The organism is Helicobacter sp., assembly GCF_014799995.1.
Taxonomy (GTDB): Bacteria; Campylobacterota; Campylobacteria; order Campylobacterales; family Helicobacteraceae; genus Helicobacter_D.
Window position 1 is genome coordinate 1 of record NZ_JAAVGY010000036.1, and the last position, 46,446, is coordinate 46,446.

Sequence of the window (46,446 nt, forward strand, 5' to 3'; positions counted from 1 at the left end):
AAATACTTGAGTTACAAGTTTGGGTTTTGTATGTTTTGTTTTAATAAAGTAGTGGGGGGGGCGGCAGAATAAGCAAAATGTAAGCTTAAAGCTATTTTATTTTCCTGCACTCCCTTTCCAACTCTTTAAAACAATCCAACTTCACAAGAAACAAAAACGCAAATATGCTGAAATCATAGAAATTTTTCCTTCCCTTAAATATCCTCCCTTAGAATCTTGCAAAGATTACAAGGAATCCTTATCCTACAAATACCATTTAGCCTATCTTTTAGGAGAAGCACTCTTGCAAACTCATAAAACTTGGTATAAGGGAAGTTATTTTGGCTTCAACCAAGAGATAAAAAAGACAAAGGAGAAATACAAAGAAATTGCATATATCAAAAAAGAATTAAAAGCTTTTAATGTAAAAGGGATAGATTATTGTTTTCTAGCAAATTTCAGCTCCAAAATCTATTCTCTTTTGCAAGAGAATAATAAACCACTTCTCCAAACATTATTTTTTAATTTTTCCTTTTTTATGCAATATCCTAATGAAATCTTAGAATGGCTAAATTCTCAAGAATTTAAAGAACAATATTCAAACAAAAACCACTCTTATCCTCCTTTGCTAAATCCCAATCAACTCACCAAAGATTCCAAAAATCCTTACCCTAATCTAAGCTATGAGAGCATATCACCTGAACTTGCTTGGGATTTGAATCTGCCATTGCCTCCGTATTATGGGTTTATCTATTGGGGAAGCCACGGGAGTGGAAACACGGGTTTAGCAACATTCTTAAGATATTGTGGAATCTTTGAGTGTTATTATGAGCCAAATATAGAAGTTAAGAAAATCTATAAAGAGTATTTTTATAGAATTACAAATTTCCACAAAAAGAAAAATCTTACTTATCTTGCAATTAGGAATCTTATTCCAAACCAAGAGAGAAATAAATTTTATTCCCTCATTTCTTGCGATTTTTCATTAAATCTTGTAAGAGACCCGATAAGCAGCCTTAAGCATTATATGACAATGAAAAGATTAGGAAAAGCCAAAAGAGAAATTACATTGCATTCTAATATGAATGAAGTATGTCAGAATCTTGTAAGATATGATGGCAAGCTTGGAGTTACTCCTGATATTGAGAGGATAAATTTTTGGATAAACTTTAGATATATGTGCTTCCACGATACACAGCTTAAAAATGCGCTCCTTAACGCTAAGGATTCTATCATCGTAGATATGTCTGAAATTGTGGGAGAGAAAACATTTCATACGATATTAAAGTTATCCAAAGAACTAGGATTCCCTGCACCAAATGAAAAATACAGAGAGAAGTTTAAAGAAAATATCGCAAAATATGGAGCATTGCTTCCATTAACACTTGTCGTGCGAGCACAAAGTATAAATTTCAAACTTTATCTCCTAGATAGTGTGCATAAGATAGAAAACAATATTTATTTGACAAATATAGCCGCTGCGATAACGCATAAAATAGAGCATTGCTTGGATATTACTCAAGATTTATTTCATCAACCCTATTTTTACAATGGCATTATTATATGTATTGCTTCAAAGGATTGGGAGATTTTAAAACAAGATTCCAAAACTTTACAGGAAGTTAGAAGTTATCTTTTGAAATTTATTCCAAAATTGCAACAACAAAAAGAAATAGAGGATAAAAAGAAAATCACAGAATCTCAAATACTAGACTATTTAAGAGAGCATAAAGATTTAAGAATGCAATTCAAACAGGTTTTAGATGAGCATTTAGTTTATATTAAATCTGTGCATCCCGATATTGTAGAATCTTGGAAATATTATCAAGAATTTGAGAAAATGTGTTCGGAAATAGATTAAATTGCTTCGCCACACTCGCAAGGACGAATCTAAACTACTTCACATTTCCACTTTTTAGCTTTTTCTCCCCCTTATAAATGCCAAAAACCTTATAACCGCCCCCTTGCGTCATCAACACCACAGGATATTCCTCATAATCATCGCCTTGTTCCATTCCCGGACTTCCTAGTGGCATTCCTGGTGTAGAGACGCCAATAATCTCCTTTGGCTGATTTTCTAGCAGCCATTCCACCGCATCAGCAGGCACATGTCCTTCAATCGCATATTGCACTCCATTTTTTTCTATTATGCCCGTATGGCAACTTTGATATTTAGGGACGATTTTAAAATCCTCTTTGACTTTCATAAACAACTCATCGTCTTTATGCGATTTGACTTGATAGCCCTTAGTTCTCATATATTTTGCCCATTCTTCACAACAACCGCAAGTAGGGCTAGAATACATCTGAATCTCTTTTGTGGAATCTCCTAGAAGCACCACGCTTGCAAATACCAATAAACCAATGATTTTTCGCATATTCTTTCCTTAAAGATAATAATTTCAGCGGATTATACAGAAGTTTAGCTTGCTTTACAAATCTTTATTTAAGATTTACCCAAAATGCTCCCCAAGCTCTCTTTCCATTTTGTTGGACGTTTTAAAATCTCCAAAGCACAGGTTTGATTAGCAGTGCGCAAAGCCAATGAAATTAAGGATTCCAAATGCTCTAATACTTGATGACAAACCAAATCGCAAGTGAGCAAATAAGCTTTAGGCACGCTCAAAATGCAATTCCCAAAACTGATGAGATTTGCGTTCTGATTTTCTGCTACTTCAAGGGCAATTGCTGGGATTCCACAAGCCAAAATCTCCCCCAAACTCTGCCCACATGCGCAAATACAAATATCCATTTGCCTAATCAAATCTGCCATTTCTTGCGCACTCAAGCCATAATGCCCATTCTGCCCTATTAAGTCAGAATCTTTTGTAATACAATGCACTTCCCAAAAGGGATAAGCTCTTTGAAGTGCCATCATAAGAGGCTTATTTAATCCCAAAATATCACTTCCCCCAAGTGCAATGAGCACTTTTTGCACTTCCTGCTTCAAGGGAATCGCTGGACTTTGTAATGCTCTAGCAAAAGGGGCTTGCAATAGGCGATAATCACTTCCTAAAAAGAGTGTATGCTTGGGATATTTTGCCCTATATTGCACGCAATCCACGCCACTTGCAGAATTAAGCAAAATACCTTGAGGATAAGGCAGGCGCAAAGTATCATCAAAAAATAAGCAAACCTTGGCACTCTCTGTCGCTTGCTCATAAGACTCCAAAGGCAGCACATACGAATCTATTGCAATCATATCCCACAAAGAATCGCCAAGATTGGCTTGCAAATCTTGCGTATCTAGCAGTTGTACTTGGCAGCCTAGCGATTCTAATTCCGTTTTTAAAGCCCTACAACGACTAATATGCCCTAATCCCACACCGAGTTTGCCATCGGCGAAAATTAACGCATTTCTAGCCACTAAAGCACCTTTAGAAATAAATTTTTTGTAGATTCTCTAACTTGCTTGTCGCATTCAATAACAGCATATCGGCGAGAATCAATGCAAGACTAGACTCACAAACCACACTCCCGCGCACCGCAATACAAGGGTCGTGTCTTCCCTTAATCTCACATTGGACGACATTTCCTTGCGTATCTTGCGTGCTTTGTGGTAAAAAAATACTAGGCGTAGGCTTGAAATGCACTTTCAAAACTATCTCTTCCCCATTACTAATTCCACCCAAGATTCCGCCGCAATGATTGCTCATAAACCCCTCTTGATTCATTGCGTCATTATTTTGTGAGCCTCTTACTTTTGCAGATTCTATGCCATCGCCAATTTCTACCGCTTTGACACCATTTAAGCCCAACATCAAAGCACCGATTGCAGAATCCAGCTTATAATACAGCGGCTCGCCAAGCCCACAAGGCACACCACTCGCCTTAATGAGTGCGACACCCCCTAGACTATCGTGCGCCTCCCTCGCCTTTAAAATTGCCTCTTTTTGTGCGGATTCCGCTTGTTTATCTAGTGCAAAGATTTCACTCTTTTCTGCATTTTGAAAGTCAATTGCTTTGCCGCAAATTGCGCCAATATTCAAGATTCCGCTTTGTAAAGTAATGCCAAAAGATTTTAAAAGTAATTTAGCAATCGCACCCGCTGCTACGCGCGCACTTGTTTCCCTCGCACTGCTGCGCCCTCCTCCGCGATAATCTCGGATTCCATATTTACAAAAGTAAGTCCAATCCGCGTGCCCGGGACGAAAAAGGCTTTTAATAGAATCATAATCACTGCTTTTGCTAGCAGAATTTTGAATAAAGAATCCCAAAGGCGTGCCGGTGGTTTTGCCCTCAAAAACACCACTTAGAATCTTTACCTCATCGGCTTCCTTGCGTTGTGTAGAATAAAGATTCTGTCCTCCTGCGCGCCTTAACATTTCCGAAGCGATAAAACCCTCATCAATCTCTAATCCTGCGGGCAGTCCATCTACCACTGCGCCAATCCCCACACCATGACTTTCGCCAAAAGTCGTAACCCTAAGAGCCTGTCCAAAGGTATTCATCAACTCTCCTTGTCCATTTTTTCATTTTGCTTGAGAATCTCTAATGCAATTTTCGCGCACATTTGCTGCGCTTCTTTTTTGCTTTTGCCATTTGCCCTTGCATATTCTTTGTTTCTAATTTGCACGCTCACCAAAAACTCCTTATTGTGGTCAGGTCCAAACGAATCTAAGACAATATATTCTGGAGTGATTCCAAAAAGTGCCTGCGTCCGCTCTTGTAAAGCAGTTTTATGGTCGTAAAACAAGCTTTTTAAATCAATCTTTGGGTAAATTTTGTCCAACAATGCAAGAATCAGTTTGCGCACGACTTCTAACCCACTCTCCAAATAAATTGCGCCCATAATCGCCTCAAAAGCATTCGAGAGAATAGAATCTTTCTCCCTTCCCTTGTTTTGCTCTTCAGAAACAGAGACATAGAGATATTCCCCGATATTCAAATGTCGCGCAATTTTGGCAAAGGACTTTTCATTCACCATTGAAGCACGCATTTTAGAGAGCTCTCCCTCTGGAGAATGTGGAAACTTTTTGTATAAAAACTCCCCTATAATTAAATCTAACACCGCATCACCCAAAAACTCCAAACGTTCATTGTGTGCTCCCTTTTTGGCACTTTTATGCGTGAGGGCTTCTTTGAGCAAATTTTGCGCCTTAAAGTGATAGCCTAAATTCTGTTCAAAAAGTTTTAAATCCACATAAATCCTTAAATATTTTTAAATTTCAATGCTTCTTCTTTGGCGATTCTATCACAGATTTCATTTTCAAGATGTCCGCTGTGCCCTTTAACCCACTCTGTTTTAATTTTATGCGGTTTAGAAACCTCCAAATAAAGCTGCCAAAGCTCCGGATTCTTTACATTTTTGAAATCCTTATGAATCCAATTTGGCAACCACTTGCTTAAGCCCTCTAGCACATATTTAGAATCGCAAACTACCAAGACTTCACAAGGCTCTTTCAAAGCCTCTAAGCCACGAATGAGTGCTGTGAGTTCCATTTGATTGTTTGTTGCCCTCTTCGCTCCACCCCTTAAGATTTTTTCGTGCTCTTTATAGCGCAAGATTCCACACCAACCGCCACTTCCGGGATTTCCCAAAGACGAACCATCACAGAAGAGAGTAACGCGTTTCATCTTGCTTTTCCTTTAAGAATATCAACGTTTTAAGCGTCAAAAGCCCCTCACAATAAGGACAATGCTCAAAAGGTAGTGGGGTGGTTGCCTTGCAAGATTTACACTGATAATGGAATCCCAAATCCCCTTGAAAAGTTTTATGTGTTCGCAAAAGACAAATGGTTTCTAGCTCAAAGGTTATCTTTTGCGAGAAACTAAGCGGCAAGATTCCTTTTGCTTCAAAAATATCCTTTAGGATTCTGCCTTGCGGAGTAGTTGGCATACTTTGCAATTCTTTGATGACATTTTGAGGAATCACTTCACCCTTAAGATTCCACAATACATCTTGCAATTCTAAAAGGCTATCTTGTGGAATGATATTGAGGCATTCCCAAAAAAGCGTAGGATAAAAATCCTTAAAAAATCCCAAAATCAAACGCGCCAAAAGTGCCTCTTCTCTTAAGATAGCCAATAACTTTTGAGCACTCTCCTCGCTTTTTCGCTGACTTGAAATCAAAATCTTTGTCTTGAGGTAACGCCGATATAATCCTGTGCCGCTCTCTATTTCTTCTAAACAATCCAAAGCACTTAAGGCATCTTGAAACAGGTTTAATTTCTCATAAGTTTTGATGAGAGTTTTTAACACCAAAATGTTTCTTGGATAATAATGCAGAATCTCTAAATAAATTTCTTTGGCACGCAATGGAAACCCAGCCTTTTCATACACCAACCCAAGAGATTCTAAAATCGGCACTTTATCCACAGGATTCTGAATGGAATCTAATAATGCGACATAAAGGCGAATCGCTTTTTCATAATTAGCACTTTTTTGATACATTTTTGCCATAAAAAGCAAAGAGGGCGTGGGATTAGGACTTAGGGCTAAAAACTCTTGGGCTTCTTTGTCAAAACCAATATAATCAAAGCTTTCTACAAATTTACTCAAAGAGTTTTGCTGCCTTTTGCTAATGAGATAATTCCAATAATAAGCAAAAAGGCTCACAAGCCCAATACAAAAGATAAATATCATAATCCCAAAAAGCGGGTCGCGATACTCAATGCTTTCCAAAAAATCCAAGTTTTCCCTTTTCGTGAAAAATCACGCAAATTATAACAAAACTTATAGATAAATTTTTGTAAAATACGCGCATTTTTAAGTTTTGGAGCAAAATTGATTACCCAAGAGAGCATTGAAGCACTCAAAAATCAACTAGACATTGTAGAAGTCATAAGCCATTATATTGAAGTCAAAAAAATGGGTGCGAGTTATAAGGCTTGCTGCCCTTTTCATCAAGAAAAAACGCCAAGTTTTGTGCTTAATGCTAACAAAGGATATTTCCATTGCTTTGGCTGCGGAGTAAGTGGTGATGCGATTAAATTTGTAATGGATTACGAAAAACTTAATTATGTTGAAGCATTAGAAAAACTAGCACAATTTTATAATGTGCATTTAGAATACACCAATAAAGTAAAGAAAAATGATGATTTTAAGATTCTAAACTTTATGAATGAATATTACCAATCTATGTTAAATAATGAAATAGAATCTTATATCAAAGAGCGCGGAATCACGCTAGAGACAAGGGCACTTTTTGAACTAGGCTATGCCCCAAATAATTTTGAAATTATGGCGCATTTACAACGCAATTTTATCAATCTACAAGACGCGCTCAATGTCGGGATACTCGGAGCAGACATAGAGAATGACACCAAACGATATTATGCAAGACTTACCCAACGTCTGATTTTCCCGATTCGTTCTGCACAAAACAAAATCATCGGCTTTGGCGGGCGCACACTTAGCAACCACCCGGCAAAATATATCAATTCTCCCCAAACCAAACTCTTTAACAAATCCCAAATCCTCTATGGCTATCCCCAAGCCAAAGAAAGCATTTATCGCCTCAATGAAATCATTATCACAGAGGGTTATTTAGATGTGATTCTACTGCATCAAGCCGGCTTTACTAATGCAGTCGCTACACTAGGCACAGCCTTGACACACGAGCATTTGCCTCTGCTTGCTAAAAATAATCCCAAAATCATTCTTGCCTTTGATGGCGATAATGCGGGAATGAATGCGGCTTTTAAGGCTGCAAATCTCTTGAGCTTAGCCAATAAAGACGGCGGGGTGGTTCTCTTTGATAATGGATTAGACCCAGCAGATATGGTTAAAAATGGGGAAATTGAAACCTTAAAGAATCTTTTTAACGCTCCGATTCCATTGATTGATTATGTGCTTCATACGATTTTAAGCCAATTTGACTTGAAAAATCCTGTGCAAAAAGATTCCTGCCTCAAAGAATCCCTAGCCTATCTACACCAACTCTCACCCGTAATTCAAGAGGAGTATAAAACTTGGCTTGCACAAAGGCTCAACCTGCCTGTACATTTAATCAAAACCCAAAAAAACTACACCAAAGAAAAACCAATCAATCAAAGCTTTCAAAGCAGCCAAAATAACTTTTATGGTTTGGCAGAAAAAATTATCATCAAAAGCATTTTAGAGGATAAAAGCCTCTTAGATTTCGTGCTAAATTACCTAGAGCCGCAAATGTTTCATTCCGAAAGCCTTGCCTATCAAAAACTTCTTCAAGGAGAGCTAGAATCCTCCCCCCTCATCGGAATCCTCCTAGATTCCAAAATCAAACCCCAAAACAAAGAGAATCTAAAGCAGCAAATCATTATGATTCTGTATAGACATTATGACGCACAACGCAAATTACTTTCGCAAAACAATTCCCTTTCTTTGAGGGAAAAATCGTTTTTGCTAAGAAAATATCAAAAATATTTGGAAGATTTAAAGAAAGGAGATTTGGCACTCTATGAGAGCATTAGCACTTTTTAGTGGAGGGCTAGACAGCTTGCTTGCTATCAAAGTGATTCAAGATTTAGGAATAGAAGTCCTCGCCCTGCACTTTGACATTGGATTTGGCGCAAAGAGGGATAAAAGCGAGATTTTACGCCAAAGATTGAATCAAGTGGGCGCGGAATTAAAAATCATAGACATTCGCCGACAATTTTTTGATGAGATTCTTTTCAAACCCAAGTTTGGCTATGGAAAATATTTCAATCCTTGCATTGATTGTCACGGAAATATGTTTGCCCACGCACTCAAACTCTTAGAATCGCAAAAGGCAAGCTTCGTCATCAGTGGGGAGGTGCTAGGACAACGTCCCAAAAGCCAACGCGCAGAAGCCTTAGGACAAGTGGAAAGGCTTTGCGGAGGCAATGGGCTTATCGTGCGTCCCTTATGTGCTAAACTGCTCCCTATTACTATTCCAGAAGAAAAAGGTTGGATTCCTAGAGAAAAACTCCTTGACATTAGTGGGCGGGGGAGGAATCGTCAGCTAGAATTAGTCAAACACTATGGCATAGAGTATTACGAGCGTCCTGGGGGTGGTTGCCTGCTTACCGAAACTTCTATCGCCAATAAACTCAAAGACATTCAAGCACATCGCCCAATCGTTTTTGAGGATATGGAATTAGTCAAATTCGGACGCTATATGATTCTACCCAACGGGGGACGTTGCGTGATTGCAAGGAATGAAGAAGAGAATCAAAAACTAAACTTCTACCACCCTAAAATGACGCCGATTGAATTACTAGATTGTATTGGACCTTTAGGGCTTGTGGAAAAGGAGGCGAACCTAGAGGATAAAAACCTCGCAATTGCCCTTACATTGCTTTATGGCAAAACACAATCCAATAAGCCTTATAAAGTGCGCTTTGAGGGAAAGGAAATCCAATCCTTTGCCTTTGAGAGCAAAGAGAAAGCACAAGAATTTCTCATCAAAGATTAAGGAGTGATAATGGAATCCACAAAACAATCTTTTCAGAAAATTATTTTAGAACGTTATTCTTGCCGTTCTTTCAAAGACAGCACGATTCCAAAAGAGTCTTTGGAATATATCTTAGAATGCGGCAGACTCTCTCCTAGCTCACTTGGATTAGAGCCGTGGCGTTTTTATGTTATCCAAGACAAAAACAAAAAACTAGAAATTTCCAAAATCGCCAACAATCAAGACCATGTGGCACAATGTGGGGCGATTATTGTCCTCACTGCGCGCCTTGATTTTGGAGAATATTTTATCCCCAAACTAAAATCACGCAATCTGCCTCAAGCGGAAATAGACAAAAGAATCCAACTTTATAAACCTTGGATTGATAGTATGAATAAAGAACAAAAACTACATTATGCAAGAGAGCAAGTTTTCTTAGCACTAGGTAACCTTGCCAATGCCGCAAGTGCTTTAGGGCTTGGTTCGTGTATCATTGGGGGATTTGATGCGGAAAAACTCAATGAATATTTGAAGCTAGACACCCATAAAGAACAAAGCACAATTATGCTCATCATTGGAGAAAAAACACAAAGTGAAATTCCTCAAAAGTTACGCAATTCAAGAGAAGAAATTATCAAATTTTTATAGTTTCTCCATTTTGATAATAAAATTTTTTAGATATAATTACAATTTAACTAAAGCACAATAAAGGGGACACAATGTTTAGCAATCACAAAAGAGAGCAAGAGCTCATTGCGGAGAACAAAGCATTGCATACAAAAATTGAACAACTTGAAAATGCGTTGCGTAAATGTAGCGAAAAACAAGAGGAACACGAGACATCTCTTGCACAATCTAATGCAGACGAAAAACGTATCAAAATGTTTAATGAGATTCTAAACTCCATCACGGTTTCATCTTCTAAACACTTAAAAATTCTACAAGAAAACTTTGCCTCTTCTGTTGAAATGCTCCAAGAAGCAAAAAAATCTTCTTCTGAAAATGTCCAACAAACCAAAACACTAGAAGAAGCTATCACAAACAGTATTTCAGGTATGACAGAACGTTTGAATAGTTTTCAAACAATGATTTCACAAGTCTATCAAGATTTGGATTCCATTGCCAATGTCATTAACCTCATCACAGATGTAAGCGACCAAACTAACTTACTTGCGCTCAATGCTGCAATTGAAGCTGCAAGAGCTGGAGAGCACGGGAGAGGATTCGCAGTCGTTGCCGATGAAGTCAGAAAACTAGCCGAAAGAGCGCAAAAAGCGACAAAAGAAATTGAAATGAATATTCAAGTTCTTCGTCAAAATTTCTCTGAAGTGCAAACCTCCACAGAGGAAATTGTAGATGAAATGGAATTAGTCAATGGAGAAGTTGCAAAAATTATTCAAGTGGGAGAATCCTCTAAAGATGTGCGTCAAAATTCCGCAAATGTCCTTGATACAACCTTTATTGGACTTGTGAAATTAGACCATTTGCTCTTCAAAATGAACAGCTATGGAGCAATTGTCAATGACAATAAAGACTTGCAACTTGCAAATCATCACGATTGCAGGCTTGGAAAATGGTATGAATCAGGAAATGGCAAAGAATCATTCAACAGACTACCAAGTTATGATAGCCTAGAATCTCCACACGCAGAAGTGCATGATTCCTTTAGAAACGCTTTAGATACATTTAAGGCAAAAGGCTTAGAAGCAAATGAGGAAATTTTGTCTTTGCTTAACACAGGGGAACTTGCTTCAGATAGAGTCGTTGAAGTCTTGGATAAACTCCTAGCAGAAAAAATCTCTGCTAGAAACAATAGCGCAAGCTAAAACCACTTGATTTAGGCATATCGCTTTTGCGATTCTGTCAAATCTAACCAAACAACCCCTTAAGTGTGCTTGGGTCAAAGTTTTCAAAGTCAAACTCTTGCGCACTTGGTGCTCCAATAGGTAGGCTTGCCTTTTCAATCAAACCACTAATTTGCCCCATTTTTTCCATAATTTCATTATGTTTATTCGCTAGATTTTCGTTAATAGAACCCTCCATTTGACTTGGCAAGGGAAGAGCAAGGGAAACATTTTCTCCTGCAAGGGATAATGTCAATTCTCTACCAAAAAGCGATTCGCCTTTGAATTGAGCCGCTTTAGCAGTGTTGTCTAATTGCGTCAAATCTCCGCCACTGCTTTTAATTTGATTTCCTAAACCACTCAATGTAATATCTGCAATTTGCATTGCTCCAATCATTTCATTTGCGCCCTTTACGCCATCACTAAACTTACGAATCTCTAAAGCCATTGGGGACAAATTTGGCAATTCTTGCACTTCCTGCGCACTTTGGGATTCCGCATTTCTTACTTCTTGCGGTTTGATTTCTTGAGCCGGCTTTACAGCATTAACTTGCGGATTTGGATAAACTTTTCCTATTCCATAGGGATTGACTGATGACAGCATTTAAACTCCTTTTAAATTTTAAAAGACTTAGAAGCATTTCCCATTCCACTTTTTATTTCTATTCAATGTTTTCTTGAGATTTAATAAATTGCTGCTCAAGTCTATAGAAGGAGATTTTATAATGGCAAGATTTTTAGATTTTAACAAAATTTACTTCTTGTCAAGTGCAAGCCCATACGATATTGTAAGATGGTTTTATGTAGTGGTTAATGCCTCAAGCTTTTGTATTCATAATCCTTATGACTTCTAGCCTATCAGCATTTATTTCTTCCTGCTCCATATTTGGCTTCCATTGCTTCTTTGAAAAATTCCCTTTGAGACTTTGGAATCTTATCGGGGTGATTTTGCTTCATATGCTCAACATATTTATCATAACTTGGCATACCCACAAGCAAATGAAAAAACCTATCAGACCTTTTATAAAGCATTTTAAGGTATAAAATGATTTCTTTCATTGACTATCCTTGTGATAAAGTATTTTAAATGATTTATGATTAAAAATTGATGATATGAGAGAAATTGTTAAAAGAGTGATTCAAACCTAAATGCAATCTTTGCGTTAAACCCAATGGGATTTAACTTATTTAAAGGCTTTATCCAAAGCTTTATTTAGAGCCTTATCTGTCATTTTACCCACCTCTTTTTTAGATTGCATCTTTAGTTTGATTTTTGGCTGATTTAGAAATTTGTTTAGAGTCTTTTCTAGAATACGCTTCATCTACTGCGTTTTTCTTGATACTAGATGCTTCTTACCTAATCGTGCTTTAATTCTGATGCAAAGATAAAACCTACAAAACTTACGATAAAACCCATCACTCCTAACAAATATTTCATTCCTAATTCCTCTATATGGAATTGATTTATCCTAACCTTTGTAATCCAAAAAGAGAAAAATCTCAAATTTGGATTCAAAACATTAACCGTGTGCAGCAACTTTTCCTTCATACTTGCTAGCCTCTTCATAAGGAGATTCCGCAAGCGGAATCTCAACTTCACCTTTTGTCGCTTTAAGACAAATGCGAATTGTTTGAATCAAGATTAAGCAAGTAACAAACATAAAGAATGCGCAAAGTCCTGCATTAATGAGATTATTCGTTGCAATTGTTGCAAATCTCTCTGCCAAAGCAGGGTCTGTCGCAGCTGCTGCTTTAGCACCATTGATTTGCCAAAGCGCAATATGACTTACTGCGTCATGCACTCTCTCACCATTTGCTGGAAGAAGTTTCAAGATTCCTGCATAAAGTGTCGTAATCAACACCCAAGCCGCAGGCAAAATAACCACCCACGCTTGTTTTGCTTTGCCCATTTTGAAAAGCACAGAAATCACGAGCAATAATGCCATACCTGCAAGCATTTGGTTGGAAACTCCAAAGAGTGTCCAAAGTGATTTGACACCCCCTTGTGGGTCGGTAATTCCTTGATAAAGAATATAACCCCAACCCGCAACACAAATCAATGTCGCAACAACACCCCAAAACATAGATTGGATATTGCCAATAGGCGCATAGACATTTCCCAAAACATCTTGTACCATAAAGCGTCCTGCTCTTGTTCCCGCATCCACAGCGGTTAAAATAAAGAGTGCTTCAAACAAAATGGCAAAGTGATACCAAAATGCTGTTGAGCCCTGATTAAAGAGAGGCACTTCAGAAATGATTGTTGCCAAACCAATTGCAAAAGTTGGAGCACCACCGGTTCTGCTTAAAATGCTATTTTCGCCGATATTATTTGCCATATTCAAAATTTCTTCTGGCGTAATCACAAAGCCGAAGCTACTAATCGTTTGTGCTGCCACAGCTGCTGCTTGTGCCACATCGGTGATTCCTGTTGTGCCAAGTCCTGCTGGAGCAACATTGATAGAAAAATACAATCCCGGTGTTAAAATACACGCAGCAATGAGAGCCATTACCGCAACGGCAGATTCCATAACCATTGAACCATAACCTACCATTCTTGCGTGGGATTCTTTTTCTAGCATTTTTGGAGTCGTTCCACTTGAGATTAACGCGTGGAATCCACTAATAGCCCCACAAGCAATCGTAATAAAAAGAAATGGGAATAACTGCCCGCTAAAGACAGGTCCCGTTCCATCTACAAACTTCGTAACACTTGGGAATTGGACATCAGGTGCTACAATCAAAATCCCTGCTGCCATTAAAACAATTACACCGATTTTTAAGAATGTGCTCAAATAATCACGTGGTGCTAAAAGAAACCAAACAGGCAGAATCGCAGCGACAAAACCATAACCAATCATAATATAAGTCAAGGTAATAGGACTTAGCGTAAAGAAACTTGACAAGGTTGGATTTGCTGCTACTTCTTGTCCATAAAACAATGCCAAAATCAACAAGACAAATCCGATAATGCTTGCCTCACCGATTTTTCCCGGACGCAAAAAGCGCATATGGATTCCCATATAAATTGCGATAGGAATCGTCATCGCAATCGTAAATAATCCCCAAGGAGATTCCGCAAGTGCATTCACAACAACAAGTGCTAAGATTGCGATAATCAGCATCATAATACCGAGGATACCAACCATCGCAATGCTTCCCACTCCCTTACCTAGCTCAAGCTTGATGATTTCTCCTAATGATTTACCATTTCTGCGCATAGAAACGAACAAAACCGTGAAATCATGCACAGCCCCTGCGAGCACAACGCCTACAACAACCCAAATCATACTTGGCAAATAACCCATTTGAGCTGCCAAAATAGGACCGACAAGAGGACCAGCTCCAGCAATCGCTGCAAAGTGGTGTCCAAAAAGAACGATTTTGTTTGTTGGACAAAAATCCCTTCCGTCATTCATCGTCAAAGCAGGGGTTGCACGATTATCATCTAATCCTAAAACTTTTTCTGCAATGTATTTAGAATAGAATCTGTAACCAATCATATAAATACATACGGCGGCTACAACAATCCATACCGCAGAAATTGTTTCGCCTTGATGTAAAGCCAATACACCAAAGCCCCAAGCACCAATCAGAGCTACAACAGCCCAAATTGCCATACCAACTACTCTATTCATAATTCTCCTTAATCTACTAGGGTAAGCTTAATTATATATTTTCATTCTTAATAAAATCAATCAAAAAGAAAAATTCTGTGTTACTTTTGAAAAATTTAGCCAAAAGTGTTTAAAATTTACTCAAAATTGTAGAAATCTAAGAATCAAACCATTGATTCTACCGATAATTATGAATAAATTCTACAAGCTTTATCGCATTTTCTCTAGGCAAATCCGGAAGCATACCATGCCCCAAATTAAAAATGTGTGGAGAATTTTTCATCAATTCCAAAATTTCACGCGCTCCCTCTAGCATAGAATCCTCATCATAGATTCTACACGGCTCAAGATTTCCTTGCAAAGTATATTTACGCCCTAATTTTTCTTTTGCGATTCCAAGCGGTGTGCTCCAATCCACACCAAAAACATCAAATGTCCCGTCAATCTTATCTAAATATCCCGAAATGCCTTTGGGAAATAAAATCACAGGAATCTGTGGATATTTGTTTTTGATGAAGCTTGCAATCTGTTTGCAATATTCCCAGCCAAATTCCAAATATGCACTCTCCTCTAATGCGCTTGCCCAAGAATCAAACACCATTACCGCATTCGCTCCCGCTTTAATTTGCGATTCCAAATAATGCTTTAAGTTATGGGTGATTTTATCAAGCATTGCGTGCAAAAATTTCGGATTAGAATACAAAAGTTTTTTAGACTTTGCATAAGTTTTGCTCCCCTCTCCCTCAATCATATAAGTTGCAAGCGTCCAAGGTGCGCCACAAAAGCCAATCAATGCCTTTTCCTTAGCGAGATTTTCACGCGTCAATGCAATCGTATCATAGACATAATTTAACTTAATATATGCCGAATCGCTTAATTTGTCCAAATCCCTTTGAGATTCTATTGGGTTGGCAAATTTGGGACCCTCTCCTGCAAAAAATCCTAAATCTATTCCCATTTCAAGAGGCACAACCAAAATATCACTAAACAAAATCGCCGCATCTACATTGAGAATCTCTACGGGCTGCAAGGTTACTTCACTTGCTAATTTGGGATTCTTACAAAGACTCAAAAAATCTCCTGCGACTTTGCGCACGGCTCTATATTCTTCTAAATATCTCCCCGCTTGACGCATAAACCACACAGGCGTATAAGGAGTTTGCTTTTTCAAACACGCATCAACAAAAATCATTCTTTTCCTTTTTGTATTAAAATATTTCGTTGTATTTTATCTAAGCAACATAGCATTTATGCTAAAATTCCGAATTTTTAAATGGTTTTGTTGTTATTTTACTTAACATTTGCCAAAATGAAAGGTTTAGATTATGATATTAGCCCTTGCAAAAAAAATTTTTCGTAGCAAAAACGACCGACTTATTGGACATTATCTCAAAGAGATTCGCAAAATCAACGCTTTAGAAGAAACTTACCAAAATTTAAGTGATACAGAATTACGAGCTGCCTTTAACGCATTAAAAGAACGCGTGAAAAACGCAAAAGATGCTGATGCAGAACTCAATCAAGTGCTTTATGATTCCTTTGCCATCACACGAGAGGCGAGCAAAAGAATCCTTAATATGCGCCACTTTGATGTCCAATTAATTGGCGGAATGGTGCTACACGAGGGTAAAATTGCAGAGATGAAAACAGGCGAAGGAAAGACCCTCGTCGCCACACTTCCTGTTTGCTTGAATGCTATGCTTGGCAAAAGTGTGCATATCGTAACGGTTAATGACTATCTCGCCCAAAGAGACGCGGAACTTATGCGCCCACTCTATGAGTTTTTAGGATATTCTGTCGGAATCATCATCAGCGGAAACTATGATGATAATGATAGGCTACAACAATATTCTAGCGATATTGTTTATGGCACAAACAACGAATTTGGATTTGATTACTTGCGTGATAATATGAAATACGACTTTCATCAAAAAGTGCAAAAATTCCACCATTTTGCCATTGTAGATGAAGTGGATTCTATCCTTATTGATGAAGCACGCACGCCTTTAATCATTTCAGGACCGGCAAACCGCACTTTAGATAATTACAAAGCCGCCAATGTAGTAGCCCTGAAACTAAAAGAAGAAAAGCATTACACTTTAGACGAAAAAAACCGCACGATTCTCTTAACTGAAGAAGGCGTGAATGAAGCAGAAAAACTCTTTGGTGTGGATAATTTATATAGCATTGAAAACGCAATTTTAGCACACCACTTAGACCAAGCCCTCAAAGCCAATAAGTTATTCAAAAAAGACAAAGACTATGTCGTGCGTGAGGGTGAAGTCGTGATTGTAGATGAATTTACAGGACGTTTGAGTGAGGGGAGACGTTTTAGCGAGGGCTTACACCAAGCATTAGAAGCCAAAGAGGGAGTGCAAATCAAAGAAGAATCCCAAACCCTTGCAGACATTACTTACCAAAATTACTTTAGGCTTTATGAAAAATTAGCCGGAATGACAGGAACAGCACAAACAGAAGCAAGTGAGTTTTTGCAAATTTATAACTTAGAAGTTGTTTCTATTCCGACAAATGTGCCAATTCTCCGTCAAGATTTGAATGATTTAATTTACAAAACCGAAACAGAAAAATTCAAAGCTCTCGTAGCAAAAATCATAGAATTACACCAAAAGGGGCAGCCGATTCTTGTAGGGACAGCCTCCATAGAAAAAAGTGAGAAAATCCATGAATTATTACAAAAAGAAAGGATTCCTCACTCTGTGCTTAATGCAAAACACCACGCAAAAGAAGCAGAAATCATTAAAGATGCTGGGAGAAAAGGAGCAGTAACGATTGCCACCAATATGGCTGGACGCGGTGTGGATATTAAAATTAACGATGAGGTGCGGGCACTAGGTGGGCTTTATATCATCGGGACAGAACGACACGAATCGCGCAGGATTGATAATCAGCTAAGGGGACGAAGTGGGCGACAAGGCGACCCGGGCACAAGTCAATTCTATCTAAGCCTTGAAGACCCTTTATTGCGAATTTTTGGAAGCGACAAGATTAAAAACATTATGGATAAATTAGGCTTAGAGGAGGGAGAACATATTGAATCTCATCTCGTAACGCGTTCGGTTGAAAATGCGCAGAAAAAAGTTGAAAGTATGCACTTTGAAGCAAGGAAACACTTGCTAGAATACGATGATGTCGCAAACGAACAAAGAAAGGCAATCTATCGTGTACGTGATGAAATGCTAGACCCTAATCACAATATTACCCATAAAATCATTGAAAACCGCCAAGAGGCTATCACAATGCTTTTACAAAAATGTGAAGTTTTCAATGAAGAAGATGATTTGGGATTACTTTGCGCACAAGCACAGGAGGATTTCAACACGCTTTTAAATCAAGATTCTTTGAAAGAATATTACAAGGCAAATAATAACTTTGAAGGGTATATTGAGGAAGTTTTACTCCACGACTATGAAGAAAAAATGCGAGTATTGGACGAAAAAACGCGTAATGAGATTGAAAAACTTGTGTATTTGCAAACATTAGACAATTTATGGCGCGAACATCTTTATGTAATGGATAATCTAAAAACCGGAATTGGGTTGCGCGGATATAACCAAAAAGACCCGCTTGTGGAATACAAAAAGGAAAGTTATAATTTGTTTTTAGAGCTTGCTTCACAAATCAAATACACCGCTATTAAAATGCTTCAAAAAGTGCAATTAAAACCTGCTATCAAAGAAAATGAAAAAGAAGCGGAATTAGCACGCCAAAAGCTATATGATTCCACGCAAGGCGCAACAATGAATAATGCAAAAACAAAGCCTGTGCGCAATGAACCTTGCCCTTGCGGAAGCGGCAAAAAATACAAAGATTGCTGCGGCAAAAGCGGACCCAAAAGTGGCATACTCGCTGCAAAACGTAAGGAATCTTAGATGCAGCAATCCCAACCTTTAAAATACAATCAAAACACCAAACTCATTTCTTTCTTGGTGCGCCGTTATTTGCGATTCAACAAATCGCAGCCTTTCATCTCTATCACTGCGATTCTAGCATTTTTAGGCGTCTGTATTGGTGTAATGGTATTGATTGTTGCAATGGCACTGATGAATGGATTTGACAAAGAGTTTGAGCGCAAATTATTCATTATGAACTATCCCATTACCGCAATCAGTGATGGGTTTGAAACCATAGATTCTGATTTGCTAGAAGATATGGAATCCCGCTTCAAACACCTAAAGTTTAGCCCTTTTGTGCAAATGCAGGCAATCTCTAAAAGAGGACCAAGAATGGAGGGTACGATGATATTTGGCGTGGATTTCAAACGCGAAAGCGAAATCAATCCTATCTTTAAAACAGCCCTTGAAAACACACAAAAATCCTATCAAGAAAACTTTGATTCCACCTATCAAGAAAATGTCTTTGACATTATCGTGGGCAAGACTTTACAGCAACAATATGGCTTGCGATTAAACTCTAATCTACTCTTAGTCTTTACACACCTAACACCAACAGCGATGAGTTTAATGCCCACAATGAAACACTTTAATGTCGTGGGCGTTTTTGATTCTGGACTCATTGCTTATGACAAAGGCTACATTTATACCACTTTAGAATCCCTACAAACAATTAAAGAACTACCAAATCACACTTACGATGGCATTCATATTTATTCTGATGACGCCCACAAAGATATTCTTGCCCTGCAAAAACTCTATCCGCAGATTCGTTTTGTTGGCTGGTGGGAACAAAATGGAAACTTCTTTGCCGCTCTTGCATTAGAAAAACGCGCTTTGTTTATCGTGCTAATGCTCATTATCCTAGTCGCTTCACTCAATATTATTAGCTCACTTTTAATGACTGTGATGAATCGGCGCAAAGAAATTGCCCTACTCCTAACTATGGGCGCAAGCGCAACAGAAATCAAAAAAACCTTTCTTTATCTAGGAAACTTCATTGGCATTAGCGGAATCATTGCAGGGGGAATCTTAGCAGCCATTATTCTTGCGCTGCTCTCTCACTTCCCTATCATCTCACTGCCTGCCGATGTTTATGGAAGCGATAAACTGCCCCTAGAATTGTCTTTGGTAGATTTGGCTTTTATTCTTGTTGGCTCACTTTTCATTGTCTTTTCCTCCTCTTATTATCCTGCCAAAAAAGCAACGCAGATTGACCCGCTGCAAGTGTTGCGCAATGAATAAAAGAATCTCAAGATTCTATAAACAATATGGGGTTTGAAAAAGTCTTTGTTGAAATCACAAATTTTTGTGGATTAAACTGCACCTTTTGCACCCCATTAAAAGAATCCAAAAGAGTAATGCCTCTAAGTCTTTTTAGCAAAATTGCCCAAGAGATTAGCCCCCATACCAAACTTTGTGCTTTGCATATTTTAGGAGACCCTTTAAGTGTAGAATCCTTAAAAGATTATTTGGATATTGCGGAGAATTTTCAACTGAAGATTGATTTGACAACTAGCGGATTTTATTGCAGTGAAGAAAATTCCAATCTTTTGCTACATCACCCTAGCATTCACCAAATCAATCTTTCCCTCGCAAGTGTGCTTTATCAAAATAAACCCATTCCGCTTGATTCTTATCTCACTCCTATTTTCAATCTTTGCTCCAAACACCAACAGCTAAAAAGTGAAAAATTCATTAATCTAAGGCTTTGGAATCTCAATCAAGACTTGAGCGCACCAAGCAAAAACGCCGCTCTTTACCAACGTTTAGAAAAATTTTTCAATCTTGATTCTATCATTCCCACTAAGACGCGTCTTGCCTATAAAATTCATCTAATAGGTGCTCCATTTTTCCAATGGATTCGCCCTGAAACACAAACCAAATCACAAAACAACTATGGATTCTGCTATGGTGGAAGCAAGCAATTAGGAATCCTATGCAATGGTGTTGTCGTGCCTTGTTGCTTTGATGTAGAGGGCAAAATTAACTTAGGCAATTTATCCACACAAAATTTACAAGAAATCCTCTCCTCTCCACGCGCTAAAGCACTCATTGAGGGGTTTAAAAAATGCCAATGCGTAGAAACGCTCTGTCAAATTTGCACCTATAAGACCTATCTTAAGCGACAAAACTCCATTAGAGATTCCAAATCTTTCGCAAATCCCAATATAGTTCATAATGAGTAAAATTTAAACAATTTTTAATTTCAAATATCTAAAAAGGGCACAAATCCCCATAAATTTCTATCTTTTTGATTAAGTTGCTTCAAGCGAAAGGATTGATAAATAAAAAATTGTAAAATACTTCCACAATAAAAGTTATTGATTCGCTCAATTAATTAAAGGAGTAAAAATGTTATTGAATTTCAAAGGCAAAAGCCCAAAAATAGCCCCTAATGTCTTTATTGCAGAGGGTGCTCAAATTATTGGAGAAGTAGAAATCGGAGAAGATTCTAGCGTGTGGTTTAATTGCGTGCTTAGAGGAGATGAAAACTCTATCAAAATAGGCAAACGCACAAATATCCAAGATTTAACGACTTTGCACATTTGGCATAGACTCTTTAATGACAAAGGAGAAATGATAGATTCGGGTTATCCTGTCATCATTGGAGATGATGTTACAATTGGACACAATTGCATTATCCACGCGTGCCAAATCCATTCGCGTTGTCTTATCGGTATGCACGCTTGCGTAATGGACGATGTAGAGATTGGCGAGGATAGCATTGTCGGGGCTGGGAGTGTCGTAACAAAAGGCAAAAAATTCCCTCCTCACTCTTTGATTCTAGGAAATCCGGCAAAATTTGTCAGAGAGCTAAAAGACGAAGAAGTTGCTTTTATCTTACAATCTGCACAAAATTATGTTCGCTTTAAGAATGACTTTTTGAAGTATCTTTCTTGAGGTTTAGGATTCCTTAAGGAATCCTAAGATTAATATAAAATAATATGCACTTTTTGTGAGCCATGCACACCAAAAACCGTGATAAGCTCAATATCTGCCGTGCGTGAGGGACCTGCAATAAACAAAATATTGCTAGGTAGGACATCATTTTCAGCTTTCACCAAATTTAATGCTTCTGCCAAACTTCCTACGATATTCTCTCTCTTTAAGAGCATAATACAAAGTGTAGGGGCTAGAGAGAGCATTCTAGGCTGCGCTTTAGAAGAATGCACCAATGCGACACCGTGCGAACTCACCCCAACCCTTGCATGCACAATAGAAAAATCACTATGAAAAACCTCTGCTCTTAGATTCTCTATTTCTTGATTGAAGCATACTTTCTGCGTTGCTTCAATTTTGTCCAAATCCAAACCCAAGCTTTCAGAATAAATCATTTTTTGGTAGCCATAACCTCTGACAATCTCATTGATTTTATTTTCCAACTCACCATTCTCACACTCTTCTACAATATACTTATTATCCGTCATTTTGCGTTTCATTTCCTCTAGCATTTCCCCGCTTCTTTGGATATGCACAACAGGGTCAATACTAGGCTTACGCTCAAACTCCGGTATTTTATAAGCCCTTTTTAATCGCTCCAAAATCTGTTTTTTGCTTCGTTGTGAAATGTTTTCAATCCTGCTACTCATATTGCACTCCTTGCAACTTCTGAACCTCTTGATATAAATTGCCCTTGATTTGTGGTAACTCTTTGAATGCGCTCCATTTTTTTATCACAGGTAAGGAATCCTTAAAGCGATGTAAAGCACTATTAAAGTAATGTGCGTTCCCGAGTGAGAATCTCCATACTGCACCATTGGTAGCGACTTTAGCAAAACCTTTCATACTCCACGCCTCACACTGATTAGGTTCTAACATACTCGCACCCAATGGAGGATTTTTTCCCTCCCCTATTTTGTTTGAACGCAATTTTCTAATCAAATCTGCAAGGGGAATCTTCACAGGGCAAACTTCACTGCATCTTCCACAAAGCGAACAAAAACTCAAAATATCCCCCGTTAAATCAATCCCAAAAAGATTGGGACTAATGACTTCTCCAATGGGTCCGGGATAAATTGTCTGATAAGTATGTCCTCCAATTTTGTCATAAACAGGGCAGAAATTCATACACGCTCCGCAGCGAATGCAACGCAATGCCTCATAATAATCAAAATGCGCTAACATATCGCTTCTATGGTGGTCAAACAAAACAATATGCACTTCTTTAGGTCCGTCTAAATCACCATTTTTTCGTGGGGAAGTGATGATATTATTATAAGTTGGGATAAATTGTCCCGTGGCAGAAGGTGTGAGCAAATGCACCATTGTCGCGGCATCTTCAAAAGTTTCCATTACCTTTTCAATCCCGCAAATTGCGACATGAATCTCTGGAGCTGTGGTGCACATTCTCCCATTTCCCTCATTTTCAATGAGCCAAAACGCGCCCTCTTTGGACATTGCGAAATTCACACCGCTTAAACCCATTTGCAAGCCCTCAAACTCATCTCTTAAATGCTTTCTTGCAATCGCATTGAGTTTTTCAGGTTCAGATTCCAAACTTGCACCTAATTTTTCCTCAAAAATCTTGCCTACCTCATAGCGGTTACGATGAATCGCAGGCACTACAATATGCACAGGAGTTTCACCATTGAGTTGCAAAATCAATTCGCCCAAATCTGTTTCAATGGCACTAATACCCTTTTTTTCTAGGAAATGGTTTAGCCCAATTTCCTCGCTCGCCATAGATTTACCCTTGAGAATCTTGCGGATATTTTTCTCTTTCATCAACTCATAAATAATCTCGCAAGCGTCCTCACCACTTGAAGCCCAATGCACTTGTATGCCATTTTTTGTAGCGTTTTTCTCAAACTCCAGCAATCGCTCTTCTAAGCTCATTAAAGCATTATTTTTAGCCTGCATTGCTTTGAGCCGCAATCCTTGCCAATCCTCAAATTTGTCATCAATAATCTTTAGGCGATTCCTCTGAAGCGTGTGCATTGCAACACTTAAATTCTCTCTCATTTGAGAATCGTTTAATTTTGTATGCACCATTTCTTCGTGTGGGATTCTATGTTCTACACTCATAAGCTAACCCCCTCTAATCGTTTCAATAAAAATTCATACAGATGAACACCTTTTGTATCCATTCCTAACTTGCTCATCGTGCCTTGTATATTCAAAAGACAGCCTCCATCACCACTCACAACATACTTTGCACCTGTGTTTTGAATGTCTTTGATTTTTTGCGTTACCATTGCATTAGAAATTTCGGGCTCTTTGACAGAAAATGTCCCACCAAACCCACAACATTCCTCTTCAAACTCTAAGGGCACTAATTCCACATTTTTTAGACGTCTTAATAGATTCTTGCTTGCTTCTATACTTTGCTGAATCCTTAAAGCGTGGCAATTTGAATGCCAAGTAACCTTGACATTTTCACCTTTATCTTCATAATCTACATTTAAAACTTCGTCCAAATATTGGCTCAACTCTATGACGCGCTCACTAAACCTTTTGACTAAATCAAAATTAGAATCCCCTTTGAATAACTCTAAATAATCGTGACTCATCATTCCCGCACAAGAACCACTGGGCACAACGACGGGATAATCCTCTCTAAATTGTTGAATATTATAGAGTGCCACCTCTTTACTTTCCTTAAAATATCCGGAATTAAAAGCAGGTTGCGCACAACAGGTTTGATTTTTTCTAAATATCACCTCAACCCCTTCACGCTGAAGGAGTTTAATTGCGCTTAGCACAACTTCTTGCATTGCAGCTGCGCCTAAGCAAGTAGCAAAAAAATATACTCTTCTCATTGTCTCACCTTATTTTAGCACTATTTCTGGAATGATACCATTTAAGAAAAATGCGATAATAAATGTCCAAATTCCAATTAATAAGATAAAGCCAATAGAATATTTCAAAGTAAATCTAAAAAGTTCGGATTCTTTTCCAACCAAACCAACTGCCGCACACGCAATCGCAATGGATTGTGGAGAAATCATTTTACCCACAACTCCCCCTACGGAATTGGCTGCTAAGAATAAAGCCTGCCCTACACCCAACTCTCCAGCAGTTACTTGTTGCAATGGACCAAACAGAAGATTCGCGCTTGTATCACTTCCAGTTAAGAAAACTCCAATCCAACCAATCACAGGGCTAAAGAATGCAAAGGCATCACCTGTTTGTGCAAATGCCAATCCAAGCGTTGCGCTCATTGCAGAGTTTTTAGCAATAAAGGCAAAAGCAACAACAAGCCCAATCGTGATACAAGGAATCGCCATTTCTTTTAAAGTGTCCCAAAAACACTCTCCGGCATCACTTGCCTTAATTTTAAGCGTCCAAATCGTCAAGAATGCCGCTAATAAAATCGCTGTTCCTGCCTGAAGTGCAACAAAGTTAATAGGCAAACTTAAAGAGATTGCTTTGCCATTTTCATCTAAGATTCCACCTTGAATATTGTTAAATGCAATGGTTACTTGTGTGTAATCAAAGATTGCACCTTTAGCAAATAGTGCTTTAAACCAAGGTTGTGTCCAAATCACAATACAGATAATCAAAAGAATAAATGGCATCCAAGCCCTAATAACCGCACCCATTTCTAATTGTGTAGATTGTGCAAAATTCGTCTCATTATCTAATCTAAAAATATTGCTAGGTTTCCAAACTTTTAAAAATAGAGTGGTGCAAGCCAAAGAAACAATGGCAGAAACAATATCGGGCAATTCCGCGCCCAAAAAGTTTGAGCTTAAAAATTGTGTGCCTGTGAATGAAACCGCTGCAACAAGAATTGCGGGAAATGTTTCTCTTACTCCCTTGAATCCGTCCATCAAGAAAACAATAAAAAACGGCACCGTCAAGCTAAGCGGAACTAGCATTCTCCCAACCATTGCAGAAACAGCGTGCTGCTCCACACCAACTAAATTACACATTGCGATAATTGGAATCCCTACCGCACCAAATGCAACAGGAGCTGTATTTGCAATCAAACAAAGCCCAGCAGCATAAAGAGGCTTAAGCCCTAAACCAACCAAAAGAGCGGCAGTAATCGCAACAGGTCCTCCAAACCCAATCGCACCCTCCAAGAAAGAACCAAAACAAAAACCAATCAAAATAACTTGGATTCTATGGTCTGGCGTGATAGACATTACACTTTGTTTAATCACTTCAAAAGAGCCTGATTTCACGGAAAGCTTATACAAGAAAATAGCAGCGATAATAATCCAAGCAATCGGCCACATACCTTGTGCAAACCCTTGTACAAAAGACGCACCAATCAGAGAGAAAGGCATTCCATAGACAAAAAAGGCTACGGCACTTGCAACAATCACGGTAATAAATCCTGCTTGATACCCTTTAAGCTTAAAAGCTAGCAAGCACAATAAAAAACATAAAATAGGCAAAAAAGCCACTGCAGCACTTAAAATAATATTCCCAAGTGGGTCAGTAATCTGTTGCCACATAATTCCTCCAAGAAAGTTAAAATTTTCGTCTTAAATGTAATAAAATCTTATTTAAAGACAATTAAAAATGATTTTCTTTAGAAAAATTTTAATAAACTTTGAGCAAAAAAGTAACATTTAATGAATAACTTTTAACATTTGTTAATAATTTAGAATGAAATTCTGTCTGCAAGGTTATAGTAATTCAAGATTATAAAAGATTTAACTATTATGAGGATTAAAGAATGAATAATACGATATTAAGAGATTAAAACTAACTTAACTCCTGTTTATTCCCGCAAAGAGCGGGACTTAATGAAGCTTATAGCACGGCATATTTAATAGAAATACAAGCGTCTAAACTCGCAAGCTCATTTAAGACTTCTTGAGAAACTGCATCATCTACGACAATCAATGCCAACGCTTCTTTACCATAACGTCCCAAGCGGAAATCGGCAATATTGATATTATGTTTTGCTAAAGTCGTGCCGACAAACCCAATCACACCGGGCGTGTCATCATTTCTAAAGAGAATCATTTTGCCTTTTGGCTCAATGTCTAATGCAAAATTATTAATATTGACAATTTTTGGTGTAGAATCATTAAATACTGCTCCACTCACACTAAATTCACCATTTTGAGTAAGCAAAGTTAGCTTAATTTGATTTTTATAAATACTTTGAGATTCTTTGCCCTCTAACTTCACTTCAATGCCTCTTTCTTTGGCTACATAAGGTGCATTAACATAATTAACTTTATCACCAATCGTTGCATTGAGGATTCCCACTAATGCAAAAGTAGAAAGCGAAGCAAGATATTCTCTAATCTCGCCCTCTGCTTCCAATGTAATAGAACGCACTTCATCTTTATTAATTTGAATCGCAAAAAACGCCATTTTTTGCACGAGCTCCAAATAAGCTTTTACAAAATTTGGTAATTCATTTTCTTTAATCGGCAAATTCAAGGCGTTGGGGAAGCTTGAACCACGCGCAGCCTCCAAAGCCGCTTGTGCTGCTTGAATAGCAATCTTTTCTTGAGATTCCAAAGTATTCGCGCCAATGTGTGGGGTTACATAAATGTTTTTTAAATCTAACAATTTATTTGTATTTCCCGGCTCTTTAGCAAATACATCAATGCCTGCAAAACGAATCTTACCCGAACTTAATGCCTCATAAAGTGCCTCTTCATTATATAAACCACCACGTGCGCAGTTAATCAAAATCACGCCATCTTTCATTTTGGCAATCTGTTCTTTGCCAATAATATTAATTGTTTCTTTATTTTTTGGTGTGTGAATCGTGATAATATCGCAACTTAAAATATCGTCAAAATTTCTTGTATATGCGATTCCAACATCTGTGGCTTTTGCAGGATTGATATAAGGGTCATAGGCAACAACTTCCATTTCAAAGGCTTTCATACGTTTTCCTACCCTACTTCCGATATTACCAAAGCCTATAATTCCAAGTTTTTTATCTTTTAATTCTGTTCCATACCAATCTTCTCGTTTCCACTTGCGCTCTACTTTGAGTTGAGCGTTTGCTTCAGGGAATCTACGAATCGCACTCAAAATATGGGCGCAAGTTAGCTCTACTGCGGCAATTGTATTGGCAGTGGGGACATTCATTACCACTACACCTTTTTTACTAGAACCCTCAATATCTACATTATCTACACCTACACCCGCCCGCACAACTGCGCGTAATTTTGTCGCGGATTCCAAAAATCTCGTATCTACATCTGTGGAACTCCTAGTAATTGCCACATCTGCCTTATGCAATTCTTTCTTAAGCTCATCTTTGGGTAAGCTTGCGAGATTCAACATTTCCACTTCTGTATCTTTTGATAACAAATCCAAACCACTTTGATGAATATGATCACACACGATAATTGTATATTTTGACATTAAAACTCTCCATTTTTAAGATTTAGACAAAGTATAATTAATTTCATAATGTCTTAACTTCTCTAAAACACTACGAAGATAATTCTCATCTTCTGTTGCAACCACAAGAGAAATATTCTCACCAATTTTGTAATAAGAATATTCTATATTGTATGCACCTAAAACTTGGTTGATACAAAAAAATTGATAATCGTTAATTACTCCCACTGAAACCCTAAAGATTTCTTTAGAGGTTTGTTTGATTTCATCTGCAAAAAGCAACTTGACTTGCAATTCTGAAGCGGGATAAATAAACTCTCGTTCATCTTGTCCCGACAATCTATCAAGCCAATCAGGCATTTCAAGAGGTTTCGTTCTATTGCCATCAAATTGTGCAAGCTCATAGGGATCAACTTTTGGTAAAGAATAAAGATTCATTGCTTCAATATAATTGCGAATCAAAACAAACAATAATATGCAAGTTAAAAAAGAGAAGATTCCAATTAATACTCTTATTTGCATATTATTTCACTTTAGACTATTGGATTTGGTCTTTGATAATGTCCCCTAATGTCATTTTATCATTTGTGCTACTATTGAAATTTTTAAGATTTGCTTTTTCTTTTTGTCTTTCTAATCTACGCACAGAAACACGAATCCTATTATTCTCCGCATCAATAAGAGAAATCACTCCATTGATTTTATCGCCTACTTTGATTTCTTCTTTTTTAAGCGGAGGCAAATCTTCATTGCGAATTAGAGCGTCCATTTCATCATCAATTTTAATAAACACACCAAAATCTTTTATGTCTCTCACTGAACCAACTACCGCATCGTCCATAGAATATTTTTTAGCAAACTCTTCCACAGGCGAAGTAATCAAGCCTTTACGCGTTAGAGAAATGCGTTCCTTTTCGCGGTCAATTTTTGCAATTTTTACCTCAATCGTTTCACCAACTTTCATCAAATCTTTGCACTTCTCATTTTTATTCCAATAAGCATCTTCATTGTGCAACAAACCATCAATGTTATCTAGTTTGACAAATGCGCCAAAATCCGTCAAAGTTGCCACAACGCCTTTTAGAATCTCTCCCTCTTTGTGTTTTTTGGCAAATTGTTCAAAGGGTTTATCTAGTAGCTTTTTCAAAGAAACCCTTAGGCGACGATCTTTTGTATCAATCTCAATCACTTCCACATCAATTTCTTGTCCAGCTTTTAAAAATTCTTCAGGATTTTGGATATTTTTATTCCAAGAAATTTCAGAAATATGCAAGAATCCCTCAATGTCATTACCTAAATCTACAAATACTCCATAAGGTTCAATGTTGCTCACCGTTACTTTGATTGCATCACCTACTTCTAATTCATTTTCAATTTCTCTCCAAGGGTCGTCAGTGGTTGCTTTGATAGATAATGCCAAACGTCGCTTTTCTTTATCATAATTAAGAACTTTGACAGGAACAATATCTTCTTCTTTATAGATTTTAGAAGGATTCACAGGTCCTTTATAACTAATCTCTGTGTAATGCACCAATCCCTCTACACCCTCTACATCAACAAACATTCCAAAGCTTGTGATTTTTTTAACCTTGCCTTGTAAGATTCCCTCTTGCTTTAAGAGGTTTTCAATCGCATCTTTTTTGACTGTGTTTTCAAGCTCAAACAAACGTTTGCGTGAAATCACAATGCTATCTTCTTCAGGTTTTACATTGATAATGCAAGCCTTAATCTTCTTGCCCTCAACCTTACTTCCCTCTTTAAAGGCGGCTGCGAATTTTGGCATAAAAAACTCAATGCCATTATTTTCTACAACATACCCTCCTTTGTTTCGTTTTGTTACAACACCCTCTACAACCTTATCTTTATAATTTTCACCCAAATCTTTGATATATTGGCGCATTTTTTCTCTACGAATTGCCTTTTTATGAGAAACGATAGGCTGCTCATTGCGCTTACCTGTAATCACAATGGGTAACGAATCCCCCTCTTTAAACAACAGCTTACCCTGCGTATCTTTGATTTCATCAATAGAAATAATCCCCTCTTTTTTCTCACCAGAAACAGCAATAATGACTTGGTCATTTTTAATTGCTACAATCTCACCTTGTGAAACACTCTCACTTTCTCTTTTCTCAAATTGTTCAAACATTGAAGCGAAGTCTTCATTTTCGTCAATCACTATCTTTTCTAACTCGTGTGTGTTAATTCCAACAGCCATCTGTGCCCTTTTTAAAAATAAAATCTTTCAATTTTATTAAAATTTGCCTTTTAAAAGTATAAAATCAATATTTTTCAATGGTTTTTACGACTTTATCAATAATCCAATTCGGCGTTGAAGCTCCCGCACTCACTCCGCAAAGGGTTTTATTCTCAAACCATTGTGCATTAAGCTCCAAAAAATCCTCAATCAAATAACAATCTTTGCAATGTTCTTTAGAAATATTATAAAGTTGTTTAGTGTTGGAGGAATTTTTCCCGCCCACAATCACCATTACATCTACTTCTTTTGCGAGATTCCGTGCAGAATCTTGATTATCAAAGGTTGCATTGCAAATGGTATTAAACACTCTACATTCCGAACAATTACGCACTAAATAACTTGCAATTTCTAAAAATAATTCAATATTTTTGGTTGTTTGTGAAACCAATGCTACTTTTTCTGCGAGCTTGACTGCTTTTAATGCCTCTAAATTTTCTACTACCAGAGGATTGTTGTCGCAATAACTCATTACGCCTTTCACTTCGGGGTGTTTTATATCGCCAAAAATAACAATCTGATAACCCTGCGCGCTCATTTTTTCACAAATTGCTTGAGGTTTGGTTACAAAAGGACAAGTTGCATCGGTAATTTTGGAAGTTTTTTCTTTGAGCCTCTGCAAGTCTTGCTTAGGGATTCCGTGTGTGCGGATAATCACTTCGGCATTTTGCGGAATCTCTTCTATATTTTCATTCACAACGACATTAAAATCCTCTTTTAAACGATTGATTTCTTTTGCATTATGAATCAATGGACCAAGCGTAATGCCATTTGGCTTGCTTTCTGCTAGTTTGATTGCACGCCGCACGCCAAAACAAAATCCATAATTTTTAGCCAATTTTACGCGCATTTAACTTCTTTGGATTTTTGTGATAGATTCTAAAATTTCTAAGAAATTAGGGAAAGAGATATTAATATATTCCGCATTTTCAATCTCCATTCCACAGACAAGCCCCGCAATCGCGAAGCTCATTGCGATTCTATGGTCTCCATAGCTTGGCACACACGCCCTTTGCAATTCTCCCCCGATAATCTCAAACCCATCTTCTAGCTCGCGCGCCTCAATGCCACAAAGTTTCAGATTTTCCACAACTGCGCTAATGCGGTCTGTCTCTTTTACTCTTAATTCCTTTGCCTCTGTTACACGACTGATTCCCTTAGCGCACGCCATTGCAATCGCAATGGCTGGAATCTCATCAATCAACCAAGCAATATTTTGATTCACATTGACAGCTTTTAGAGTATTTGGAGCGGTGATTTCAATGTCGCCAATGCTCTCATAAGTTTCAGAAGTAAGAGTATATTGAATGCTGACTCCCATTTGTTCTAAAACCTTAAAGGCTTCAATCCTTGTTTTATTCAACAGCACATTACGCAAGATTCCGTGCGCATTGGGAATAATCGCAATAGCAAGTGCGAAGAAAAACGCGCTAGAGGGGTCTGCTGGAATCTCTATGTCAAGCGGATTTAATTTATTTTGCAAAGATTGAATCTTAACTTCAATCACACCATTTTCTAAAATCTTAGATTCTATTGGAGCACCCATACCTTTTAGGATTCTCTCGCTATGGTCGCGACTTAGTTCTGGCTCATAATAAACAGAATCGCCTTGCGCAAAAAGTGCGCTCAAAATCATCGCGGATTTGACTTGCGCACTCGGAATCTTACTTGTATAATCAAAATTTTTTAACTCCTCATTGCCTATGACAACCAAAGGAGCAAAGTTTCCATTGTCTCTACCGATAATCTGCGCTCCTATGCTACGCAAAGGCTCTGTTACGCGCTTCATTGGACGCTTATTCAAATACGCATCACCGCTTAAGACAAAGATTCCCCTTTGCGCACTCAAAAGCCCCAAATAAAGACGAATCGCAGTTCCCGCATTCCCACAATACAAAATCGTCTCCGGCTCGCAAATCTTTGATGGTGGAATGAGGCGCAATCCCTCTTGCTCCTTTTGCACTTTTAAGCCCAACATTTGGGCAATCTTCAATGTGTCTAAAGTATCTTCGCCCTCTAAATAATTGCGCACAAAGCTCGGCTTATCACTTAGAAGTGAGAAAATGGCGCAACGATGAGAAATAGATTTATCTCCTGCAATTTGATTAGTGTCTAATGCGAATGAGTTAGTTTTAAAGACTTCTAGTTTCATCGTAACTCCACATTAAACTCCGTCTTAAGCAGACTCAAGACTTGGTTCATTGCTTCGCTAATGTCTTTTTCCTCTAGTGTTTTTGCGTCTGATTGCAATTCAAAACGAAGCGTCAAACTTAACTTATCGCCCAATTTCTCATCTTGATACACATCAAGGGGATAAAATTTAGCAATATAAGGAATCTCAAGACGATGAATCGCCGCTTTGACTTTGTAATAAGGAATCTCATTCTTTAACACTACGCTTAAATCCCTCTGGGTTTTTTGAAACTTGGAAACCATTTTTACTTGCGGTAAAGCACTCTTTAGGGATTCTAGGGAAATCTCACACAAATAAGTGCAATCTAGCCCTAATTCTAACGCCACTTGTGGGTGCAAAGCCGCCAAAACCCCAATTTCCTTACCATTTTGCAAAACCTTTGCGCATTGTCCGGGGTGAAACAAGCTAATTTCGCTCTTCAATGTCTCTAGGTTAAATTCACCAATCACGCGTGCGATTCTATCGCAAAACTCAAAGTAATTGCCCTTTACACCTTTGGCATTAGGATAACGTTCCTCACTCAAGAATCCACTTTGCAAAAATGCCATTTTCTCACTTTGGTTACGCCACCTATCATACACTGCGCCTATCTCGCTAAAACTCATTGCGCAAAATCCATTGTTGCGATTCTGTTCTGCCGCACGCAAAAGTCCTAACAACAAAGTGCTACGCAAGGTATTCAAATCCTGTGTAATGGGATTGACTAACTCTAATTGACTCTCTAACACAGGGAAGCCATAGGCTTGTAACTTTTCTTTATTTTCAAACAAGAAATGCACCACTTCATTAAACCCCACTCCTACGGCTTTTTGCGCGAGATTGCGTCTGAAGCGATAAAGTCTCAAAGCCTCATTTGTTTGGTCTTTTTGGATAAAACTTAATGGCACACTTGGAACATTATCAATTCCATAGAAGCGGATAACTTCTTCTGCAATATCTTGGAATCCTACGACATCGTGGCGGAAAGCTGGTGGAGTAGCGACAATGAGATTCTCATCACCTGAAATTTCTACTTTAAACTCTAACGCTCTTAAAATATTAATCACACGCAATTTATCTAACTCTACACCTATCACGCGTGAAAGCAAAGGAATCTCTATCGTAATGGGTTCTTTTGCCTGCATTTCTAAGAGTTCTTGTGCGTCATTATAAAGCACAGCATCGCCATTTAAAAGCAAATTTGAAAGCACGGCTAAACCAATATTTAAATTCGTATTGCTTCCGCGTGAGGAATAAGCATAAATCCTTTCGTCTATAACTTTTGGCTTGGATTCCATTACCTTTTGAGCAATAATTTCAGGCGGAATATAACTCGCTTCTAAAATCATTAACTCTCTTGTCTCATTCTCTTGATTTGCCTCCGCATTAGGATTCTCTGTATATCCACTAATACCGATTGTAGAGAGTTTTTTATCTCCTTGATAGATACATTCAAAGCCTTGCGAATCTTTTTTGAGATTCAACAAAACTTTACCATTTTTATCTTCTAATTGGCAAAAGTTTTGCGGATACACATTTAAAAGCACTCCGCTCAATAGCATACTAAAACGTAGCGCATTATTTAGCCAATCTTTCGTCAAGGAATCATTGTAAGCTAAAAATAAAACTGCATTCAAGGGCAGCAAAAAGGGCTTGGCTTCAATTACTTTAAAGAGCAAAGAAGATTTGTGTTTTTCACTTGCCACGACTTGCAATACTCGTCCGATTCCGGGAGCATTTTCAGAGATTTTGGGCGTAGAGCATAGTGCCTTGCGTTCTAACTTCAATGCCACGCTTAAGTCCCTAGCGATTCCAAATAAATTCATACAATCGCCACGATTTGGCGTGATAGAAACCTCATACACTTCTTCATTAAAGCAGGAATATTCTCTTAATTCCTTGCCGATAACTAACTCGCCAATACTTGTATCAAGTTCTACGATTCCATTATTGATTTGCGGAAACCCAAGCTCGCTTGTAGAGCATAGCATACCGCAACTTTCAACGCCTCTAAGGGTTGCTTTTTTGATAGTTATTTGAGGTAACTCTGCCCCCTCTAGCGCAACTGCTACATAAATCCCCGCTCTTGCATTGGGCGCACCACAAACAATTTGCCGCATTTGAGGCGCACTCTCTTCTCCATCAATTGCAACTTGGCAAACATTAAGCTTGGTCGCATTGGGGTGCTTGTGGCATTCAAGAATCTTACCCACTACAACCTTTTTGGGTGCAATGTTGGCTTGAAATGATTCCACTTCTAGCCCTATTTTGTTTAAGACTTTGCAAATCTCCTCGCCTGAAATATTCTCTATTGGTAAAATCTGGTTTAAAATACTACGTGTAAAAATCATTTAAATTGCTCCAAAATCCTTAAATCACTTTCAAAAAATGCGCGCAAATCTGGCACACTAAACATCAGCATTGCGAATCTCTCCACCCCCATACCAAACGCATATCCACTGACATTTTCATAACCTACTGCCTTAAAGACATTATCATCTACTACTCCACACCCTAAAACTTCTAACCAACCTGTATGCGAGCATATACGACACCCAGAGCCTTTGCAAAAAATACAACTCATATCTACTTCTGCGCTTGGTTCTGTGAAAGGAAAAAAGCTTGAGCGGAATCTCACCCGCACATCGCCAAACATATATCTTAAAAAGTCTTCCAAAATAAATTTGAGATTCGCAAAACTCACGGAATCCTTGCCCTCTTCTACAACTAATCCCTCCACTTGATGAAACATCGGTGTATGCGTCAAATCATAATCACAACGAAACACGCTTCCGGGACAAATCATACGAATAGGCGGCTTTTGGGATTCCATTGTCCGCACTTGCACGGGAGAAGTATGCGTGCGTAGCAACTTGCCATCTTTGAAATAAAAAGTATCCTGCATATTGCGTGCGGGGTGATATTTAGGCAAATTCAATGCTTCAAAATTATGAAAGTCATCTTCTACTAAAGGTCCGGTATTGAGTGAGAAATTCATTCCGACAAAGTATTCCACGATTCTATCTAGCATTAGCATTACAGGGTGATTCGCTCCCTTTTGAGAGCTTGGAGAAAATAACGAAACATCAATTTTTTCTGCATTGAGCTTAGCTTCAAGTTCTTTTAAGGAAAGCTGTTCTTTCTTATCTGCTAGAGCCTTTTCAAACTCTGCTTTAAGGGTATTTAACTCTTTGGCTAATGTTTTCTTTTCGGATTCTTTACAAGATTTAAGCTCGGCAAATCGTGCCGTTAAGATTCCCTTTTTGCCCATAATTAAGACGCGGATTTCCTCTAGCTCTGCGGTGGTTTGTGCGTGATTAATCTTAGAAAATATTTCTGTCATCTGATTCCTAACTTTTGTAAAATATTTTTGAGATTGTATTATAAATTTTTATTTACTTTTCTTAAAACATTAATGCAAATCCATTGATAAAATAAGGTAAAATTCCAAAAATTTATTTTAAAAGGTTGAAAAATGAGCATATTTGAAAAAATCATAAAAGGCGAAGTGCCTTGCAACAAAGTGTTAGAGAATGATGATTTTTTGGCTTTTTACGATATTGCGCCTAAAGCCCCTGTGCATGTGCTTGCGATTCCTAAGAAATTCGCTAAAGATTTTCAAGAACTCAATCCAGAGGAAATGGTTGGCTTCACAAAATTTATCCAAGAAGTTGCACGCACTTTGAATTTAGATAAAAGTGGCTATCGCATTATCAGTAACATTGGTATCAATGGAGGGCAAGAAGTGCCTTATTTGCATTTTCATATTTTAGGCGGAGCAAAATTGCGTTGGGATAATCTAGCGCAAAACATCTCTGACGCACAGCGACTAGAGGAAGCCAAAAAGAATATGTAGATTTGCGTCATTGCGAGTTGCGGGAATTTATAACCTTGAACCAATAACCTTTACAATGGAATCTTTAAGGTGGGATTCTATGCTTATAAATGACAACTCTAATATCTGCAAGGACAAGAAAAACAAGCCACAAAATATGCTAAAATATCCTTGCAAAACTTACACAAACTTAAGGAAAGAAAATGAAAAATTTATTTGCGATTCTCATCACTTACACCAAGCCAATGAACGAAATTGAAAAAATCCTCCCCTCGCATCGTGCGTTTTTAAAAAACGGCTATGACAGCGGAAATCTCTTAGCAAGCGGACCGCAAAATCCAAAAGTTGGTGGAATCGCAATCGGTGCTTTTGACTCCAAAGAAGCCGCATTGGAATTTTTCAAAAACGACCCTTATGCACTTAATTCCGTGGCAACGCACCAAGTTTTAGAATTTACCCCTGTGTTACACCAAGAATTTTTAAAGGATTTTTTAAGTGAATAATTTGCCAAGTAGCTCAAATAATGGGGGGGGGGGGGGCAACTCTCTCTTTTAAGCATTGTTGTTCCTTGTTATAATGAATCCCTAAATCTCTCAAGCTTCTATCTCAATGTTTGTCATCAAATTCACACAATCCAAGCACAAATCAATCTAGCAATCCAATATGAATTTATTTTTATCAACGACGGCAGCACTGATAATACTTGGGAGATTCTAACCCAACTTAACAACCAAGATAACAAAATTCATTGTATCAATTTTTCTCGTAATTTTGGTAAAGAAGCTGCGATTCTAGCTGGATTAAAGCAAGCCAAAGGTGATGCTATTGTGCTCATAGATGCGGATTTGCAAGACCCTGTGGAGCTGATTTTCCAAATGGTTAAGCTTTACCATACGCAATCTATAGATATTATTTACGCTAAAAGAATTAATCGCAAAGGCGAAAGCGCAATTCGAGCAACTTTTAGTGAAGCTTTTTACAAAATCAGTCAAGTCATTAGTGAAGTCAAAATCCAAAGCGGTGTTAGAGACTTTCGCTTAATGAGCAAGGAAGTTGCAGACGCGATTCTGGAGTTAAACGAATATCATCGCTTCTCTAAAGCAATTTTTGAATGGGTTGGCTTTAACAAAATGTGTTTGGAGTATGAATATATCCCAAGAGAAGCAGGAATAAGCGGTTGGAGTTTCTATAAACTCTTTAAATACGCTATTGAGGGATTGATAAGCTTTTCTACTTTACCCCTGCGATTAACTTTTATTTTTGGAATGTTCTTTAGCATTATTTCTTTTGTGTATGGGGGATGGATTATTTTTGATACCCTATTGTTTGGCAATAGCGTCAAAGGCTATCCCTCATTAATGTGTGTCATTATTTTTCTTGGTGGAATCCAACTTATTGCTTTGGGAATCATCGGAGAATATATTGCAAGAATTTACGAGCAGGTAAAAAATCGCCCCCATTTTATTACTAGGAGAGAAAATGACCCTAAGAAATAATTGTATTATTTTCGCGCTAATTTATAGCATTTTATTTTCATTCAATTTCGCCTTTCCCCCGCAAGCAGATGATTTAAGTATGTATTTTACTGCTAAGGAAGGAAATTTTGGCGCAACTTATTTTAGCTGGAATGCAAGGATAGGGGAAATCCTTTACACAGGATATTTTGCAAAATTCATAGAAAGTGTCATTTTTGATTTGCTAAATGCCCTAATGGGAACAATTTTTATTTTGAGTAGCTTTGTGCTTTATCGTGGAAAACTACCTAACAAAAAGCAGGATTATTATATGCTCGCATTATTGTGTGCATTGATATTGCTTTTGTGTTGTTTTGGCTCTACTTTCCTTTGGGGTGCAGGAAGTTTTAATTACCTCTGGGGTGTTGGATTTATCGTTTTATTTTTACTGCCTTTTAGAATTTTTTGGGAAAACCCTCAAGGAGTATTAAAAGCCTCTTATAAGTTAAATCCCCTAATCATAGGATTGCTCTTTGGCATCTTCGCAGTTGTAGCAGGAATGGCGAGTGAAATGAATATTGCGTTATGTATTGTGCTTTTACTTAGTCTTTGTTTTGCCTTTTATCAAAAAATCAAACTTCCCTTTTGGTATTTTTTCGGTTGTATTGGGTTTTGGATTGGTTGGCTTCTACTTTATTTATCCCCCGCCACTAAGATAAGGAGTGCAATGAAAATAGAAAAGGATTCAATGCTTAGTCTATCAGAACTTTTGGACTTGTCTTTTTGGGATAAGCTTTTGACTCTTGATGCGACTTTTTCAAATTACATTACCACTCCTTTTAGAGTTTTCTTGATTGTTTTTTTCTTTTTCTATCTTTTCAAAACAACAAAAACATTAAAAATTCACCACTGGATCATTGGTGCTCTCTTAATCATTCCTTACTTCGTTCTCTTAAAGCACGCGAATGTTTTTTTGAGTTTAGGCACAATCACAATTATTCTAGTATTAAGTATAAAACTAGCCATTCAAGACAAAAAGTATTATTGGCTTGCTTTGCCCTTTGGAATTTGGTGTTTGATTGGGACAACTTTAATTCAGCTCACAGGCTCACTTCCTGCAAGGGCTAGACTTTTGGATACCTTGATTTTGATAATAATAATTCTAAAAATGTTTGATGAGTTTTATTGTGCTAACCCCCAAAGAATTACTAAAGTCATTGGTATTTTATTAATATTTGGAATCGCATTTGTTGGATTCAACTCTTATCAGACGGCTTACAAATGGAATCATCTCAAGCAATTTATCGCACAAGAAAAATCATTGGGCAAGCAAGAAATCATTATTGCTCAAAAAGATAAAAAACAATTTTTCGCTCCACAAAAATATTTTAAGGATTTTGGAAGCCCAGCAGATGATATAGAACATTGGCACAACCGCGCTTATACAATGTATTTTGATTTAAAGAGTTTCAAGATAGAATGAAACAACTTCTACTTTATGGAATCATCGGCATTTTGAATACCTTTGTGGGTATGGGGGTTATTTTGCTTGCAACTTATCTAGGATTAATGCCCGAATGGGCAAATTTTCTAGGATATTTCCTTGGTATTTTTTGCTCTTATTATCTTAATAGTCGCTATACTTTTAAGTCCCACTCTACCTCTTGGGGCTTAGTGAAGTTTTATATAGCAATGGGAAGTGCCTATATTGTAAATCTCATTGTATTAATATTGTGCTTTAGAATCTTATTATGGAATGTATATGTTTCACAATTTCTAGCGTGTGGAAGTTATACCTTATGCGGATTTCTCTTGAGTAAAGGTTTTGTCTTTAAAAACTAGAAATTGGATAAGATTTAGTTTGTAGAATTGCAATATTTTATAGTTTTACACTAAGTTAGAAATCTAAAAGACCTTTACGAACAGAGAATTTAAACAATCCTTTTAAGTGCAAAACCGATTAAAAGTCTTTTTATGCCACTTTTGCTACAATCCCTACAAGGTGTAGTAAGTGGCTGCTCCAAATATGGAGAGGAAAGTCCGAGCTGCATTGGGATAGGATTCCATTTAAAGAATGGCTAGAGCAATCTAAGGGAAAGCGCAACAGAAAACAAACCGCCTACAAAGGCAAGGGTGAAAAGGCGAGGTAAGAGCTCACCGAGAGCAACGCAAGTTGTTTTGCACTGCAAGCCCAATCCGCAGCAAGAAAGGTATGGTTAATATCCCAAGATTTGAACCTTTCGCTAGAGTTTTGCTGCAAGGCAAAATCCAGATAAATAGCCGCATAAACAGAACTCGGCTTACCGCTACACCCCAATCATCATCAAAGGAATTTTATGCGACATTTACAAAATTCAGATTCCATTTTATTAAGCCATGGCAGTGGTGGAGTAGAATCACAAAACCTTATTACAGAGCTTTTTTATCCCTATTTAGAAGGTTGTGTAATCGGTGGAGGAGAGGACGCAGGGATTGGAAGTTTAAGCCAAAATACAGAAAAATTCGCCATTAGCACGGACGGCTATGTCGTATCTCCTTTGTTTTTTGCGGGAGGAGACATTGGCAAACTCTGTGTATGCGGAAGCTGTAATGATGTCGCAATGATGGGTGCAAAGGCACGATATTTGAGCGCAAGCTTTATGATTGAAGAGGGATTCTTGATTGCAGATTTAAAACGCATTGTAGAATCTTTTGCCAATACGCTTAAACAAAGCGAAGCGAAGCTCATCTCCGCAGATACTAAGGTGCTTCCCAAAGGTGCTTTGGACAAAATTTTCATCACCACTACCGCAATAGGTGAATTTCTATATCCCCATTTAAATTTAAGCGCATTTGGGATTCCACAAGATTGCGCAATCCTTGTAAGTGGCAATATCGGCACTCACGGCGCGGTGATTTATTCTAGTCGTGAGGGAATCGGGCTGCAGAGTGATTTGCAGAGTGATTGTGCCCTACTCTATCCTATTTTAGAGCCATTATTCCAAGCTAAACTCAAGCTCTATGCCTTACGCGATGCCACAAGAGGCGGAATCGCAAGCGTGCTTAATGAATGGGCAAATGCCTCAAAAATTGGCATAGAGATTGAAGAAGCAAGTTTGCCTATTTTGCCCCAAGTGCGCGGGGTATGTGAGCTGCTAGGATTTGAAGCTTACAATCTCGCAAATGAGGGAATGTGTGTGCTATGTGTCGCCAAAGAGGACGAGAAGCAGGCTTTAGAGATTCTACGTCAAAAGGGCGCACCCAACGCCGCATTGATTGGCTACACTACTTCAGAAAATGCGACAAAGGTCGTGCTGAAAACCTCCTTTGGAGCAAGGAGATTTTTAGACTATCCTAGCGGGGAGTTATTGCCTAGAATTTGTTAAAGCTTCACAAAAGAGATTCGCATTATTATAAGGTATTCTAGCTAAAATAGGCATTTTACGCATACCATTTGTTTTCGCTAAGCGCAATCTTTATAAATTTATCTCGTATAAGTTGGGCTATTTTCACTTGTTTGTAATATTAAAGTAAGCATTGATTTCATCTTCTGGCATTACAATATCTTGAATCACATAGGGCTTCTTGCCTTTTTCATACATATAATATACCATAATACTATCTTTCTCCCTATCTTTAATCTCTATGACAGCATTTGGGAAAATTACCCTCGTATAATCCTCCTCTAGGCGAGAAATATGTTTATATTCTATACCATTTGCCTTGATATACTCCCGCAATTTGTAAGAATAATAATTTGCATCATCTGCAACGATATAAAAATTATCTTCCCCCATTCGTTTCTTAATGAGTTCAATCTCTACCTCCGTCCAACCAATCCCAATAATGCATTGATTACAATTCACTACAAAATCTTTTGCTTCCAAATTAAAACATAATATCATAGTTATAAAAATATTTTTCACATTACACATATTATTTTCCTCTTAATCTCGTTGTTGTATCACAATGTGATAGCAATTGTTTTCATCTAAGACATTTGTTTTGCCGAGTAATTTAATAGCCTCGTCTTTAAATTTCTCTTTATTTCTGCCAAGGATTTTCCCTACTACCTCAATCTCACTTAATCTTCGTTTTTTGTTGATTATCTCTATACATTTCTTCAATCTTAAAGAAAGGCTGATTTATCTCTACAAGTTCTTTATGTTCAAAATTATCTGCATAGAGAAATAAACATATTGTGAGTGTCATATATAGGATTTTCATAGTTTTTTCCTATACACCGCCATCTTGCTCTGCTCGTATGGGACATCTTTTATCCTCACAAGGATATATTGCTCTAGGTTTCATATCATCTTGCAACCAAGCAAGACCCAAAGAATCAATGGTGAATTTAACTTTCCCACCATTAAGCCTCATAGAACCTTCAATGTAACAATTCTCCACCATATATGTACCTCGATAGAATGCTGGGGCTTTCGTCGCAAGAGTAAAAAAATCTTTTATTTGTTGTGGGCTTAATGAAATGTCTTTACATTGTTGCGTAATGATAATATCTTTAATTTCTGTGTTTTTAAAATAATGTGGTATTGGATTGAAATACACATCATCTGCATAAATGCCCGCACACAATAACCAAAAGATATATAATAATTTTTGCATAATCAACTCCTAAGGATATAAATTTGCGCCTTCGCCCTCTGTTTTCCTTGATATTTTATCGTGTTCATAAATATCATTATTTGTAAGACTATATTCTTGTTTTAAAATTTCTATCAAAGTATTGATAGAATCCTTTTGTGCTTGTGTAACCACCTCCCATTGATTATTTTTGTGTTTTCCCACTACTTCAATACCTATGCTATCAGAGTTTATAGGGTATCTATTTGGGTATTGTTTTGTTTTTTCATAATTATGTAATGCCTGAACATCATTACCTAAACTTTTTATGTATTGTCGCTCTTTCTCGTTCCACGTGCTTGTTTCTTTAGCCTTAGAGCGAATCTTGCCCACGTGTTGCGTCCATTTATGCAAACTTGCACATTGATAGATTGTGCCATCTGTATCAATGAGAAAGTGAGTGCCTACTCCCCTTAAAAATCCATTAATAGCTTGAAGTGGAGTATTAGTATCCGTTCTGTGCAAAACAATAGCTTGCGTTTGTTGTTTTGTTAGACTACCCTTTTCAAGTGCTGTTGCTAGTTGTTTTGTTTGGTCGACGTGTTTTACTTTTTGCTATATTTCCTTTACTCTTTTTATCTTATCCTCCTCATCTACTTCCCAATGCAAATATCCCTCCTTGTCTATATAGTATTTTTTCTCTTTGTTTTCCTTATTCTCTTCCCTCAACTCCTCCACCCCCGCATTCTTATCTTGACTTGCAAGATGAGTATAAGAGGAATCATAAGGATAAAAGGAGTTAGAATCTTGAATGTCTTGTTTGGTTTTGTTAGTAGAATCTTGTTCTATTTCTAGGATTCCTTTAGCCTTAGGTTCTCCTTGTAAGAGGATAGGAGAACCTTTATCAGTTAAGACTTGAGAGATACATTCTGCTAAGACTGCTTTTTCATTCTCTACTATCAGGAGATTTGTAGTAATAAAATCTGGAATGCTTACAAGTTTAGAGCAAGGTCCTCCTTTAATGATAGGATTGGTGCAACCTATAATGCTTGCTTTACTTAAATCATTTATAGTTAAGATTCCTGCTTCTTTTACAAGTAAAAAGTTTTGATGACTAGAGGAAAAGATTACTTTTCCTTTATGACTACATTCACAAATATCTGATTCTAATAAAGGGTGAGGCATAGAAAGAATCCTTGAATGTTCTTTAAGAATTATATTAAGATACTTTATACAAACAAAAATTAAATAAAAATTAAATAAAAATTAAATATTTAGGATTCTACACAATTACTTTCATTAGCTTAAAATACTTTTAAAATGCTTTTATTAAATGTTAGTTAGAAAAAATGAAATCTATACAATTTTACACAATTGCTTTGATTTTATACAATCACTTAAAAAGATTAAAAAATATTTATCTAAATTTACATTAGTTTAATAGAAAATTTGTATCATTAGGTGAAATATTATCAAAAGGGGATAAAATGAGTTTTTTTGAAGAATACGATAAACTAGTCAATGAACGCGCAAAACAAAATGTTCCACCGCTTCCATTAAGCAAAGAACAAACTTTAGAAATCATTGAACTACTCAAAAAAGGCGAACGCACAAAGGAGTTAATTGATTTGCTCTCTAATCGCGTCAGCCCGGGAGTAGATGAAGCTGCAAAAGTCAAAGCAGAGTTTTTAGATTCTATTGCAGAGGGAAAAGTCAGTGTAGAGGGAATCTCTAAAACACACGCAATCCAATTGCTTGGCACAATGCTTGGTGGATACAATATCCAACCTCTCATTAAAGCCTTAAAGTCTAGCGACAAAGATTCTGCAAAAGCAGCAGCAGAGGCATTAAAACATACTCTACTCGTCTATGATTCCTTTAACGAAATTGTAGAAATCTCTCAAAACAATTCTTTCGCTAAAGAGGTTTTAGAATCTTGGGCAAATGCAGAATGGTTTTTGAATAAATCCGCATTAGAGGAGAAAATCACTGCAACAGTATTTAAGATTGATGGTGAAACAAACACTGATGATTTAAGCCCAGCAGGAGATGCTTTCACAAGAAGTGATATTCCACTCCACGCACAAGCAATGTTGAAAAGCCGCACACAAAATGCCTTTGGTAGAATCGCAGAGCTTAAGAAAAAAGGACACCCAATAGTCTATGTAGGCGATGTCGTAGGCACAGGCAGCTCACGAAAGTCCGCTTGCAATTCGCTTGTATGGCATATGGGGCGCGAGATTCCTTATATTCCCAACAAAAAAGCGGGTGGATTAGTTATCGGTGGCGTGATTGCTCCGATATTCTTTAACACTTGCGAAGATAGTGGCTGTTTGCCAATTATCGCTCCTGTAACAGAATTAAACGAGGGTGATGTAATTGAAATTTATCCATTCAAAGGGGAAATTTGCAAAAATGGTGCAGTGGTATCCAAATTTGATTTAAAGCCTACTACATTAGCCGATGAAATGCGTGCAGGAGGCAGAATCAATCTCATTATTGGGCGCGGATTGACTGCCAAAGCAAGAGAAGTCTTAGGAATGCCAAAAGAAGAAATCTTCGCCAAACCCCAATCTCCAAAATCTAGCGCAAAAGGCTTTACGCTCGCACAAAAAATGGTGGGACGCGCGTGCGGCGTAGAGGGAATCTTGCCCGGAACTTATTGCGAACCACTCGTTACCACTGTGGGAAGCCAAGATACCACAGGTGCAATGACACGTGATGAAGTCAAAGAACTTGCTTCCTTAGGATTTAGTGCGGATTTTGTATTGCAGAGCTTTTGCCACACTGCCGCATATCCCAAACCCGCAGATGTGAAACTCCACGCAAGTTTGCCACAATTTATGAGCAGTCGTGGAGGTGTTGCACTGCGCCCGGGCGATGGCGTGATTCACTCTTGGCTTAATCGTATGGTTTTACCAGATACGGTAGGAACAGGGGGAGATTCTCACACGAGATTCCCTATTGGCATTAGTTTCCCTGCGGGAAGTGGATTAGTCGCCTTTGCTGCCGTTACAGGTTCTATGCCGCTAGATATGCCCGAATCTGTACTTGTGCGCTTCAGCGGCAAACTACAACCTGGCATTACTTTGCGGGATTTAGTCAATGCGATTCCTTATTATGCAATCAAAAAAGGCTTGCTCACGGTTGAGAAAAAAGGCAAAAAGAATATCTTTAGTGGAAAAATCCTAGAAATTGAAGGTTTGCCAGATTTAAAAGTAGAACAAGCATTTGAACTAAGTGATGCGAGTGCGGAACGTAGTGCAGCAGCCTGTGCTATTGCCCTTAATAAAGAACCTATTATAGAATACCTTAAATCCAATATTGCATTAATTCAAGCAATGATTCAAGCGGGTTATCAAGATGCAAAGACACTGCAACGAAGAGCAAAAAGAATGCAAGATTGGATTGATAACCCAACCTTATTAAAAGCAGATTCTAATGCGGAATACGCCGCAGTGATTGAAATCAACCTCAACGAAATCACCGAGCCTATCTTGGCTTGCCCCAACGACCCTGACGATGTCGCCACATTAAGTGAAATTCTAGCAAATTCTAATCGTCCTCACAAAATAGATGAAGTGTTTGTCGGAAGCTGTATGACAAATATTGGACACTATCGTGCGCTTGGTGAAGTCCTAAAAGACGAGGGAATGGTGCCTACAACACTTTGGGTTACTCCACCTACCAAAATGGACGCAAAACAACTAGTAGATGAGGGATATTATTCGCTCTTTGGCGCAGCAGGAGCAAGAATTGAGATTCCGGGGTGTAGCTTATGTATGGGAAATCAAGCACGTGTCCGAGATGGAGCGGTCGTGTTTTCAACTTCCACTAGAAACTTTGACAATCGTATGGGAAAAGGGGCTCAAGTCTATCTTGGAAGTGCAGAATTAGCAGCAATCTGTGCATTACTTGGCAAGATTCCAACCAAGCAAGAATACTTGGACTTAATCCCCCAAAAACTAGAGGGCAAAGAATCGCAAATCTATCGCTACTTGAATTTTAATTTGATTGAGAATTACACATTAAACTAATCTCATTAGGAATTTAGGAATCCCCTAAATTCCTTTTGCACTCTTTTATTTAAACCTACCAATAACCCTAATATCCGCCTCTCACTATGCTTTTCATCAAACTACCATCACAGAATTTATAACAAAAAATAATAGCTTCTTTATGAATCTAATTATTATTATAATTTG

At 37.8% G+C, this 46,446-nt stretch carries 42 protein-coding genes, 1 other RNA gene and 1 pseudogene; 18 read left to right on the forward strand and 26 right to left on the reverse strand.

The window, feature by feature from the left end; all coding sequences use genetic code 11:
• Window positions 1-283 precede the first annotated feature (283 nt).
• Complete coding sequence (locus tag HDT10_RS05015; protein WP_290880707.1) at window positions 284-1,840, forward strand: DUF2972 domain-containing protein; 1,557 nt, start codon at window positions 284-286, stop codon at window positions 1,838-1,840.
• A 34-nt stretch (window positions 1,841-1,874) separates the two neighbouring features.
• Here the strand turns inward: HDT10_RS05015 and HDT10_RS05020 are convergent, their stop codons facing one another.
• From HDT10_RS05020 to HDT10_RS05045, 6 genes are all read right to left on the reverse strand, one after another.
• Window positions 1,875-2,357 (reverse strand): DUF411 domain-containing protein, encoded by a 483-nt coding sequence (locus HDT10_RS05020; protein WP_290880709.1) that lies wholly within the window; start codon window positions 2,355-2,357, stop codon window positions 1,875-1,877.
• A gap of 68 nt (window positions 2,358-2,425) precedes the next feature.
• Window positions 2,426-3,346, reverse strand: a complete 921-nt coding sequence (locus HDT10_RS05025; protein ID WP_290880711.1) for a hypothetical protein — start codon at window positions 3,344-3,346, stop codon at window positions 2,426-2,428.
• 10 nt (window positions 3,347-3,356) lie between these two features.
• Window positions 3,357-4,430 carry a chorismate synthase gene (gene aroC, locus HDT10_RS05030; protein WP_290880714.1) on the reverse strand — a complete coding sequence of 358 codons (1,074 nt, stop codon included), beginning with the start codon at window positions 4,428-4,430 and terminating at the stop codon, window positions 3,357-3,359.
• Complete coding sequence (rnc, locus tag HDT10_RS05035) at window positions 4,430-5,122, reverse strand: ribonuclease III (RefSeq protein WP_290880716.1); 693 nt, start codon at window positions 5,120-5,122, stop codon at window positions 4,430-4,432. Before rnc ends, aroC begins: the two co-directional genes overlap by 1 nt.
• An 8-nt stretch (window positions 5,123-5,130) precedes the next feature.
• Entirely contained in the window at window positions 5,131-5,556 is a 426-nt protein-coding gene (gene rnhA, locus HDT10_RS05040) for a ribonuclease HI (protein WP_290880718.1), read from the reverse strand.
• A complete protein-coding gene (locus tag HDT10_RS05045) occupies window positions 5,531-6,604 on the reverse strand; it encodes a tetratricopeptide repeat protein (RefSeq protein ID WP_290880719.1) in 1,074 nt (357 codons plus the stop codon). Before HDT10_RS05045 ends, rnhA begins: the two co-directional genes overlap by 26 nt.
• A gap of 102 nt (window positions 6,605-6,706) precedes the next feature.
• Between HDT10_RS05045 and dnaG the strand changes: the two genes are divergently transcribed.
• The 4 genes from dnaG (at window position 6,707) to HDT10_RS05065 (ending at window position 11,143) form a co-directional block, all read left to right on the forward strand.
• Complete coding sequence (gene dnaG, locus HDT10_RS05050; RefSeq protein ID WP_290880722.1) at window positions 6,707-8,383, forward strand: DNA primase; 1,677 nt, start codon at window positions 6,707-6,709, stop codon at window positions 8,381-8,383.
• Window positions 8,361-9,338, forward strand: a complete 978-nt coding sequence (locus HDT10_RS05055) for an argininosuccinate synthase domain-containing protein (RefSeq protein WP_290880723.1) — start codon at window positions 8,361-8,363, stop codon at window positions 9,336-9,338. Before dnaG ends, HDT10_RS05055 begins: the two co-directional genes overlap by 23 nt.
• 9 nt (window positions 9,339-9,347) lie before the next feature.
• Window positions 9,348-9,965: a nitroreductase family protein gene (locus HDT10_RS05060; RefSeq protein WP_290880727.1), complete on the forward strand. Its 618-nt coding sequence runs from the start codon at window positions 9,348-9,350 to the stop codon at window positions 9,963-9,965.
• 71 nt (window positions 9,966-10,036) lie between these two features.
• Window positions 10,037-11,143 (forward strand): methyl-accepting chemotaxis protein, encoded by a 1,107-nt coding sequence (locus HDT10_RS05065; protein WP_290880729.1) that lies wholly within the window; start codon window positions 10,037-10,039, stop codon window positions 11,141-11,143.
• 43 nt (window positions 11,144-11,186) lie between these two features.
• On the opposite strand, the gene HDT10_RS05070 is transcribed toward HDT10_RS05065, so the two are convergent.
• Entirely contained in the window at window positions 11,187-11,765 is a 579-nt protein-coding gene (locus tag HDT10_RS05070) for a flagellar FLiS export co-chaperone (RefSeq protein WP_290880732.1), read from the reverse strand.
• A gap of 121 nt (window positions 11,766-11,886) precedes the next feature.
• Between HDT10_RS05070 and HDT10_RS05075 the strand changes: the two genes are divergently transcribed.
• Window positions 11,887-12,015 carry a hypothetical protein gene (locus HDT10_RS05075; protein ID WP_290880734.1) on the forward strand — a complete coding sequence of 43 codons (129 nt, stop codon included), beginning with the start codon at window positions 11,887-11,889 and terminating at the stop codon, window positions 12,013-12,015.
• Between the two features lie 4 nt (window positions 12,016-12,019).
• Here the strand turns inward: HDT10_RS05075 and kcuS are convergent, their stop codons facing one another.
• From kcuS to hemE, 3 genes are all read right to left on the reverse strand, one after another.
• On the reverse strand, window positions 12,020-12,220 hold the full coding sequence (gene kcuS, locus HDT10_RS05080) for a KCU-star family selenoprotein (protein ID WP_290880737.1): 201 nt from the start codon (window positions 12,218-12,220) through the stop codon (window positions 12,020-12,022).
• A 461-nt stretch (window positions 12,221-12,681) separates the two neighbouring features.
• Window positions 12,682-14,799 carry a carbon starvation CstA family protein gene (locus tag HDT10_RS05085; protein ID WP_290880740.1) on the reverse strand — a complete coding sequence of 706 codons (2,118 nt, stop codon included), beginning with the start codon at window positions 14,797-14,799 and terminating at the stop codon, window positions 12,682-12,684.
• 157 nt (window positions 14,800-14,956) lie between these two features.
• The gene (hemE, locus tag HDT10_RS05090) at window positions 14,957-15,970 is read right to left on the reverse strand and encodes a uroporphyrinogen decarboxylase (RefSeq protein WP_290880743.1); all 1,014 of its coding nucleotides are present in this window, start codon (window positions 15,968-15,970) and stop codon (window positions 14,957-14,959) included.
• A 133-nt stretch (window positions 15,971-16,103) separates the two neighbouring features.
• On the opposite strand from hemE, the gene secA reads away from it, so the two are divergent.
• From secA to HDT10_RS05110, 4 genes are all read left to right on the forward strand, one after another.
• The gene (secA, locus tag HDT10_RS05095) at window positions 16,104-18,668 is read left to right on the forward strand and encodes a preprotein translocase subunit SecA (RefSeq protein WP_290880745.1); all 2,565 of its coding nucleotides are present in this window, start codon (window positions 16,104-16,106) and stop codon (window positions 18,666-18,668) included.
• Window positions 18,669-19,934 carry an ABC transporter permease gene (locus tag HDT10_RS05100; RefSeq protein ID WP_290880747.1) on the forward strand — a complete coding sequence of 422 codons (1,266 nt, stop codon included), beginning with the start codon at window positions 18,669-18,671 and terminating at the stop codon, window positions 19,932-19,934.
• Between the two features lie 26 nt (window positions 19,935-19,960).
• The gene (locus HDT10_RS05105) at window positions 19,961-20,878 is read left to right on the forward strand and encodes a radical SAM/SPASM domain-containing protein (protein ID WP_290880750.1); all 918 of its coding nucleotides are present in this window, start codon (window positions 19,961-19,963) and stop codon (window positions 20,876-20,878) included.
• 166 nt (window positions 20,879-21,044) lie between these two features.
• Complete coding sequence (locus tag HDT10_RS05110; protein WP_290880752.1) at window positions 21,045-21,593, forward strand: gamma carbonic anhydrase family protein; 549 nt, start codon at window positions 21,045-21,047, stop codon at window positions 21,591-21,593.
• 29 nt (window positions 21,594-21,622) lie between these two features.
• On the opposite strand, the gene HDT10_RS05115 is transcribed toward HDT10_RS05110, so the two are convergent.
• The 11 genes from HDT10_RS05115 to pheS all read right to left on the reverse strand — a co-directional run bounded on the left by HDT10_RS05115 (window position 21,623) and on the right by pheS (window position 35,735).
• The gene (locus tag HDT10_RS05115; RefSeq protein ID WP_290880754.1) at window positions 21,623-22,282 is read right to left on the reverse strand and encodes a lactate utilization protein C; all 660 of its coding nucleotides are present in this window, start codon (window positions 22,280-22,282) and stop codon (window positions 21,623-21,625) included.
• A complete protein-coding gene (locus HDT10_RS05120) occupies window positions 22,275-23,717 on the reverse strand; it encodes a LutB/LldF family L-lactate oxidation iron-sulfur protein (protein ID WP_290880755.1) in 1,443 nt (480 codons plus the stop codon). Before HDT10_RS05120 ends, HDT10_RS05115 begins: the two co-directional genes overlap by 8 nt.
• The gene (locus tag HDT10_RS05125) at window positions 23,714-24,451 is read right to left on the reverse strand and encodes a (Fe-S)-binding protein (protein ID WP_290880758.1); all 738 of its coding nucleotides are present in this window, start codon (window positions 24,449-24,451) and stop codon (window positions 23,714-23,716) included. The genes HDT10_RS05120 and HDT10_RS05125 overlap by 4 nt, the downstream gene beginning before the upstream one ends.
• A 9-nt stretch (window positions 24,452-24,460) precedes the next feature.
• On the reverse strand, window positions 24,461-26,098 hold the full coding sequence (locus HDT10_RS05130; protein ID WP_290880760.1) for an L-lactate permease: 1,638 nt from the start codon (window positions 26,096-26,098) through the stop codon (window positions 24,461-24,463).
• A 301-nt stretch (window positions 26,099-26,399) separates the two neighbouring features.
• On the reverse strand, window positions 26,400-27,983 hold the full coding sequence (gene serA, locus HDT10_RS05135) for a phosphoglycerate dehydrogenase (RefSeq protein ID WP_290880762.1): 1,584 nt from the start codon (window positions 27,981-27,983) through the stop codon (window positions 26,400-26,402).
• 15 nt (window positions 27,984-27,998) lie between these two features.
• Window positions 27,999-28,484 (reverse strand): hypothetical protein, encoded by a 486-nt coding sequence (locus tag HDT10_RS05140; protein WP_290880764.1) that lies wholly within the window; start codon window positions 28,482-28,484, stop codon window positions 27,999-28,001.
• A gap of 16 nt (window positions 28,485-28,500) precedes the next feature.
• Entirely contained in the window at window positions 28,501-30,180 is a 1,680-nt protein-coding gene (locus tag HDT10_RS05145; RefSeq protein ID WP_290880767.1) for a 30S ribosomal protein S1, read from the reverse strand.
• A 64-nt stretch (window positions 30,181-30,244) separates the two neighbouring features.
• Window positions 30,245-31,069: a 4-hydroxy-3-methylbut-2-enyl diphosphate reductase gene (locus HDT10_RS05150; protein ID WP_290880768.1), complete on the reverse strand. Its 825-nt coding sequence runs from the start codon at window positions 31,067-31,069 to the stop codon at window positions 30,245-30,247.
• Window positions 31,070-32,371, reverse strand: a complete 1,302-nt coding sequence (aroA, locus tag HDT10_RS05155; protein ID WP_290880770.1) for a 3-phosphoshikimate 1-carboxyvinyltransferase — start codon at window positions 32,369-32,371, stop codon at window positions 31,070-31,072.
• Window positions 32,368-34,743 (reverse strand): phenylalanine--tRNA ligase subunit beta, encoded by a 2,376-nt coding sequence (gene pheT / locus HDT10_RS05160; RefSeq protein WP_290880772.1) that lies wholly within the window; start codon window positions 34,741-34,743, stop codon window positions 32,368-32,370. The genes aroA and pheT overlap by 4 nt, the downstream gene beginning before the upstream one ends.
• Window positions 34,740-35,735 (reverse strand): phenylalanine--tRNA ligase subunit alpha, encoded by a 996-nt coding sequence (pheS, locus tag HDT10_RS05165; RefSeq protein ID WP_290880774.1) that lies wholly within the window; start codon window positions 35,733-35,735, stop codon window positions 34,740-34,742. Before pheS ends, pheT begins: the two co-directional genes overlap by 4 nt.
• Before the next feature lie 132 nt (window positions 35,736-35,867).
• On the opposite strand from pheS, the gene HDT10_RS05170 reads away from it, so the two are divergent.
• The 7 genes from HDT10_RS05170 (at window position 35,868) to hypE (ending at window position 41,046) form a co-directional block, all read left to right on the forward strand.
• A complete protein-coding gene (locus HDT10_RS05170) occupies window positions 35,868-36,248 on the forward strand; it encodes a histidine triad nucleotide-binding protein (RefSeq protein ID WP_290880778.1) in 381 nt (126 codons plus the stop codon).
• Window positions 36,249-36,430: 182 nt separating this feature from the next.
• Entirely contained in the window at window positions 36,431-36,730 is a 300-nt protein-coding gene (locus tag HDT10_RS05175) for a YciI family protein (RefSeq protein ID WP_290880780.1), read from the forward strand.
• A gap of 54 nt (window positions 36,731-36,784) precedes the next feature.
• Window positions 36,785-37,723, forward strand: coding sequence for a glycosyltransferase family 2 protein (locus HDT10_RS05180; RefSeq protein ID WP_290880805.1), 939 nt, complete (start codon window positions 36,785-36,787; stop codon window positions 37,721-37,723).
• Window positions 37,707-39,164, forward strand: a complete 1,458-nt coding sequence (locus HDT10_RS05185) for a DUF6056 family protein (RefSeq protein WP_290880783.1) — start codon at window positions 37,707-37,709, stop codon at window positions 39,162-39,164. The genes HDT10_RS05180 and HDT10_RS05185 overlap by 17 nt, the downstream gene beginning before the upstream one ends.
• Window positions 39,161-39,523, forward strand: a complete 363-nt coding sequence (locus HDT10_RS05190) for a GtrA family protein (protein WP_290880785.1) — start codon at window positions 39,161-39,163, stop codon at window positions 39,521-39,523. Before HDT10_RS05185 ends, HDT10_RS05190 begins: the two co-directional genes overlap by 4 nt.
• 157 nt (window positions 39,524-39,680) lie before the next feature.
• Window positions 39,681-40,000, forward strand: an RNA gene (rnpB, locus tag HDT10_RS05195) — RNase P RNA component class A.
• A gap of 17 nt (window positions 40,001-40,017) precedes the next feature.
• A complete protein-coding gene (gene hypE / locus HDT10_RS05200; RefSeq protein ID WP_290880788.1) occupies window positions 40,018-41,046 on the forward strand; it encodes a hydrogenase expression/formation protein HypE in 1,029 nt (342 codons plus the stop codon).
• 123 nt (window positions 41,047-41,169) lie between these two features.
• On the opposite strand, the gene HDT10_RS05205 is transcribed toward hypE, so the two are convergent.
• From HDT10_RS05205 to HDT10_RS05225, 5 genes and pseudogenes are all read right to left on the reverse strand, one after another.
• A complete protein-coding gene (locus HDT10_RS05205; protein ID WP_290880790.1) occupies window positions 41,170-41,526 on the reverse strand; it encodes a hypothetical protein in 357 nt (118 codons plus the stop codon).
• A gap of 214 nt (window positions 41,527-41,740) precedes the next feature.
• The gene (locus tag HDT10_RS05210; RefSeq protein WP_290880797.1) at window positions 41,741-41,887 is read right to left on the reverse strand and encodes a hypothetical protein; all 147 of its coding nucleotides are present in this window, start codon (window positions 41,885-41,887) and stop codon (window positions 41,741-41,743) included.
• A gap of 9 nt (window positions 41,888-41,896) precedes the next feature.
• Entirely contained in the window at window positions 41,897-42,283 is a 387-nt protein-coding gene (locus HDT10_RS05215) for a hypothetical protein (RefSeq protein ID WP_290880799.1), read from the reverse strand.
• 9 nt (window positions 42,284-42,292) lie between these two features.
• Window positions 42,293-42,775 (reverse strand): annotated as a pseudogene (locus HDT10_RS05220) (N-acetylmuramoyl-L-alanine amidase); the annotation flags it as partial.
• A gap of 81 nt (window positions 42,776-42,856) precedes the next feature.
• Complete coding sequence (locus HDT10_RS05225; RefSeq protein WP_290880801.1) at window positions 42,857-43,426, reverse strand: hypothetical protein; 570 nt, start codon at window positions 43,424-43,426, stop codon at window positions 42,857-42,859.
• A gap of 302 nt (window positions 43,427-43,728) precedes the next feature.
• Here HDT10_RS05225 and acnB point away from each other — a divergent pair, with 302 nt between their 5' ends.
• Window positions 43,729-46,278 (forward strand): bifunctional aconitate hydratase 2/2-methylisocitrate dehydratase, encoded by a 2,550-nt coding sequence (acnB, locus tag HDT10_RS05230; RefSeq protein WP_290880803.1) that lies wholly within the window; start codon window positions 43,729-43,731, stop codon window positions 46,276-46,278.
• Window positions 46,279-46,446 lie beyond the last annotated feature (168 nt).

What these genes read in the sequence shown, in the direction of transcription:
- HDT10_RS05020 (WP_290880709.1), bottom strand. Translation starts at nt 2,357, where the DNA reads ATGCGAAAAATCATTGGTTTATTGGTATTTGCAAGCGTGGTGCTTCTA.
- aroC (WP_290880714.1), bottom strand. Translation starts at nt 4,430, where the DNA reads ATGAATACCTTTGGACAGGCTCTTAGGGTTACGACTTTTGGCGAAAGT.
- rnhA (WP_290880718.1), bottom strand. Translation starts at nt 5,556, where the DNA reads ATGAAACGCGTTACTCTCTTCTGTGATGGTTCGTCTTTGGGAAATCCC.
- HDT10_RS05055 (WP_290880723.1), top strand. Translation starts at nt 8,361, where the DNA reads ATGAGAGCATTAGCACTTTTTAGTGGAGGGCTAGACAGCTTGCTTGCT.
- HDT10_RS05060 (WP_290880727.1), top strand. Translation starts at nt 9,348, where the DNA reads ATGGAATCCACAAAACAATCTTTTCAGAAAATTATTTTAGAACGTTAT.
- HDT10_RS05065 (WP_290880729.1), top strand. Translation starts at nt 10,037, where the DNA reads ATGTTTAGCAATCACAAAAGAGAGCAAGAGCTCATTGCGGAGAACAAA.
- HDT10_RS05070 (WP_290880732.1), bottom strand. Translation starts at nt 11,765, where the DNA reads ATGCTGTCATCAGTCAATCCCTATGGAATAGGAAAAGTTTATCCAAAT.
- HDT10_RS05075 (WP_290880734.1), top strand. Translation starts at nt 11,887, where the DNA reads ATGGCAAGATTTTTAGATTTTAACAAAATTTACTTCTTGTCAAGTGCA.
- kcuS (WP_290880737.1), bottom strand. Translation starts at nt 12,220, where the DNA reads ATGAAAGAAATCATTTTATACCTTAAAATGCTTTATAAAAGGTCTGAT.
- HDT10_RS05085 (WP_290880740.1), bottom strand. Translation starts at nt 14,799, where the DNA reads ATGAATAGAGTAGTTGGTATGGCAATTTGGGCTGTTGTAGCTCTGATT.
- hemE (WP_290880743.1), bottom strand. Translation starts at nt 15,970, where the DNA reads ATGATTTTTGTTGATGCGTGTTTGAAAAAGCAAACTCCTTATACGCCT.
- secA (WP_290880745.1), top strand. Translation starts at nt 16,104, where the DNA reads ATGATATTAGCCCTTGCAAAAAAAATTTTTCGTAGCAAAAACGACCGA.
- HDT10_RS05100 (WP_290880747.1), top strand. Translation starts at nt 18,669, where the DNA reads ATGCAGCAATCCCAACCTTTAAAATACAATCAAAACACCAAACTCATT.
- HDT10_RS05105 (WP_290880750.1), top strand. Translation starts at nt 19,961, where the DNA reads ATGGGGTTTGAAAAAGTCTTTGTTGAAATCACAAATTTTTGTGGATTA.
- HDT10_RS05110 (WP_290880752.1), top strand. Translation starts at nt 21,045, where the DNA reads ATGTTATTGAATTTCAAAGGCAAAAGCCCAAAAATAGCCCCTAATGTC.
- HDT10_RS05115 (WP_290880754.1), bottom strand. Translation starts at nt 22,282, where the DNA reads ATGAGTAGCAGGATTGAAAACATTTCACAACGAAGCAAAAAACAGATT.
- HDT10_RS05120 (WP_290880755.1), bottom strand. Translation starts at nt 23,717, where the DNA reads ATGAGTGTAGAACATAGAATCCCACACGAAGAAATGGTGCATACAAAA.
- HDT10_RS05125 (WP_290880758.1), bottom strand. Translation starts at nt 24,451, where the DNA reads ATGAGAAGAGTATATTTTTTTGCTACTTGCTTAGGCGCAGCTGCAATG.
- HDT10_RS05130 (WP_290880760.1), bottom strand. Translation starts at nt 26,098, where the DNA reads ATGTGGCAACAGATTACTGACCCACTTGGGAATATTATTTTAAGTGCT.
- serA (WP_290880762.1), bottom strand. Translation starts at nt 27,983, where the DNA reads ATGTCAAAATATACAATTATCGTGTGTGATCATATTCATCAAAGTGGT.
- HDT10_RS05140 (WP_290880764.1), bottom strand. Translation starts at nt 28,484, where the DNA reads ATGCAAATAAGAGTATTAATTGGAATCTTCTCTTTTTTAACTTGCATA.
- HDT10_RS05145 (WP_290880767.1), bottom strand. Translation starts at nt 30,180, where the DNA reads ATGGCTGTTGGAATTAACACACACGAGTTAGAAAAGATAGTGATTGAC.
- HDT10_RS05150 (WP_290880768.1), bottom strand. Translation starts at nt 31,069, where the DNA reads ATGCGCGTAAAATTGGCTAAAAATTATGGATTTTGTTTTGGCGTGCGG.
- aroA (WP_290880770.1), bottom strand. Translation starts at nt 32,371, where the DNA reads ATGAAACTAGAAGTCTTTAAAACTAACTCATTCGCATTAGACACTAAT.
- pheT (WP_290880772.1), bottom strand. Translation starts at nt 34,743, where the DNA reads ATGATTTTTACACGTAGTATTTTAAACCAGATTTTACCAATAGAGAAT.
- pheS (WP_290880774.1), bottom strand. Translation starts at nt 35,735, where the DNA reads ATGACAGAAATATTTTCTAAGATTAATCACGCACAAACCACCGCAGAG.
- HDT10_RS05170 (WP_290880778.1), top strand. Translation starts at nt 35,868, where the DNA reads ATGAGCATATTTGAAAAAATCATAAAAGGCGAAGTGCCTTGCAACAAA.
- HDT10_RS05175 (WP_290880780.1), top strand. Translation starts at nt 36,431, where the DNA reads ATGAAAAATTTATTTGCGATTCTCATCACTTACACCAAGCCAATGAAC.
- HDT10_RS05185 (WP_290880783.1), top strand. Translation starts at nt 37,707, where the DNA reads ATGACCCTAAGAAATAATTGTATTATTTTCGCGCTAATTTATAGCATT.
- HDT10_RS05190 (WP_290880785.1), top strand. Translation starts at nt 39,161, where the DNA reads ATGAAACAACTTCTACTTTATGGAATCATCGGCATTTTGAATACCTTT.
- hypE (WP_290880788.1), top strand. Translation starts at nt 40,018, where the DNA reads ATGCGACATTTACAAAATTCAGATTCCATTTTATTAAGCCATGGCAGT.
- HDT10_RS05210 (WP_290880797.1), bottom strand. Translation starts at nt 41,887, where the DNA reads ATGAAAATCCTATATATGACACTCACAATATGTTTATTTCTCTATGCA.
- HDT10_RS05215 (WP_290880799.1), bottom strand. Translation starts at nt 42,283, where the DNA reads ATGCAAAAATTATTATATATCTTTTGGTTATTGTGTGCGGGCATTTAT.
- HDT10_RS05225 (WP_290880801.1), bottom strand. Translation starts at nt 43,426, where the DNA reads ATGCCTCACCCTTTATTAGAATCAGATATTTGTGAATGTAGTCATAAA.
- acnB (WP_290880803.1), top strand. Translation starts at nt 43,729, where the DNA reads ATGAGTTTTTTTGAAGAATACGATAAACTAGTCAATGAACGCGCAAAA.